General features: G+C 33.6%; 54 protein-coding genes and 1 riboswitch (2 of these 55 cut by a window edge). Of the genes, 35 read left to right on the top strand and 19 right to left on the bottom strand.

Annotated features, from left to right (window positions below):
- On the top strand, positions 1 to 514 hold the 3' portion of the coding sequence (locus NLM59_RS06970) for a hypothetical protein (RefSeq protein ID WP_304417041.1). The gene continues 113 nt to the left of window position 1, outside the view; only the last 514 of its 627 coding nucleotides appear in the window; its start codon lies beyond the left edge, outside the window; it ends in the stop codon at positions 512 to 514.
- Positions 515 to 720: 206 nt separating this feature from the next.
- Here the strand turns inward: NLM59_RS06970 and gcvT are convergent, their stop codons facing one another.
- The 4 genes from gcvT to NLM59_RS06950 are packed head-to-tail and all read right to left on the bottom strand — an operon-like array spanning position 721 to position 3,524.
- On the bottom strand, positions 721 to 1,797 hold the full coding sequence (gene gcvT, locus NLM59_RS06965) for a glycine cleavage system aminomethyltransferase GcvT (protein ID WP_304417040.1): 1,077 nt from the start codon (positions 1,795 to 1,797) through the stop codon (positions 721 to 723).
- Positions 1,798 to 1,813: 16 nt separating this feature from the next.
- Positions 1,814 to 2,221 (bottom strand): 6-pyruvoyl trahydropterin synthase family protein, encoded by a 408-nt coding sequence (locus NLM59_RS06960; RefSeq protein WP_304417039.1) that lies wholly within the window; start codon positions 2,219 to 2,221, stop codon positions 1,814 to 1,816.
- Positions 2,218 to 2,736, bottom strand: coding sequence for an isopentenyl-diphosphate Delta-isomerase (idi, locus tag NLM59_RS06955; protein WP_304417038.1), 519 nt, complete (start codon positions 2,734 to 2,736; stop codon positions 2,218 to 2,220). Before idi ends, NLM59_RS06960 begins: the two co-directional genes overlap by 4 nt.
- Before the next feature lie 50 nt (positions 2,737 to 2,786).
- Positions 2,787 to 3,524: a biotin--[acetyl-CoA-carboxylase] ligase gene (locus NLM59_RS06950; RefSeq protein ID WP_304417037.1), complete on the bottom strand. Its 738-nt coding sequence runs from the start codon at positions 3,522 to 3,524 to the stop codon at positions 2,787 to 2,789.
- Between the two features lie 83 nt (positions 3,525 to 3,607).
- Between NLM59_RS06950 and rsfS the strand changes: the two genes are divergently transcribed.
- The 6 genes from rsfS to NLM59_RS06920 all read left to right on the top strand — a co-directional run bounded on the left by rsfS (position 3,608) and on the right by NLM59_RS06920 (position 9,106).
- Positions 3,608 to 3,964: a ribosome silencing factor gene (rsfS, locus tag NLM59_RS06945; RefSeq protein ID WP_304417036.1), complete on the top strand. Its 357-nt coding sequence runs from the start codon at positions 3,608 to 3,610 to the stop codon at positions 3,962 to 3,964.
- Positions 3,965 to 3,982: 18 nt separating this feature from the next.
- Entirely contained in the window at positions 3,983 to 5,998 is a 2,016-nt protein-coding gene (ftsH, locus tag NLM59_RS06940) for an ATP-dependent zinc metalloprotease FtsH (protein WP_304417035.1), read from the top strand.
- 110 nt (positions 5,999 to 6,108) lie between these two features.
- Positions 6,109 to 6,690 (top strand): LUD domain-containing protein, encoded by a 582-nt coding sequence (locus tag NLM59_RS06935; RefSeq protein ID WP_304417034.1) that lies wholly within the window; start codon positions 6,109 to 6,111, stop codon positions 6,688 to 6,690.
- A gap of 4 nt (positions 6,691 to 6,694) precedes the next feature.
- The gene (locus NLM59_RS06930; RefSeq protein ID WP_304417033.1) at positions 6,695 to 7,510 is read left to right on the top strand and encodes a phosphatidate cytidylyltransferase; all 816 of its coding nucleotides are present in this window, start codon (positions 6,695 to 6,697) and stop codon (positions 7,508 to 7,510) included.
- A 6-nt stretch (positions 7,511 to 7,516) separates the two neighbouring features.
- On the top strand, positions 7,517 to 8,170 hold the full coding sequence (locus NLM59_RS06925; protein WP_304417169.1) for a phosphatidylserine decarboxylase family protein: 654 nt from the start codon (positions 7,517 to 7,519) through the stop codon (positions 8,168 to 8,170).
- Between the two features lie 12 nt (positions 8,171 to 8,182).
- On the top strand, positions 8,183 to 9,106 hold the full coding sequence (locus NLM59_RS06920; RefSeq protein WP_304417032.1) for a ribonuclease Z: 924 nt from the start codon (positions 8,183 to 8,185) through the stop codon (positions 9,104 to 9,106).
- On the opposite strand, the gene NLM59_RS06915 is transcribed toward NLM59_RS06920, so the two are convergent.
- Positions 9,103 to 9,612 (bottom strand): metallophosphoesterase family protein, encoded by a 510-nt coding sequence (locus NLM59_RS06915; protein ID WP_304417031.1) that lies wholly within the window; start codon positions 9,610 to 9,612, stop codon positions 9,103 to 9,105. The two genes, NLM59_RS06920 and NLM59_RS06915, sit on opposite strands and share 4 nt — an antisense overlap.
- A 31-nt stretch (positions 9,613 to 9,643) precedes the next feature.
- On the opposite strand from NLM59_RS06915, the gene truA reads away from it, so the two are divergent.
- The 3 genes from truA (at position 9,644) to NLM59_RS06900 (ending at position 12,719) form a co-directional block, all read left to right on the top strand.
- Positions 9,644 to 10,387, top strand: a complete 744-nt coding sequence (gene truA / locus NLM59_RS06910) for a tRNA pseudouridine(38-40) synthase TruA (protein ID WP_304417030.1) — start codon at positions 9,644 to 9,646, stop codon at positions 10,385 to 10,387.
- Entirely contained in the window at positions 10,384 to 12,135 is a 1,752-nt protein-coding gene (locus NLM59_RS06905; RefSeq protein ID WP_304417029.1) for an ABC transporter ATP-binding protein, read from the top strand. Before truA ends, NLM59_RS06905 begins: the two co-directional genes overlap by 4 nt.
- 158 nt (positions 12,136 to 12,293) lie before the next feature.
- The gene (locus NLM59_RS06900; RefSeq protein ID WP_304417028.1) at positions 12,294 to 12,719 is read left to right on the top strand and encodes a hypothetical protein; all 426 of its coding nucleotides are present in this window, start codon (positions 12,294 to 12,296) and stop codon (positions 12,717 to 12,719) included.
- 77 nt (positions 12,720 to 12,796) lie between these two features.
- Here NLM59_RS06900 and NLM59_RS06895 read toward each other — a convergent pair whose 3' ends face one another.
- The 3 genes from NLM59_RS06895 to pepT are packed head-to-tail and all read right to left on the bottom strand — an operon-like array spanning position 12,797 to position 16,068.
- Positions 12,797 to 13,552: a M15 family metallopeptidase gene (locus NLM59_RS06895; protein ID WP_304417027.1), complete on the bottom strand. Its 756-nt coding sequence runs from the start codon at positions 13,550 to 13,552 to the stop codon at positions 12,797 to 12,799.
- Entirely contained in the window at positions 13,545 to 14,819 is a 1,275-nt protein-coding gene (locus NLM59_RS06890; RefSeq protein WP_304417026.1) for a cation:proton antiporter domain-containing protein, read from the bottom strand. The genes NLM59_RS06895 and NLM59_RS06890 overlap by 8 nt, the downstream gene beginning before the upstream one ends.
- Before the next feature lie 4 nt (positions 14,820 to 14,823).
- Positions 14,824 to 16,068: a peptidase T gene (gene pepT / locus NLM59_RS06885; protein WP_304417025.1), complete on the bottom strand. Its 1,245-nt coding sequence runs from the start codon at positions 16,066 to 16,068 to the stop codon at positions 14,824 to 14,826.
- A gap of 68 nt (positions 16,069 to 16,136) precedes the next feature.
- Between pepT and NLM59_RS06880 the strand changes: the two genes are divergently transcribed.
- Genes NLM59_RS06880 through NLM59_RS06865 form a run of 4 tightly spaced genes read left to right on the top strand, consistent with a single transcriptional unit; the run spans position 16,137 to position 21,034 of the window.
- Complete coding sequence (locus NLM59_RS06880) at positions 16,137 to 16,991, top strand: beta/alpha barrel domain-containing protein (protein WP_304417024.1); 855 nt, start codon at positions 16,137 to 16,139, stop codon at positions 16,989 to 16,991.
- A gap of 54 nt (positions 16,992 to 17,045) precedes the next feature.
- A complete protein-coding gene (locus NLM59_RS06875; protein WP_304417023.1) occupies positions 17,046 to 18,887 on the top strand; it encodes a peptidylprolyl isomerase in 1,842 nt (613 codons plus the stop codon).
- 7 nt (positions 18,888 to 18,894) lie between these two features.
- Entirely contained in the window at positions 18,895 to 19,716 is an 822-nt protein-coding gene (locus NLM59_RS06870) for a peptidylprolyl isomerase (RefSeq protein WP_304417022.1), read from the top strand.
- Positions 19,697 to 21,034, top strand: a complete 1,338-nt coding sequence (locus NLM59_RS06865) for a peptidylprolyl isomerase (protein WP_304417021.1) — start codon at positions 19,697 to 19,699, stop codon at positions 21,032 to 21,034. Before NLM59_RS06870 ends, NLM59_RS06865 begins: the two co-directional genes overlap by 20 nt.
- 73 nt (positions 21,035 to 21,107) lie before the next feature.
- Here NLM59_RS06865 and NLM59_RS06860 read toward each other — a convergent pair whose 3' ends face one another.
- Positions 21,108 to 21,890, bottom strand: coding sequence for a UbiA prenyltransferase family protein (locus NLM59_RS06860; RefSeq protein ID WP_304417020.1), 783 nt, complete (start codon positions 21,888 to 21,890; stop codon positions 21,108 to 21,110).
- Positions 21,891 to 21,953: 63 nt separating this feature from the next.
- On the opposite strand from NLM59_RS06860, the gene gcvP reads away from it, so the two are divergent.
- Positions 21,954 to 24,821, top strand: a complete 2,868-nt coding sequence (gene gcvP / locus NLM59_RS06855) for an aminomethyl-transferring glycine dehydrogenase (protein WP_304417168.1) — start codon at positions 21,954 to 21,956, stop codon at positions 24,819 to 24,821.
- A 101-nt stretch (positions 24,822 to 24,922) separates the two neighbouring features.
- Here gcvP and trxA read toward each other — a convergent pair whose 3' ends face one another.
- The 4 genes from trxA to hpt all read right to left on the bottom strand — a co-directional run bounded on the left by trxA (position 24,923) and on the right by hpt (position 27,363).
- On the bottom strand, positions 24,923 to 25,288 hold the full coding sequence (gene trxA / locus NLM59_RS06850) for a thioredoxin (protein WP_304417019.1): 366 nt from the start codon (positions 25,286 to 25,288) through the stop codon (positions 24,923 to 24,925).
- A gap of 74 nt (positions 25,289 to 25,362) precedes the next feature.
- Positions 25,363 to 25,992, bottom strand: coding sequence for a 16S rRNA (guanine(527)-N(7))-methyltransferase RsmG (rsmG, locus tag NLM59_RS06845; protein ID WP_304417167.1), 630 nt, complete (start codon positions 25,990 to 25,992; stop codon positions 25,363 to 25,365).
- 181 nt (positions 25,993 to 26,173) lie between these two features.
- Positions 26,174 to 26,749, bottom strand: a complete 576-nt coding sequence (locus tag NLM59_RS06840; protein WP_304417018.1) for an adenylate kinase — start codon at positions 26,747 to 26,749, stop codon at positions 26,174 to 26,176.
- Between the two features lie 65 nt (positions 26,750 to 26,814).
- Positions 26,815 to 27,363, bottom strand: coding sequence for a hypoxanthine phosphoribosyltransferase (gene hpt, locus NLM59_RS06835; RefSeq protein ID WP_304417017.1), 549 nt, complete (start codon positions 27,361 to 27,363; stop codon positions 26,815 to 26,817).
- 387 nt (positions 27,364 to 27,750) lie between these two features.
- On the opposite strand from hpt, the gene NLM59_RS06830 reads away from it, so the two are divergent.
- Positions 27,751 to 29,031, top strand: a complete 1,281-nt coding sequence (locus tag NLM59_RS06830) for a DEAD/DEAH box helicase (protein ID WP_304417016.1) — start codon at positions 27,751 to 27,753, stop codon at positions 29,029 to 29,031.
- A 215-nt stretch (positions 29,032 to 29,246) separates the two neighbouring features.
- Here NLM59_RS06830 and ggt read toward each other — a convergent pair whose 3' ends face one another.
- On the bottom strand, positions 29,247 to 30,944 hold the full coding sequence (gene ggt, locus NLM59_RS06825) for a gamma-glutamyltransferase (RefSeq protein WP_304417015.1): 1,698 nt from the start codon (positions 30,942 to 30,944) through the stop codon (positions 29,247 to 29,249).
- A gap of 119 nt (positions 30,945 to 31,063) precedes the next feature.
- Between ggt and NLM59_RS06820 the strand changes: the two genes are divergently transcribed.
- A complete protein-coding gene (locus NLM59_RS06820; protein WP_304417014.1) occupies positions 31,064 to 32,164 on the top strand; it encodes an acyltransferase family protein in 1,101 nt (366 codons plus the stop codon).
- Between the two features lie 5 nt (positions 32,165 to 32,169).
- On the opposite strand, the gene NLM59_RS06815 is transcribed toward NLM59_RS06820, so the two are convergent.
- A complete protein-coding gene (locus NLM59_RS06815) occupies positions 32,170 to 34,383 on the bottom strand; it encodes a S9 family peptidase (protein ID WP_304417013.1) in 2,214 nt (737 codons plus the stop codon).
- 258 nt (positions 34,384 to 34,641) lie between these two features.
- Between NLM59_RS06815 and pta the strand changes: the two genes are divergently transcribed.
- From pta to NLM59_RS06770, 9 genes are all read left to right on the top strand, one after another.
- Positions 34,642 to 36,735: a phosphate acetyltransferase gene (gene pta, locus NLM59_RS06810; protein ID WP_304417012.1), complete on the top strand. Its 2,094-nt coding sequence runs from the start codon at positions 34,642 to 34,644 to the stop codon at positions 36,733 to 36,735.
- Between the two features lie 148 nt (positions 36,736 to 36,883).
- A complete protein-coding gene (locus NLM59_RS06805) occupies positions 36,884 to 37,513 on the top strand; it encodes a carbonic anhydrase (protein ID WP_304417011.1) in 630 nt (209 codons plus the stop codon).
- 75 nt (positions 37,514 to 37,588) lie between these two features.
- Positions 37,589 to 39,256 (top strand): M23 family metallopeptidase, encoded by a 1,668-nt coding sequence (locus NLM59_RS06800; RefSeq protein ID WP_304417010.1) that lies wholly within the window; start codon positions 37,589 to 37,591, stop codon positions 39,254 to 39,256.
- Entirely contained in the window at positions 39,216 to 41,441 is a 2,226-nt protein-coding gene (locus NLM59_RS06795; RefSeq protein ID WP_304417009.1) for a TonB-dependent receptor plug domain-containing protein, read from the top strand. Before NLM59_RS06800 ends, NLM59_RS06795 begins: the two co-directional genes overlap by 41 nt.
- Before the next feature lie 355 nt (positions 41,442 to 41,796).
- Positions 41,797 to 42,093: a cupin domain-containing protein gene (locus NLM59_RS06790; protein ID WP_304417008.1), complete on the top strand. Its 297-nt coding sequence runs from the start codon at positions 41,797 to 41,799 to the stop codon at positions 42,091 to 42,093.
- Between the two features lie 38 nt (positions 42,094 to 42,131).
- Entirely contained in the window at positions 42,132 to 42,470 is a 339-nt protein-coding gene (locus NLM59_RS06785; RefSeq protein WP_304417007.1) for a DUF6150 family protein, read from the top strand.
- An 86-nt stretch (positions 42,471 to 42,556) separates the two neighbouring features.
- Positions 42,557 to 43,354: an arylamine N-acetyltransferase family protein gene (locus NLM59_RS06780; RefSeq protein ID WP_304417006.1), complete on the top strand. Its 798-nt coding sequence runs from the start codon at positions 42,557 to 42,559 to the stop codon at positions 43,352 to 43,354.
- 137 nt (positions 43,355 to 43,491) lie between these two features.
- Positions 43,492 to 43,584: riboswitch (SAM-I-IV-variant riboswitch) on the top strand.
- 53 nt (positions 43,585 to 43,637) lie between these two features.
- On the top strand, positions 43,638 to 44,267 hold the full coding sequence (locus NLM59_RS06775; protein WP_304417005.1) for a hypothetical protein: 630 nt from the start codon (positions 43,638 to 43,640) through the stop codon (positions 44,265 to 44,267).
- A gap of 136 nt (positions 44,268 to 44,403) precedes the next feature.
- Positions 44,404 to 45,042, top strand: a complete 639-nt coding sequence (locus tag NLM59_RS06770) for a hypothetical protein (RefSeq protein WP_304417004.1) — start codon at positions 44,404 to 44,406, stop codon at positions 45,040 to 45,042.
- A gap of 71 nt (positions 45,043 to 45,113) precedes the next feature.
- Here NLM59_RS06770 and NLM59_RS06765 read toward each other — a convergent pair whose 3' ends face one another.
- A complete protein-coding gene (locus NLM59_RS06765) occupies positions 45,114 to 46,667 on the bottom strand; it encodes a serine hydrolase (protein ID WP_304417003.1) in 1,554 nt (517 codons plus the stop codon).
- A 422-nt stretch (positions 46,668 to 47,089) separates the two neighbouring features.
- On the opposite strand from NLM59_RS06765, the gene tyrS reads away from it, so the two are divergent.
- Positions 47,090 to 48,298 carry a tyrosine--tRNA ligase gene (tyrS, locus tag NLM59_RS06760; RefSeq protein ID WP_304417002.1) on the top strand — a complete coding sequence of 403 codons (1,209 nt, stop codon included), beginning with the start codon at positions 47,090 to 47,092 and terminating at the stop codon, positions 48,296 to 48,298.
- Between the two features lie 167 nt (positions 48,299 to 48,465).
- Positions 48,466 to 48,954, top strand: a complete 489-nt coding sequence (locus tag NLM59_RS06755) for a hypothetical protein (protein WP_304417001.1) — start codon at positions 48,466 to 48,468, stop codon at positions 48,952 to 48,954.
- A 94-nt stretch (positions 48,955 to 49,048) separates the two neighbouring features.
- On the opposite strand, the gene NLM59_RS06750 is transcribed toward NLM59_RS06755, so the two are convergent.
- Positions 49,049 to 49,894: a T9SS type A sorting domain-containing protein gene (locus NLM59_RS06750; RefSeq protein ID WP_304417000.1), complete on the bottom strand. Its 846-nt coding sequence runs from the start codon at positions 49,892 to 49,894 to the stop codon at positions 49,049 to 49,051.
- 375 nt (positions 49,895 to 50,269) lie between these two features.
- Between NLM59_RS06750 and NLM59_RS06745 the strand changes: the two genes are divergently transcribed.
- The 5 genes from NLM59_RS06745 (at position 50,270) to NLM59_RS06725 (ending at position 54,278) form a co-directional block, all read left to right on the top strand.
- On the top strand, positions 50,270 to 50,845 hold the full coding sequence (locus NLM59_RS06745; protein WP_304416999.1) for an MliC family protein: 576 nt from the start codon (positions 50,270 to 50,272) through the stop codon (positions 50,843 to 50,845).
- Between the two features lie 160 nt (positions 50,846 to 51,005).
- The gene (locus tag NLM59_RS06740) at positions 51,006 to 51,881 is read left to right on the top strand and encodes an AraC family transcriptional regulator (protein WP_304416998.1); all 876 of its coding nucleotides are present in this window, start codon (positions 51,006 to 51,008) and stop codon (positions 51,879 to 51,881) included.
- 251 nt (positions 51,882 to 52,132) lie between these two features.
- The gene (locus NLM59_RS06735) at positions 52,133 to 52,852 is read left to right on the top strand and encodes a pirin family protein (protein ID WP_304416997.1); all 720 of its coding nucleotides are present in this window, start codon (positions 52,133 to 52,135) and stop codon (positions 52,850 to 52,852) included.
- Positions 52,853 to 52,909: 57 nt separating this feature from the next.
- Complete coding sequence (locus tag NLM59_RS06730) at positions 52,910 to 53,428, top strand: YceI family protein (RefSeq protein ID WP_304416996.1); 519 nt, start codon at positions 52,910 to 52,912, stop codon at positions 53,426 to 53,428.
- A 292-nt stretch (positions 53,429 to 53,720) separates the two neighbouring features.
- Complete coding sequence (locus tag NLM59_RS06725; RefSeq protein ID WP_304416995.1) at positions 53,721 to 54,278, top strand: hypothetical protein; 558 nt, start codon at positions 53,721 to 53,723, stop codon at positions 54,276 to 54,278.
- A 71-nt stretch (positions 54,279 to 54,349) separates the two neighbouring features.
- Here the strand turns inward: NLM59_RS06725 and NLM59_RS06720 are convergent, their stop codons facing one another.
- On the bottom strand, positions 54,350 to 55,030 hold the full coding sequence (locus NLM59_RS06720) for a DUF4294 domain-containing protein (RefSeq protein WP_304416994.1): 681 nt from the start codon (positions 55,028 to 55,030) through the stop codon (positions 54,350 to 54,352).
- 60 nt (positions 55,031 to 55,090) lie between these two features.
- Here NLM59_RS06720 and NLM59_RS06715 point away from each other — a divergent pair, with 60 nt between their 5' ends.
- Positions 55,091 to 56,182, top strand: coding sequence for a M42 family metallopeptidase (locus tag NLM59_RS06715; RefSeq protein WP_456238418.1), 1,092 nt, complete (start codon positions 55,091 to 55,093; stop codon positions 56,180 to 56,182).
- A 73-nt stretch (positions 56,183 to 56,255) separates the two neighbouring features.
- Here NLM59_RS06715 and NLM59_RS06710 read toward each other — a convergent pair whose 3' ends face one another.
- Entirely contained in the window at positions 56,256 to 56,510 is a 255-nt protein-coding gene (locus tag NLM59_RS06710; RefSeq protein ID WP_304416992.1) for a GlsB/YeaQ/YmgE family stress response membrane protein, read from the bottom strand.
- A 139-nt stretch (positions 56,511 to 56,649) separates the two neighbouring features.
- Here NLM59_RS06710 and glmM point away from each other — a divergent pair, with 139 nt between their 5' ends.
- Positions 56,650 to 57,671, top strand: the 5' portion of a protein-coding gene (glmM, locus tag NLM59_RS06705) for a phosphoglucosamine mutase (RefSeq protein ID WP_304416991.1). Its footprint extends 361 nt past the window's final position; the window shows 1,022 of its 1,383 coding nt (coding positions 1–1,022); it begins with the start codon at positions 56,650 to 56,652; its stop codon lies beyond the right edge, outside the window.

Genomic DNA, 57,671 nt, shown 5'->3' with positions numbered 1-57,671 from the left:
AATTAAGAATCAAGAGGTGATCATCGCAACTGATGAAATCAAAGGAAAAGGAATTATTTCTATTCAAAATGATGATTCACAGAAAATCACTGTACTTAAGAATTTTAAATCTAATTCAGCATTAAAAATTGATTCTAAAGATTTAAAAGTTGAAGGTCGCTATGCAGAGCAATTTGCAGCGCATCATCTTCCTCCATTGAGTGAAGAAATTATAGCCTCTAAAAAAGAGAATAAAATTAAAAATGATTTACCCGTAAGACACATTAACACCGAAGGTTTAACCTTTGGAAATAAGGATAATGAGAAAAACAAAACAGTTGTCTCTACATTACCAAAAGATGTTTCTGGTGGAATCATGATCAGTGAGGTATTGCGTATGCAATTCACTGATTTTCAATCTGACTATATTATACCAATTTATAGTGTTTTACTTAACGTAGAGCGTTTTTCGGACAACGCTGAACTTTATGAGTTTGAATGTCTGACGGCAATCCTACGGCCACCCATCGCCTAGGACACTAAACTTTTTTATATTTATTTTATGCTATCCGGAGTTTTTACTCGGATTTTTTTTTTGCCTTAAAATTGAGATTTGTTACGATTTTAAGTAGACTTCTAAAGCAATTAAGTCTTTAATTATATTCTCCATTGATATTTAAAACAAAAAAAATCTACCTGAAATTAATCAAGTAGATTTTAAAATTTTAATTATCTATTTACTTATACAAAAGGCGTCTTAACTACTTCTGCCTTAACAGTTTTCTTTCTAATTTGAATAAATATCTCAGATCCAACTTTAGAGAAATCTGTAGCAACATAGCCCATTCCGATTCCCTCTTTTAATATAGGAGATTGCGTACCAGAGGTAACATTTCCGATTTCATTTCCATCAGCATCTACGATATCATAGCCTTGACGAGGAATTCCTTTGTCTACCATTTTAAAGGCTATTAACTTACGTTTTAAACCTTCTTCTTTTTGTTTTCTTAAAGCATCTGCTCCAATAAACTCAGTATCTAATTTAGTAACCCAACCTAGACCAGCTTCTAATGGAGTAGTTTCTTCATTGATGTCATTTCCGTATAGACAATAACCTTTTTCTAATCTCAACGTATCACGAGAAGCTAAACCACAAGGCTCGATTCCGTAATCCTTTCCTGCTTCGAAAACTGCATTCCAAATCTTTTCTGAATCTTTGGCATCGAAATAAAGCTCAAAACCACCTGAACCTGTATAACCCGTTGCAGAAATGATAACGTTTTGAACACCAGCAAATTCACCTACAACAATATTATAGAATTTAATGCTTGCTAAATCAACATCAGTTAAACTCTGCATTGACTCCAACGCTTTAGGACCTTGAATTGCCAATACCGAAGTCGCATCACTTTGATCTTCTATTTTAGCTCCAATTTTGTTTTGCTTATTTACCCACTCCCAGTCTTTATCCAAACATCCAGCATTCACTACCGCTAAATAGTCTTGATCCGCAATTTGGTAAAGAATAAGATCATCGATAATTCCTCCCTCTTCATTTAAAAAGCAAGTGTACTGAGCTTTGTTAGGTTGTAATTTAGTTACATCATTGGTGCAAAGCATTTGAAGTAATTCTTCGGCTTTTTCTCCTGTAAACCTAAATTGTCCCATGTGACTTACGTCAAATACACCAACACCTTCACGAACCGCCATGTGTTCATGATTCACACCTGCGTACTGAATTGGCATTTCAAAACCAGCGTAAGGAAGCATCTTAGCCCCTAAGTCTTTATGCGTTTGATTTAATGCAGTTAATTTCATTGTTTAATTGTTTAATTTATCCACGATATGTTACAAAGTTTCGTGGTGTTTCATATAAAGTTACTTCTAATTGTTTGTCGTCGCTTAAATGCTTTCGGATTCGATTCCAAATAAGCACAACGATATTCTCGGCCGTAGGGTTTAAGTCTTTAAACTCAGGAATATCTAAATTCAAATTTTTATGGTCTAAGTAATCCTCTACTTCATCTTTAATGATCTGTTTTAAATCATCTAGATTAATTACAAAACCTGTTGCTGGATCTATTTCCCCTGTTACACTTACAGTCAAATCATAATTGTGCCCATGAAAATTGGGCAGTGCACATTTACCAAAAACTTCTCTATTTTTTTCATCATCCCAATCTTTTCTATGCAATCGATGAGCTGCGTTGAAATGAGATTTTCTATGAACAGTTACTGTCATGATAGGTGGGCTAAATATTCTTTAAGTATAATTCTAAACCAAGGTGTGTATTCCTCTGGATTATTTTGAACATCTTGTTGTAATTCATCGAAGTCAATCCATTTATATGCAGCTACTTCTTCAGGATTAATAACAGGTTCTTCGTTATAAACACCCTTAAAGACATAGTCTAACTCATGCTCCGTAAGCCCCTGACCTACATCAGCTTTGTAAATAAAATTAAATTGATATTCTATAGGACAAGTGAACCCCATTTCTTCTTGCAATCTTCTAATCGCTCCCTCTTCATAAGTCTCTCCATCGCGTGGATGACTACAACATGTATTGGTCCATTTTCCAGGGGTATGATATTTTTCAAAAGCTCTCTGTTGGATTAACAATTCACCTTTATCATTAAAAATAAATACCGAAAAAGCTCGATGCAACACCCCTGCTACATGAGCTTCCTGTTTTTCCATAAGGCCAATTGGCTCATCTTGCTCTGTAATTAGAACAACATTTTCTTTCTCTACCATAGTGTTTCAAAATTACGATTATTATCCACAATTATGAAATCAAAAGTAATTTAGTAAAGAAGTTTTATCTCCTTATGTCTAAAAGTCTTTTCACCTCTATCTTCCAAATCTACCACTAGGTTTCCTTCTCTGTTTACATATTGAATAATTCCATTCATTTTTTGATTATTAATCTCAAATACAGAAACCTTTCCTTTTTTAAACAATTGATTATTATAGGTATCGTAAATTAAATCAAATTGCTTGGTCTCCATTTTATAGAAGTTATCATAAAAATGAAGCATTAAATCTTTAATAAACTCCTGAACATCAAAATCAAGTACCTTGTTCTCAAGCTCTAAAGAACTAACGTGCTCTAATTCCCCAAAGTCGACTTGATTGATATTTATCCCCAAGCCTATTACACAAAATTTGGTTTTATCACCGGTTAATTTTGTTTCAATTAAAATACCTGCAATTTTTTTATTATTTAAAATTATATCGTTAGGCCATTTTACTTGTGCCTCTATCTGCCAATTTGACAAAAAGCGGGTTATTTCAGTAGAAATCCACATGTTAAATATTGCTAATTCTTCTTGCACCTGAAATGGATATCTTAGAAGAAAACTAAAGGTTGCATTTTTATAATCTTCTGATAGCCAAACATTATTAGCATAACCCTTACCAGAAGATTGTTTATCAGCACTAACAACAGTCCAAGATGGCACATTATTTTCCGTCAGTTGGTATAGCTTTTGATTAGTTGAACCCAAGGATTCAAAATGCAAGAAATTGAGTTTTTTTAACATATTTAATATGATTGCAGCTAAATAGCAATTATGATTAAGCTTAAAATTACTATTTTTGTAAGTCCAAAATTAAATAATATTGAATGATTGAAAAATCCAACTCTAATAAATTAGTAGAAACTATTGTTAACAGTATCGATGATATGAAAGCTGAGAACATTACTATCCTCGATTTAAGGGAGATAGACAATGCTGTCAGCGAATTTTTTATTATCTGTAGTGGTAATTCGACGACACAAGTCTCGGCTATTGCTTCAAACGTAGAGAAGAAAGTTAGAAATGAAATAAAGGAAAGACCATTGCATACCGAAGGTAATCAAAATGCCCAATGGGTACTAATGGATTACGGTAATGTGGTAGTGCATGTCTTCTTGAAAGGTATCCGCGAATTCTATGATCTAGAAAGTATGTGGGGAGATGCCAAATTAATTTCTGCTTAACCTTATAAAAATCACAAATTGACACAAAAGAAAAAAAATAATAAACCGTCATTTAATCTAAATTGGCTTTATACGGCTATTGCCCTATTTTTAGCTGGTTGGTTCTTTATTATGAGTGGCGGTATGAACGGCTCAGGAAAAGAAATTCAAGAAAGAGATTTCTTTAAATATGTAGAAGAAGGTTATGTGCAGAACTTCGTGTTTGATAAGGATGCGGATAGAGTTTCTGTTTTCTTAACTGATGAAGCATTACAGAAAGATGAATTTAAAAACTTAAAGCAAAACCCTAACCTAACGGGAGCAACTCCCAACATGACCTTTAAGGTTGCTAATCAAACTGTATTTTTTGATAAATACGATAGATTACCAAAAGAAGCTACCTCTGAGGTTACAATGGAATTAACTGAAAACAATGTTTTCGTTGAGATTTTATTCCAAATTTTAATTTGGGTAGCCCTACTTGGTTTGCTTTGGTATTTTATTTTCAGAAGAATGTCTGGAGGTGGCGCCGGCGGTGGTGGACAAATTTTCAACATCGGAAAATCAAAAGCTAAATTATACGACGAGAATTCTCAGGTTAAAGTTTCATTTAAGGATGTTGCTGGACTAGAAGGAGCCAAAGAGGAAGTTGAAGAAATCGTTCAATTCCTTAAAAGCCCTGAAAAATATACACGTTTAGGTGGTAAGATTCCAAAGGGTGCTTTACTTATAGGACCTCCAGGTACAGGTAAAACTTTACTTGCTAAAGCTGTTGCTGGTGAGGCGCAAGTTCCTTTCTTCTCATTATCAGGATCTGATTTCGTAGAAATGTTTGTAGGTGTTGGAGCTTCTCGTGTTCGTGATTTATTTAAGAATGCAAAAGAAAAATCACCATCTATTATCTTTATCGATGAGATTGATGCGATTGGTAGAGCTAGAGGTAAAAACAACATGACAGGTGGTAATGACGAGCGTGAAAACACGTTGAACCAACTACTAACCGAAATGGACGGATTTGATACTGATACCAACGTAATTGTAATGGCGGCAACCAACCGTGCAGATATCTTAGACTCTGCCTTAATGCGTGCAGGACGTTTTGATCGTAGAATTTATGTTGATTTACCAGAAATTCACGAAAGAAAAGAGATTTTTAAAGTTCACACCAAGAATTTAAAAATAAAGGAAACATTAGACTTAGAATTCCTTGCAAGACAAACTCCTGGATTCAGTGGTGCTGATATTGCAAACATTTGTAATGAGGCTGCCCTAATCGCTGCTAGAAAAGGTAAAGACGCTATTGATAGACAAGATTTCTTAGATGCCGTTGATAGAATTATTGGTGGATTAGAGAAAAAAGGTAAATTAATCAAGCCAAAAGAGAAAAGAAGAATTGCTTTCCATGAGGCTGGACATGCTACTAGTAGCTGGTTGTTAGAACATGCTTCTCCTCTAGTTAAGGTAACTATTGTTCCACGAGGAAGATCTTTAGGTGCTGCATGGTATTTACCAGAAGAAAGACAGATTACCACAGAGAGTCAAATGTTAGACGAAATGTGTGCCTTATTAGGTGGTAGAGCTGCAGAGGAAGTTATGTTCGGTAAGGATTATTCAACCGGGGCACAAAACGACCTTGAAAGAGCCTTCAAACAATCGAGAGCGATGGTAACTATCTATGGTTTAAGCCCAAGAGTTGGACATATCTCTTATTATGACAGTTCAGGACAAAATGACTATGCGTTTTCTAAACCATATTCTGAGAAAACTGCAGAAAAGATTGACGAAGAGATTAGAAGAATCATCGACGAGCAATATACAAGAAGTGTTGAATTACTATCAGCCAATAAGGATAAGTTGACTTTACTAGCCGAGAAATTACTGGAAGAGGAAGTTATCTTTAGAGAAGATTTAGAAAAAATCTTTGGTAAGAGAGAGTTTGACGATGAAATGAACACCATAACAAAGCAAGCTGAGCTAGAAGATCAAAAGAAAGTTGACTCAGCTGCGGAAACTGAAGAAGAAAATATAGAGTCTATTCCTTCTAAAGAAGTATAAATTAAAGATAATTTGCGTTTAAATATTCTATATATTTGAACGCAAACTTCTTATGTTAAAATAGATTTGTATTTATAGCTTTTTTTAAGTTATTTTAGTAAATATTTTATATGACCAATTTGTGGAGTAAAATAAAGGAATTGTTTCAACCAGAACAAGAAGACGACGACGAGGATATCGACTTATCTTATCCTGTTGAGCTTCCCTTGGATGAAAAATTTGCTAAATTTTTTAGTGAAGCAGGTGGTCATTTTCTTTATTGTGAGAACAAACAAGAGGTTTTATATTATTTAAAACAAATTATTGAACAAGAACACATCAGTAGATTTATTTGCTTTGATGATTCTTTACAAAAAATGCTGACCATGGTTGGGGCAAATTATATCAATTACCCTTCGGCCACAGCTGACTTCAATTTTATTCATTGTGAAAGTTTAATTTCTTACAATGGTTCAATTATGCTATCATCTGATAAAACAGGTGGTAGAAAAATATCTGAATTACCAGATAATTTCATTGTATACGCCCATCACAGCCAGATTGTAGATAATCTAAGTGAGGCGATGCAAATACTTAATAGAACCAAAATGAATAACCTTCCGAGTGGAATTACTTCCATAGGTGGTGTAGATGCCAACCCAATGAATGGTAAAATATCTACAAAAAACATATATTTGTTGATTGTAGAATAAGACTATGCCCAACATTGTAACCCGTGCTATTTTTGGATTTGCCTATATCGCAGCGATCGTATTTGCATCTCTCTATTCTCCATTGAGTTTATTAATTCTCTTGGGGCTTTTTTTAGCACTTTGTTTATGGGAATTAATTCAATTGCTTCAATTTGACAATAAACTTTATATCCTAGGAACTGTACTAGTTTCAGGATATTTATTTTATAACTATGCCGAGAAGTTTTGGTACTCTACGGGTATGTTTGATGTAAGGTTTGTTAATTTTTTACCACCTTTATTATTTATTATTGCATTGGTTATAATTTTTAAAAGACCTGTTGAGTTAGCTTTTGATTCATCTAAACTAATTTTCAGTGTGGTCTATGTTGCACTACCCTTTTCTTTGGTTTTATCAACGGTTAAAAAATTCGAGGTAGGTAACTTTGAAATGTTAAATTCGCTCATTGGTGTTTTCATTTTATTATGGTGTAGTGATACTTTTGCCTATCTAACCGGTAAATACTTTGGTTCGAGAAAACTAAGTTCTATATCAGAAAACAAAACAGTAGAAGGCTTAATTGGTGGAATGTTCTTTACAATTGTTGCAGGTGCTATTATCAATTACAACTTTCCGAACCTAAGAGGAAATTGGATAATTATTGCCATTATTATTGCTATTGTTGCACCTTTAGGTGACTTAGCAGAATCAAAACTAAAACGCGTTTTTGGTGTTAAAGACAGTGGTAATTTATTGCCTGGTCATGGTGGATTTTTAGATAGATTAGATAGCTTTCTACCATCAGCTATTGCCCTATATATTTACTTTTTATTTATTTAAAATATGATAAAGTTACATAAAGAAGGAACTTGGATTTTAATTATTGGCTTTGTATTATTAGTCGCTGCTAGTATCCCATTATATTTAAATGGTTCTACCCTATCATATATAGCTATTGCTGCCTTGACAATCTTCTTTGGTTTTGTGGTTTGGTTTTTTAGAAACCCATTACGCGAAGCTAAGTCCGAAGCGCTAGAAATCGTAGCTCCCGTAGACGGAAAAGTAGTTGTGATTGAAAAAGTATTCGAGAAAGAATATTTAAAGAAAGAAGTGATGCAAGTTTCTATCTTCATGAGCCCATTAAATGTTCATGTGTGTAGATATCCAGTAGCCGGAGAAGTAACCTATACCAAATATCATCCAGGTAAATATTTAGTAGCTTTTCATCCAAAGTCTTCTGAATTAAATGAACGTACAACCACTGTGGTTAAAGCAGTGAATGGAACAGAGGTTTTATTCAGACAAATTGCTGGAGCTTTAGCTAGACGAATTGTTTTATATGCAAAACCAGGAGATAAGGCCGTAGCAGGAACTGAGTATGGATTTATTAAATTCGGATCTCGTTTAGATGTTTTCTTACCATTAGATGCAGAAATTTTATGTAAATTAGGTGACAAGACGAAAGGTGCAGTAGATATTATTGCAAAACTTAAGGAATAAACCCAAATACTCTTGAGTATACAGCTTACCATATTAGGCTATAATTCAGCAACCCCCAAGGTGGATTCTCATCCTACCGCGCAATTATTGAACGTAAACGAAAGATTTATTCTTATTGATTGTGGTGAAGGAACTCAAGTTCAATTAAGACGTGCTAGAGCCAAATTCTCTAAAATCAACCATATTTTTATTTCTCATTTACATGGAGATCATGTTTTTGGATTAATTGGTTTTATATCAACCATGCAATTGATGGGCAAAATTAAGCCACTTAATATTTTTGGCCCAGAAGGGATTAAGGACTTTATCTTAAATCAATTGAAACATACTCAATCTAAATGCAGTTATGAAATCATTTTCCACGAATTGAGTCATAAGGATTCTAGGTTGATATTTGAGGACAACAAATTAGAGGTTTATAACATTCCTTTGGACCATAGAATTTATTGTAATGGCTATTTGGTAAAGGAAAAACCACGTTTAAAAAATTTAAACATTGAGGCTATTCAAGCTTATCCTGAAATTGAAACTTGTGATTATTTTAATCTTAAAAAAGGAAAAGATTTTGTTTTAAGTTCGGGAGAAATAATTCCAAACGATGTGCTAACCTTTCCACAAGAAGAACCTCTTTCTTATGCATTTTGTTCAGACACAAGATATAAAGAAGATTTAATTGATATTATTAAAGGAGTAGATTTGCTCTATCACGAAACAACTTTCGACAAATCATTAGGCGATCTTGCCTATAAAACAGGTCATTCCACCGCCGAACAAGCGGCAACCATTGCCAAAAAAGCTAATGTGGGTAAATTAATTATGGGACATTTCTCTAATCGTTATACTGATTTAACTATTCTATTAGATGAAGCCAGAAAGGTTTTCCCAAAAACTTATCTGCCGAAGAATCTAGAAATCGTAGAAGTTAAAAGGAATTAATCAGTCCTCTGCCCTCTTTTTCCTAATTCAATAACTTCCAAATTATCAATTTTACCATTGTCTAGACTAAACCTAAGCATGGTTCGAATTTGATGAAATCCATGTATTCCAGCAGCTCCTGGATTCATATGTAGTAAATTTAACTTTTTATCATGCATTACTTTTAAAATATGTGAATGTCCACATATATATAATTTGGGTTTTTCAGTTAATAACAACTCTTTCACGCGAGCATTGTATTTCCCTGGATAACCACCAATGTGGGTAATCACAACTTTTACACCGTCCACAGTAAAAATATTATTTAATGGAAATTCACCTCTTACTTCGGCATCATCTATATTTCCATAGACCGCTCTTAGGGGTTTAATGGCTTGCAGCGCATCTGCTACCTTAATTTCTCCAATGTCACCTGCATGCCAAATCTCGTCAGCTTCGGATGCATATTTCAAGATTCTATCATCCATATAGCTATGTGTATCGGACAGAAGCAAAATTTTAGTCATAGGTTTCTTACTTTTGTATAAAATTAAGCAATTGAGATATTTTCTAGGCTTTTCTTATCAAGGAACTTCTTATCATGGTTGGCAAATTCAACCGAATGCCATCACGGTTCAAGAAGTTTTGGAAGACAGAATGAGTAAATTATTGGGCAACGAAACCAAGTTAGTGGGTGCTGGACGTACGGATGCGGGTGTTCATGCAAAATCTATGGTTGCTCATTTTGATTCAGAAATTGAAGATATCGATAAATTTATTTATCGATTAAATTCTTTTCTACCTCAAGATATCGCTGTGCATTCTCTTCAAAAGATGAAACCTGAGGCTCACGCAAGATTTGATGCAACCGAAAGAACCTATCATTATTATATTAATTATCAGAAAGATCCATTTAAAACAGATCTAAGTTGGCATTGGAATTATGAAGTCTTAGATATTAATAAAATGAATCAAGCAGCTGATTTGTTATTAAAATATGATGATTTCACAAGTTTTGCTCGTCTTCATACAGATAATAAGACTAATATTTGTGATGTACGGTATGCTGTTTGGTCAGAAGAAAGCGGAAATTTAAAATTTGAAATTACTGCAGATCGATTTCTACGAAATATGGTTCGTTCTGTAGTTGGAACTTTAGTCGAGGTAGGAAAAGGAAAAACAAGCTTAGAAGAGTTTATTGATATAATAGAGAAAAAAGACCGTAAATTTGCAGCTGCTTCGGCACCGGCACATGGTCTATTTTTAACACATGTGGCTTATCCGAAAGATTTATATTTATGAAGAAAGAGTCGAAATTTAATTTATCAGAGTTCAAGAGATTGATTAAAATAGGAATGGAAAACAAGAAATTGTTTTACATTGTTGTTGGTATTGGTCTTGCTTTAGCACTGCTTTCTTCTTTACGACCTATTCTTGTAGGTGATGCTGTAGATCAATATATTAAGCCTCAGAACTACGAACTTTTAGTAAGATTATCATTTATTTTAGTAGGATTACTCATCGCGGAAATTATCCTACAATATTACTTCATCCTTCTGTCCAATATTATTGCACAGACGGTAATTGAGAAAATTCGGGTGCAATTGTTCGATCAGATTGTACAGTTTAAGCTAAGTTTCTTTGATAGAACTCCTAATGGAACCCTAGTAACTCGCTCGGTTTCCGATATTGAAACGGTTTCTCAGGTTTTTACTGATGGAATTCTCGTCATCCTAGGTGATTTACTAAAGATTGTCTTCATTGTTGCGGCCATGTTCCTAACCAATTGGAAGTTAGCTTTGGTTGTAATTGTAATTTTGCCTTTGATGGTTATTATTACCAACATCTTTCAAAAATCTATTAAAAGAACCTTCTCTGAAGAGAGGACTCAAACGGCCATTTTCAATGGTTTTGTTCAAGAGCGATTAAGTGGAATGAAAATTATTCAACTCTTTAATCGTGAAGAAGCTGAATTTGAAAAGTTTGAAGGAATTAATAGAAGCTTAAGAAGAGCTTATTTAGCCACCGTTTTCTATTTCTCGTTACTTTTCCCTATAGTTGAAGTTGTTTCGGCCTTGGCTCTTGGATTAGTAATTATAATGGGTGGTTATAGTGCTATTCACTTCACGGATGTATCCGCAGGACAAGTGATTGCCTTCATTATGTTTATCCCAATGCTAGTGCGTCCAATTCGTCAAATTGCAGAACGCTATAACAACTTACAAAGAGGTTTGGTTAGTTCTGAGCGCGTCTTTAAGATGATGGATCAAGATGAAAAGCTACCAGATCATGGTAAACTTGCCTTTGATAATGTAAAAGGAGATATTGATTTTAAGAATGTATATTTCGAATATGTAGAAGGTGAAGAGGTTTTAAAAGATGTTTCATTCTCTGCTAAACAAGGTGAGACCATTGCAATCGTTGGCTCTACTGGTGCTGGTAAATCTACTATTATCAACCTTTTAAATCGTTTTTACGATATTAAAAGTGGTTCTATTTGTATTGATGGTACTGATATTACCGAATTTGAATTAGCTAATTTGAGACAACATATTGCGGTAGTTCTACAAGATGTATTCTTATTTAATGACTCTATTTTGAATAATATTACCTTAAATGATGAGTCAATTTCAAGAGAAGATGTTATAAATGCTGCAAAAGAAATAGAAATTTTACCTTTTATTGAAGCTTTACCAGGAGGCTTTGATTATATAGTTGCTGAGCGTGGATCGAGTTTATCTGTAGGACAAAGACAGTTGCTAGCCTTCTTAAGAGCTTATGTTTTCCAACCTCAAATCTTGGTATTAGATGAAGCTACTTCTTCAATTGATACAGTCTCTGAAGCTCTTATACAGAAAGCCACAGAGAAGATTACCCAAAATAGAACTTCTATAATTATTGCTCACAGATTAGCTACAATTCAAAATGCTGATAAAATTATTGTCATGGACAAAGGAAGAATTGTTGAGCAAGGCACACATGAAGAATTAATTGATAAAGAAGGTTATTATTTTAAGCTTCATCAGGCTCAATTTAAAATTACGGCATAATATATGCAGCAATACGTTTAACAAATTTTAAGAGCATTTAGTTCTCGAGAATTAAATCATCTTAATGAGTTCAAAAACGATGCTCATTAAATTTAATTTAGTATTTGACTAAAAATCTTATATTTGTAGTATAAATTTAAATTGAAAATTATTTAATTATGAAAAAAGTATTATTATTAGCAGTTGTAGGAGGAATGATTTCTTTTACATCTTGTAAGAAAGAAACGAACGAAAAAATGGCTAACGATGTTGAGCAAACAACAGAGAACGCTGGTGATGCAATTTCTGATGCAGCAAGTGATCTTGCAGAAGGTGCAGACGCAGTTTTCGAAGATACTAAGGCATTAGTTACAGACGCTCCTCAATTAGAGAACGCTGAATTACAAGAGTGGGCTAACAAGTTACATGACGAAGCTGTCAAAGCTAAAGCATCTGCTACTGCTGGAAATGCTGATGAAATGAACGAAGCTATAGCTAACATTACTTCATTAAGCGAGTCTTTAGTTAACTTTAAAGATAATGCAGAGTATGCTAAAGCTGAAGCGTATTACAATGAAATTAAAGCTGAATTAGAGCAATTATAATTCTAAGCAAATAGAATAAAAATTAAAGGCTTTCCAAATGGAAAGCCTTTTTTCATTTACAAATATTAACTACTTGTTTAAGGAATTAATTCTGTATTAATATCTAAAACATTTTCATTATAATATCTCTCTAAAAATTCAGCAGTGATATGTTTCGCCCCTTGAATATCTGAGGATTGAATATTTTGGATGACTCCTTGGTTAATATACTCTCTCAACATCTCACAAGAAGTAGGTAGATAACTAAAGTGCCAAGGCTCATATTTAAAGCCTTTTCTATCTTTAGCATTGGTATAAACTTCATAAAAGCCAAAATCCTCAGCATGTTTATTCATCCATAGTTTGAACTCATGATATACTCCACCTTTATTGAAATGCTTTTCATTTAAAGGATTATTAGCAACGCCTTTGGCGCCATCAATAATATCGAAGTCAGTACCCCAATGATGTCGAGATGTCCCGGGAATTGTACTATAAGCAATAATCTTTTCTATCGCTTTTTCTGGGCTCAGTTTTTGCTCCCTCGTATATTTAATATACTTATTATCCCAAATTCTCTTTTGGTGGTTATAATTTCTATAACTTGAAACTACATAAGGCGAAAAACCATCTTTTTTCGCTGCGGCAGTTAGTTTCACTAAACTTTCATGAACCTCCTTTCTTAGCTTATATCCATTTCCAAACATCTTAGGATTAGCTTTTCCCATTAGTTCGTCTACACTAAAAGTTAATTCTTCTTGATTAGTGAACATAGCCGATAAAGCCATAGGTGTGCTCAATGCTACACCAAGCAAAAAGCTTTTCTTAATAAAATCTCTTCTACTATTAGACATCTCCTACTGTATTAAAATCAACATTAACCTTTTCTCCTCCTTCTCCATCACTCTTTCCTTTCTTTTTACCGGTGATTAATAAACCTGTTAGCATTATAATCATACTTCCTAAAATTACAATTAATAAAACCTTTTCGTTGATGATTTTATTGCTAAATTCAATCGGAAGATCTAAAAATAATAAAATGGTAATCAATCCGCGCGGTGCGATGAAGCCAGTTGGTACCAACTTTTTAGGCTGTGTAACTCCTAAATACAAGAATCTTACTGCTAGGATTACACCTAAAATAGCCAGACCATAGATATAAGTTTCACCCGACAAGAACATGTCAACCGTGATATTAAACCCAAAGAATAAAAAGAATCCTGTTCTAATCAAGAAAGTAGACTCTGCTGTTAGAATATGGAATTCATGCAGCCCCTCCTCTGCTTTGGTTGTATTAATATATTTTCGCCAACGAATGGGAAGCAAGTTCCTAGAATTGGACATAAATAACCCAAAGAAGAAGACAATAATTAAAGCTGATAAATGAAATTTCTTAGCAATTACATAGGCTAAAATCAACAAGGATAGAATCAAGAAAAATTTAACCTTGTGGGAAATTTTAGCAATCAATTCAATTAAAATATAGGTTACTACCAGTGATATAATAACCACCAGAATGATCTCAAAAATCAGTGACATAAAAGATCCTGCAGTAACCAGTTTTGGTACTTCTAGAGCTAAACCAGTAGAATCATTGACTAAATGGCTTTTTAAGAAGTAAAACAAAACAATACCAAGAATATCTGAAAATGTGGATTCATAAACCACAAATTCTTTATCCTTGTTTAAAAGCCCAGCTGCACTCGGGATGGCCACAGCACTACTAATGATAGCTAGTGGTGTCGCATCTAATAAACTCTCTAAGAACGGAATTCCCATCCACTCATGGAACATAAATGCGAGGCCAAAGGCAGTGAGCAAGAGGGTAATTAAAGCGGAGAGAAACCCCTGAATAATGATTCCCCGCTTTTTCTTATTAATTTCTAATTCCAAAGCCCCTTCTAGAACAATAAGAATTAATCCTATTGTTCCAAAAGTGGGAATGATTCTATCTAAATATGGAATATGATAATTTGTAGCATCCGCCAGCCAGCGTAATCCAATACCTGTTGCTATTAGTAAGATGACCGACGGAAACTGTGTTCTACGCGCAAAAGCATCAAATAAATAGGAAAATATAATCAGGACGGATATCCCGGCCATGATATAGGCTACATCCATTTATTTACTTTTTGTTCGTCGCTAATTCAGCAATTTTAACAATCACTTGTGTTGCTTTGGCCATAGACTCAAGAGTCACATACTCATATCTACTGTGGAAGTTTTGTCCTCCAGCAAAAATATTTGGACATGGTAATCCTTTATAAGATAATTGCGCACCATCGGTTCCTCCTCTAATAGGTTTGATGTCTGGTTTAATGTCTAATGACTCCATAGCTTGCTTTGCAAGATCTACGATGTGCATTTTATCTTTAATTTGTTTATACATATTAAAGTACTGATCATTAATCTCAACAATCACTCTTTCTTCTCCGAAAGTTTTATTCATGCTTTGAGCAAGTTCTAATAAGAAATTCTTTCTCTTCTCAAACTTCTCATCATCGTGATCTCTAATAATCATTTGCATCACCACTTCATCCACTCCTCCAGAAATATCATGTTGGTGGAAGAATCCTTGTCTGCCGTCAGTTTTCTCTGGAACTTCATCTTTAGGTAAAGCTTCAGCAAACTCACGTGCTATATGCATAGCGTTTACCATTTTACCTTTAGCATAACCTGGGTGAACCATTTTACCTTTAAAAGTAATTTTAGCACCTGCTGCATTAAAGTTTTCATACTCTAACTCTCCTACTGAACTTCCGTCCATAGTATAGGCCCACTCAGCACCAAATTTCTCAACATCAAACAAATGAGCTCCTTTTCCAACCTCTTCATCTGGGGTAAATCCAACTGCAATTCTTGCTCTTGGAATTTCTGGGTGAGCTTTTAAATATTCAACAGCTGTAACGATTTCAGCAATTCCTGCTTTATCGTCTGCTCCTAATAAAGTAGTTCCGTCTGTAGTAATAACAGTCTCACCTTTAAAACTTGCTAATTCAGGAGAATCTTTAACCGAAAGAACAATATCTTTCTCGGCATTTAATACAATATCTCCACCGTCATAATTTTCATGAATTTGTGGTTTAACATCTTTACCCGTAAAATCTGGCGAAGTGTCAAAATGAGAAATAAACCCAATTGTAGGCAATGTTCCTTCTTGATTAGATGGCAAATAACCCATTACATAAGCATGATCATCGATAGAAACATCTTCTAATCCAATTTCTTCTAATTCTTTTTTCAGGTAATTCGCTAAATCCCACTGCTGTGGCGTGCTTGGGATTTCTTCCACATCTGGTTTACTCTCCGTATATGTCTTTGCATAGTGTAAAAAACGATTTAATAACTTATCTTTCCACTCCTTTTCCATGACGTTAATTTAATTTTTTTCAAAAGTAATAATATAAAAATTCTTTATCTTAGACAAGTTTAAATTTAATGATGATTTCTATAACCGAATGCCCAAGAGATGCCATGCAAGGTATCAAAACTTTTATTCCTACAGAGCGAAAAATCAAATATATTCAGTCTCTAGTAGATGTAAATTTTAACACATTAGACTGCGGTAGCTTTGTATCGCCAAAAGCCATTCCTCAAATGGCAGATACACAAGAAGTTATTTCTAGTCTTGATTTAAGCAAGAGTTCAACCAAACTTTCTGTTATTGTAGCCAACCGACGTGGTGCAGAATTAGCTTGCGATGTTGAAAACGTCCATTATTTAGGATTTCCTTTTTCAGTATCGGAAAAATTTCAACAATATAATACCAACGCTAGCAGAGAAGAAGGTATAGAGCGAGTTAAAAAGATTTTAAAAGTCGTAGACGGAACTGATAAAAAACCATTGATTTATATTTCTATGGGTTTTGGTAATCCATATGGCGAGGAATGGTCAACGGAAATGGTTGAGAATTATGTTCAACAGTTTATTGATATGGGCATAGAACACATCAAACTTTCTGATACCATTGGTGCTGCTAAAGAAGATGATATTGCAGCTCTATTTAGTCATTTAATTCCAAAATATCCTGGTATTGAAATAGGTGCTCATTTCCATACGGAATACAATTCTTGGTTTCCAAAAGTGAATACAGCTTACGAAAATGGTTGCAGACAATTTGATGGAGCAATTCAGGGATATGGAGGTTGCCCAATGTCTAAAAGTGACATGGTTGGAAATATGCCTACGGAGAAATTAATTTCTTTTATGAATCAAAAAAATCTTAAAACAGATATGGATTTATTGGCCTTCGAAAGTGCATTTAATAAAGCCTTAACACTGTTTAATATTTAAAGCATTGGTTTTCTCTTAGGCTCATTATACTTTTGCTAAACACACCCAAATTCTATGAAATCTTATCTCTTTAGCAGTCTGCTATTAACTTCTATATTTAGTTTAGGTCAAGATTCGTTTATTATTGTAAATGAAGACTCTATATCTACAAAAGAATTCAAAACTGCCTACCATAATAACATAGAAATGGAAGGTATTGATAAGGCTGTTGATACCTATATTAATTTTAAACTCCTTCAACAAGAAGCCGAAAAAACTAAAGTAGATACTACGGCAGCTTTTGCTAGAATTTATACTCAATCTATACAACCTGAGCGTGATAAGTATTTGTATAATGAGGAGGTTAAAAACAAGTTAGTAAATGAAATTTGGACCAATTTACAAACCGATCGTAAAGTAGAAATTTTCGCTTTAGGAGTTGCAAATCCTTTTGATCTTGAAGCTAAAAAAGAACGTTCTCTATTAGCTAAAGATTTGTTTCAACAAGTTTGTAAAAATCAACCCGCCACTCAACGTGTTATTGAATTTAGAAAAACTCTGCCTGAAAACAAGGTTTGGTTAAGACCTATGAAATCTTCAGCAGAGATTGAAAGAGTGGTTTACAAAACACCCGTTGGAGCTTGTTCTGATATACAAAATTCAGAAAATGGATTTTTCTTTGTTAAAGTTTTAGAAGAAAGGCCATCCACAGGAATTATTGGTTTGGATTTTATTTTTAACCCAGATAAAACTAAACTTCAACAAGCATCTGAAGAATTAAAAAATGATGCAAAATGGGAAGATGTTGTTAGTAAATACAATATCAGCAAGGCTAACACGGGTTATATCAACAAGCCTAGATGGGATGTAGATATTCCTACAGAATTTTTAAATGAAATTAAGAATTTAGAAGAAGGTGCGATCACAGAGCCATTCGAAGCCAAAGATGGTTACTACATTATTAAGTTTTATAAGCAAGAAAAATTTGATAATAAAGACAATTGGACAGACTGGATTGAGAATAACATTCCACAATCTAGCTACTCTATGGACTACGTTCAATATGTGGAAAATCATGCAAATAATGTTGTTGAAGTTATAGAAGACCCATCAGCGCAGAGTGAGGTAATCCAAGCTTTAGGTAAAGATTTTTTCTCTAAGGACAAAGAAATCGAGTTTAAAAATAATAAGAAGATTTGGTCAACTGATGAAATGAGTTTTAGCCAACAAGATTTATTAAGAGAAATCAAATTGTCTAAACAATTCTTAGGTAAGGACACCAACTTCGATGAATTTTTAGCTTATAGTTTACCTAAATATAAAACTCAGTTTAAGCTAAATAATTATATAACACATTTAGAAAAGTACGAATCTGATTTCGCGGAGGCTTCAGATTTATTAAAACAAGCTATCAAAGTAAATCATTTGATTGAGTACGAAATTTATGATAAAGCAGTACACGATAGTATCGGTCTTCAGAAGTATTTAAATGATCATATTGAAGATTATACTTGGCCTACACGATATGCATTAGAAATTTATAGATACAAAAACCCTGAGGACGCCAAGGTTTTAACTAAGATGCTGAAAAGGAAAAAATCTAGTGAAGAAATTTTAAAGTATTTCGAAGGCAAAAAGGATGACAAAGGCGCTTTAGCAGTAGTTTTAACACGTGGTAATTTTGCCATAGACGGTGCAGATACACCTAAAAACTTTAATCCAAAAAAGAAAATCCAATCCTTGACTTATAGAAACGGACCATCTATTGTAAGGTTAATATCTAAATTAGAAAGTCGTCCAAAAACCATTGAAGAAGCTTCTAGACAATTAAAAGAAGCTTATAAATCATATTATTACGAAGAAACCCTGAAAAACTTGAAGAAGAACGCAACTATCAGCCTACCTTCAACGTTATAGATTAAGCATGAGGAAATTCATTTTTATATTTACTTTATTATTCACTTTATCTTGTCAACAAGACAACCCCAAAAATTGGGTAGCCAAATACAAAGACAATATCCTAACTAGAAGCGATATTCAAGCTGTTATTCCCAAAGGCTTATCCGAAGATGATAGCCTTCAATTTGTCAATCAACATATTGAGAAATGGGTAAAAGACAAGATTTTAATGTCTGAGGTAGATGATATTTTAACTGAAGAAGAAATTAATCGTATCGAAGCCCAAGTAGCTTCTTATAGAGAGGATTTAACCGAGAGTATTATTGAAGATAAGTTTATGCTTGGTTTTTCCGACGAGGTTACTGAAAAAGAATTAATGGATTATTACGAACAGTTTCCTGATACTTTTGTTTTAAAGGAAAACATTATCTCCTATCGCCTTTTAGAGGTTCCACAGGATTCGGCTAACAAATTCAAAAGATTGCTTCGCAATGGAGATTTAGAGGATTTAGAACTAAGACTTAAGACCAATAACTATTATTATGACTTCACGGAAAATAATTGGGTTGAGCTAGACAAGTTATTAGCTACTGATATCTTACCAGAAAAGATCAGAAAACAGAACTTGATGGATGAAAATCAAATCTTTACATCCACGGATAATAATAAATCATTTATCATACAAATAGATGAAATCGGCAAAAAAGGCAATGCCGCACCCTATACCTTTATAAAACCCACCATCAAAAGTGTGGTACTTAACAAAAGAAAGTTAAATTTGCTGTCTGAAAAAAAGCACAAGTTGTACGAAAAAGCATTAGAAAATCATGAAATTAAGAAAAAATAATATTATATATAGTCTATTCATCCTATTACCTATACTAGGTTTTGCCCAAGATAAGAAGATCGATGGCGTAGCTGCAGTTATTGGAGATGAGGTTGTTTTGGAGTCTGATATTCAACGAGATTATATGTTGGCAAAACAACAAGGTGCAGAAGTACCAGATCAATGTTCCTTTGTGAGTAATATCTTGGTTCAAAAAATGGTTTTAACGCACGCAAAACAAGATACGTTGGTGTCTGTTTCGAGTGAAAGAACCAAAGCAAGAGCTCTTTCAATTTTAGAGGATTTCAAAAGCAGAGGTTCAGAAGAAGAAATTTTATCAGTATATGGTGTTAGAACCATGGCAGAACTTCAGAATGAGTTAGAAATTATCGTAAGAGAAAACCAACTTATTCAGTCTAAAAGAGAATTGATTGAAGATAATACAGATGCTTCACCAGAAGACGTTAAAAACTTCTTTAACCTATACAAAGACGAGTTACCAAAAATTAACGAGGAGGTAGAATTATCTCATATTGTAATGTATCCAGTGATTACACCGGAACACAAACAAGAAATCATTGACCAGTTAAATGGTATTAAAAAAGAAATTCAGGAAGGTGCAAGTTTTAGTACCAAAGCAATTTTATATTCAGAAGACCCAGGGTCTAGCAACAATGGTGGATTATACCAGAATATAAGACGTGGTACCTTTGTTCCAGAATTTGACGCCGTAGCATTTAACTTAGAAGAAGGTGAAATTTCAGAACCTGTTGAATCTAAATTTGGATTCCACTTAATTCAATTAGATAAAAGATTAGGACAAGCAATTGATGTTCGTCATATTTTAATTGTACCTAAACCAACCGACGAGGAAATGAGAGTTGCTCATAATTTGATGGATTCAATTAAAACTCAAATTATCGAAGGTAAAATGACCTTTAAAGAAGCTGCTTTAAAGTATTCTGAAGATAAGTACACAAGATACAACGGAGGTAAATTAACTAACCCACAATCAGGCGAAAATCGTTTTGAGCGTAGTAAACTACCTATGAAACAAGTTTATGCTATTGCTGGTTTAGAAAGCGGAAGTATTGCGAATCCTTTTGAAACAGAATTTGAAAACAGAAAAGCTTTAGAGTTATTAAAATTAGATTTAGTAGTTCCAGCTCACAAAATCTCTTTAGAAACTGATTATACGCGAGTTCAGAATATGGCGGTTCAACAAAAACAACAAGAGAAGTTATTTGATTGGATAGATAGTCAATTAGCCGATACTTTTATTAAGATTCACGACGATTATCAACATTGTGAATTTGAATTTAACTGGTTGAAAAAGTAATTTCAACACTTAGAAAACTTAAAATCCCAATATCCATCGATGTTGGGATTTTTTTTATGATTTAAATTTAACCTTAATTGAAAATCCAAAATAGAATAAAACTCAAAGCACTTAAGCCCTCTATCCAAAAAGTCGTGAACCATTTATTCTTGGTTTTAGAAGAATTTAGTAGAAAAATTAAGGCTATAAATAAAGTAACTAAAAATGGAATGTGAAACTGATTTATTTTAAAAGAGAAATAATTTAAGAATAAAATAAAGCTAAGTCCAATACACATCACTCCTATCTTAATACTTCCACTTACACCGAATTGTTGTGGCAGTGTTTTAATGCTTTCATCGTCCTCTTCTAAATCTCTAATATCAAACGGAATAGTAATGGCAACCACAAAGAAAAATAAGCTTAAAACCAAATTTAATAGATTAAAACCAACAATGCCCAAGTCATTAAAAGCCGGTAATATAGCCGTAATAGACCACACCAAGGCGATTGAAATCATCTTAATGTTGGGCAGATTACGAAGCCTTTTTTTGTTAAAAGCATAAGAATAATAAATGCTAATAAAAGCCAAAACTGATAAGATTAAAACAATTTGGATTTTAAGATAAATTAAGCCCAAGACCAAACTAAATAAACCAGAAAAAACCATAATCAGCATTCTCCAATTTTCCTTATCCGTTACCCAATGAGATAAATTATAAGCAAAGAGTGTCGCAAAAAAGGCAAGAAAGATTAACACATCACAATCCCAAGCGTTGATTAGCTGTATATACTTGCAAAGCAGCGCAAAACAAAAGGCTACCCATGCCTGAGAAGAGATAATTGCATGATAAATATTAGGTAGCAATTTTCGCAAAAGGTATTATTTGAGTGTAAAATTACGTAATTTTAGCTCTTCAACATTTAATAAATGCAATTAATGAATACCAACGATTTTTCACTTCGCCACATTGGAGTTCATGGGGACGACAAAAAACAGATGCTTAATGACTTAGGGGTTGAAAGCCTTGAGCAGTTAATGCAGGAAACTTTACCGGATTCTATTATCGTAGATAAAGATTTAAACCTACCAGAGCCCTTTAGCGAATTGGAGCTAGAAAGACATATGAAACGTCTTGGCCTTAAAAACAAAACGTTTAAGTCTTATATTGGTTTAGGATATTACAACACCATTCTACCACCAGTAATTCAAAGAAACATTTTAGAAAGTCCAGGTTGGTACACGGCTTATACTCCCTACCAAGCTGAGATTGCACAAGGTAGATTAGAAGCATTACTTAACTTCCAAACCATGGTTTCTGACCTAACTGCTTTGCCAATTGCTAACGCTTCTCTTTTAGACGAAGCTACAGCAGCTGCAGAAGCTATGCACATGTTCTTGGAGTCAAGATCACGTGACCAGAAAAAATCAGGTGCTAATCAGTTTTTTGTTTCAGAGGAAATTTTCCCACAAACTTTAGCAGTTTTAAAAACTAAAGCTGATGGTTTAGGCGTTGAATTAATTATAGGAGATCACAGAGAGTTTAGTTTTACAGACAAAACTTTTGGTGCGATTTTACAATACCCAGCTAAATACGGAGAAGTCTATGATTACTCAGACTTCTGTGAGGCTGCACACTATGCAGGTTCAAAAGTAGCTGTTGCTGCAGATATTTTAGCTTTAACCCTTCTTAAAGCTCCAGGAGAATTTGGTGCTGATGCTGCAATTGGTAGTACACAAAGATTCGGTATCCCAATGGGATTCGGTGGACCACATGCTGCTTATTTAGCTTGTACAGAGGATTTCAAGAGACAGATTCCAGGTAGAATTATTGGAGTTTCTCAAGATACACATGGTAACATGGCACTGAGAATGGCACTTCAAACTCGTGAGCAACATATTAAGAGAGAAAGAGCAACTTCTAATATTTGTACAGCTCAAGTTTTATTAGCTGTTATGGCTGGTATGTATGCTACTTACCATGGTCCAAAAGGATTGAAGTTTATTGCTGATTCTATTCACCTAAAAGCTTCTTTATTAGAAAAAACATTAAAAGATCTAGGATATACCTTAAACAACAAGCACTTCTTCGATACACTTAGTATTTCTACAGAAGGTCTTGAAGTTGAACGATTAAAAGAAATTGCAGAGCTTCACGAAATCAACTTGAACTTCCACGATCCTAAGCAAGTTAGCATTGCATTAGACGATTTAGATGCTGCTACCAACGAAGGATTTAATGATTTAATTCAAGTTTTCTCTAAGTATAAAGGGGTTGAAGCACAAACTGTAACTCACACTAATAGCGAAGTTAGAATTCCTAGCTCAGTACAGAGAACTTCTGATTACTTAACGCATGAAGTATTTAACTCATATCACACAGAGACTGAGTTAATGCGCTATATCAAGAAGTTAGAAAGAAAAGATTTAGCTTTAAATCACTCAATGATTCCTTTAGGAAGTTGTACCATGAAATTGAATGCTGCCGTTGAATTACTTCCATTGAGCTGGATTGAATTTGGTGGTGTGCATCCATTTGCACCACAAACGCAAACAAATGGTTACAGACAAATGATCAAGAATTTAGAAGATTATTTATCTGAAATCACAGGTTTTGCAGCTACATCATTACAACCGAACTCTGGAGCACAAGGTGAGTATGCTGGATTAATGACTATTCGTGGTTATTTAATCGATAAAGGCGAAACTCAAAGAAATGTTGTTGTGATTCCTGAGTCGGCACACGGAACCAACCCTGCATCTGCTGTATTAGCTGGAATGAAAGTGGTTGTTGTTAAAAACACCGAGAACGGTGAGTTTGACATGGATGACTTAAAAGCTAAAGTTGAAAAACACAGCAACGAGTTAGCTGCTTTAATGGTAACATATCCTTCTACTTACGGTATGTTCGATCAAAACATCAAAGAAGTTACAGCTTTAATTCACGAGCATGGCGGACAAGTTTATATGGATGGTGCAAACATGAATGCTCAAGTTGGATTAACCAATCCATTCTATATTGGAGCAGATGTTTGTCACTTAAACTTACATAAAACATTCGCGATTCCACACGGAGGTGGTGGCCCTGGTGTAGGTCCTATTTGTGTTGCTGAGCACTTAAAACCATTCTTACCAACTAATCCATTAGTAGAAACTGGTGGTGAAAAAGCTTTAGATGCGATTTCGGCAGCTCCATTTGGATCGGCTTTAATTCACTCAATTTCTTATGGTTACATCCGCTTATTAGGAAACAAAGGTTTAACTTTAAGTACACAATCAGCGATCTTAAACGCGAATTATCTTAAAACTAAATTACAAGAGCACTACCCTATTTTATTCCAAAATGATAAAGGAAGAGTAGCGCACGAAATGATTTTAGATTGTCGTCCATTTAAAAAGGCTGGAATCGAGGTTACTGATATCGCTAAACGTCTCATGGACTATGGTTTCCACGCTCCTACTGTATCTTTCCCTGTGGCTGGAACATTGATGGTAGAACCTACAGAAAGTGAGTCTAAAGGCGAATTAGATAGATTTATCGATGCGATGATTTCTATTAAGAAAGAAATCGACGAAGTAGCTAGTGGCGATTATCCAGTGGATAATAACGTATTGGTTAACTCACCACATACCCAAGAATTATTAACAGCTGATGAATGGGATAAACCATATTCTAGACAAAAAGCTGCTTTCCCTCTTGATTGGGTAAGATCTAATAAATTCTGGGCAAGCGTTGGACGTGTTGACGATGCTTATGGAGATAGAAACTTAATGTGTACTTGTCCTCCATTGGAAGAGTATGTATAATTAAGCATATTAGTTAAAAACAAAAGCGAGTATTTCATTTAGAAATACTCGCTTTTTTATTTCGATATCAAACATTAAAGCTTGATATATGATGAATTAATTTATTCTCCTTTAACTTCAAAAACTTGCTCGATTACCTCTTTTAATTGAGGTTTAGGTAAAGCACCTTGAACAACCTGCGGCTCTTTTCCGTCTGTATTCATAAACATAATGGTAGGAATACTTCTGATTCCGAACATAGCAGCTAATTCTTGTTCTTTTTCGGTGTCAACTTTATAAAAATCAATTTTACCTTCGTATTCTTTGCTCAACTCTTCAAAAATTGGAGCTAATGTTTTACATGGTCCACACCAATCTGCATAAAAATCTAAGATTGCTGGTCTATTACCTTCGAACTTCCATTCTTTATTCGTTTCAAAGTTGAAAACTTTCTCTTTGAAACTTTCTTTATTTAATAATTCTGCCATAATTTAATTTTGAAGCATTTAGGGCAATAGTCTTGCCAATATTCCAACAAGGAAACCTAGGTTACAAAGATGGCTTATAATGGCAAATAAATCACTTTTTTGGTCTCAAAGAAGTCCTCTTCAAAGAATTTCGAGATAGGATACTCAACATGCTGAGGAAAGTCTGCCAATTCTTCAGTCAGGTCACCACCCTTTAAATAAAGGATTCCATTGGGTAAAGTTTGATTTTTAAGCGGTTGTTTATGGACTTTTTGTCGCACCCAAGCAACAAATTGCGGCATTTGTGTCACAGCGCGGCTTACAATAAAATGATATTTTGATTTTAACTTCTCTGCTCGAACTTGTTCTGCAACTACATTTTCTAAATCCATTTCCATGGCAATATCTTGCACCACTCCAATTTTCTTTCCGATAGAATCTACCAAATGAAAATCTGTATCTGGGAACATAATAGCTAAAGGAATTCCTGGAAATCCTCCTCCGGTTCCAACGTCTAATACTTGTTGCCCAGGCAAAAACTTCTGAACCTTAGCAATCGCCAATGAATGAAGAACATGACGTAAATAAAGTTCATTAATATCTTTTCGCGAAATTACATTGATCTGTTCATTCCAGTCCATATATAATTCCTCTAACATCGCAAACTGCTTTTGCTGAATTGGTTCCAGATCTGGAAAATACTTTAAAATTAAATCAGTGTTCATCATTCGCATTAATTTGAAAACACAAAACTACTGCTTTCTTATGTTTTATTTAAATATAATTGACTGCAAGCTTTTAAATTGAAAATTCTAAGAAGTCTTAAATCCAATTGAGAATATTAAGTATAAAAAAAATGCACTATCAAAATTGATAATGCATTTATATTTTTAAGTATAAAAAGCCTTAAAGCTTTTCGATTTCTTCTACTAATCTATTTGTGATTTCTTCAATCTCACCAACACCATCTATTTCTATCCATTTTTCTTGTGAACGATAATGTTGAGAAACCTCGTCTGTTTTTTTATAATACTCTTTAATTCGGTTTCTAATGATCTCTTCGCTGGCATCATCTACTCTACCACTAGTTTTACCTCGTTCTAGAATACGCTCTACCAATAATTCATCTTCTACCATTAAAGACAAACAAATATCTACTTCTCTACCCAAAACCTCTTTTAATAAACCATCCAATGCTTCAGCTTGAGCAGTTGTTCGTGGGTAACCATCAAAAATAAGTCCTTTAGCATCTTTGTTTTTGATAACTTCTTCTTTCAACATTTGGGTTGTAACCTCGTCTGGCACCAAGTGTCCTTTGTCCATGTAGGTTTTTGCCAATTGACCTAATTCAGTTTCATTTTTGATGTTGAATCTGAACATATCGCCCGTAGACAATTGAACCCAATCATATTTATCAACTAAGTTTTGAGCCTGCGTACCTTTACCACTACCTGGAGGTCCGAATAGAACTATATTTTTCATGTAAAATTAATTGTGAGAAAATTTCAAGCGCTCAAAATACGCAGAAACTTTTATTTATGTATGATTTATAAGTCTGAATCTCCTTTAATCTGATAAATATCAGGCAAATTCCTTCCTAATCCATCATAATCTAAACCATAACCCACCACAAATTTATCTGGAATAGACATAGCAATATAATCTATGTTTAAATCTTTTTTGTAGGCATCGGGCTTATATAATAAGGTAGCAACTTTAAGACTCTTTACAGGTTTTTTGGAAATAGTATTGTATAAAGCTTCCAAGGTATTACCCGTATCTACTATATCCTCCATAATCACCACATGGCGATTTGTAATATCCATTGGGATCTCCATTAACTGACGAACTTTACCAGTAGATTCTTTGCCTTCGTAAGATTTCATTTGAAGAAATGAGATTTCGCAATCACCTTTATATTGTTTAAGGAAATCGCTCATAAACATCACGACGCCGTTCAAAACTCCGACAAAGATTGGGATTTCACCTTTGTATTCTTGGTGAATGGTGTTGGCCATCATTTTGATGCCATGCTCCAACTCTTCGAAAGTAATATAAGGTATAAAAGTATCCCCGTGGATTTTGATTTCGTCCATGTTTTTAAATTTAGGTGTGAAAAATACGGCTTTTTATTAAATATATTTTAATTCTCCAGCCTTAAGTATTCAAAAAATCTTTGCGACGCATTCGCATCAAAGAAAATTCTTGTATTAATTATTTTAATACAGGCACAAAAATAAGTTGAAAATTAATTTTTTAAAGCATGAATTAACAAAAAAATCATAAAGTTTAGCCAATTTAAAGATGTTTTATTCAATTATTTCTAATTATATGCTTGTTTCTATTTTCTTTGTCGTATGTTTGCACCCGTTTTACAGAAAGAAGCAGTTTGCAGTTTTTTTATCTCCATGATTTAAATTTTGTGATGAGAAGTTAGAAATGAACTTCGTGGCAACTTTCTGCCAATTACAAAAAAATAAATTATGAGTCAAAGAGACAACGGAAGAAGAGATTCTTCCACAAGAAGTGGGCGTCCAAGTTTTTCAAAAAATTTCGGAGCCAAAAATTCAAACAGATCAAGCGGAAGACCAAGCGGAGGTCGTCGTAGAGGACCAGGGGGCGGAGGCTCAAGAGGTCGCAAATTCAAAAGACTTAACTTACCACCAGAAAGCTTTATGCACACAGGAGTAGCTTTGAAAGAAGTGAAATATGATGCACCAAGAACTTATAGTGAGTTTCCTTTACACGAAGATTTAGCTAAGAACATCCAAAGATTAGGTTGGGAAAATCCAACTGAAATTCAAGATAAAACGTTTGAAGCTATTACAGAATTACGCGATGTATTAGGTATTGCTAATACAGGTACGGGTAAAACTGGAGCATTTTTAATTCCATTAGTGAACGCTATGCTACAATCAGAAGATGATTTTTCTGCATTAGTTATGGTTCCTACTAGAGAATTAGCAGAACAAGTTGAAAACGAGTTTAGATTATTAGCTAAAGGATTACAATTATATGCTGCTTGCTTTATTGGAGGTACAAGTGTTGATAGAGATGTAAGAAAATTACAGAAACCTTTCCACTTTGTGATCGGAACTCCAGGTAGATTAGTCGATCTTAATAAAAGAAAAGCATTAAACTTTGAGCATTTCTCAGTTTTAATCTTAGATGAGTTTGACCGTATGCTAGATATGGGATTCAGTCAAGATGTAAACTTTGTAACGAATCAAATGGAAGCTAGAGATCAAACTTTATTATTCTCTGCAACTTTAGACAAAAAACAACATGGCTTAATTGATGCTATCTTAACTGATCCAGTTAAAATTCAGATTACAGACGGAACCAAAACCGCTGAGCATATTGATCAAGATGTTGTATTTGCTAATCACAAAGACAAGTTTGATGTATTGTTGAAAATGTTACAAGAAGAGGATTTCGATAAAGTGTTAGTTTTTGCTGAGACCAAACGACGTGTGGCTGGATTAACAGAGCAATTGAAGAAATCTAGATTTAAAGTAGATGAAATTCACGGTGATAAATCACAGAATTACAGAAAACATGCTTTGAATGATTTCAAAAGAGGTAAAACTCAAATTCTAGTTGCGACAGACGTTGCAGCACGTGGATTAGATATTTCTGATGTTACGCACGTAATTAACTACGAAGTACCACAAGATTACGAAACTTATATCCACCGTATCGGTAGAACCGGTAGAGCTGGTAAAAAAGGTAAAGCATTTACCTTTATGGATAAACAATCATAAATTAATGACTCTCTTATAAAGAGAAATTAAAGATAATCTAAACGGTTTAGTTTGATGAGATTCGATAAGAATTGATTTAAATTAAACCGTTTTTTTGTGATTAAAACTGAAACTCCAAAATTCTAAATTCAAGACTGTAATTAGAATAGAATTAAAACAACAAAGCTGTGATACTAAATAAAGTATCACAGCTTTTAAATTATATTAAAGTCGGATTAATAACTCGAAACAGAGTCATCTCCTCTTGGATCGGCTCCACCTTCTAATCCACCATTGGCTTTTCTATAGATAGCGTCCATTTTACCTAAAATCACATTATTTCTTTCAGCGATAATGTAACCCATCTTTTTTAATTCTGTAATGGTCTCTTCTGAAAACCCATTTGGCTCCATCATGATCTCGTCTGGCAACCACTGATGATGGAATCTAGGAGCAGCAACCGCTTCCTCAATCGGCATATCAAAAATGGTTTTATTTAAAATGGTTTGTAACACAGTTGTAATAATCGTTGATCCTCCTGGCGTTCCTAAAACTAAATATAATTCATCACCTTTTGTTACGATGGTTGGCGTCATTGAACTTAGCATACGCTTCTCTGGTTCAATTTTATTTGCTTCACCTCCAACTAATCCAAACATATTCGGAAAGCCTGGTTTTGCACTAAAATCATCCATTTCATTATTAAAGAAAAACCCAAGATCGTTGCTATATAGTTTACTGCCATAGGCACCATTAATAGTAGTTGTAACCGCAATAGCATTTCCTTCGGCATCCACAATTGAGTAATGCGTCGTCTCATCACTTTCAGACCAAGTTATGTTTCCGTGGGTAATATCTGCAGAAGAAGTTGCTTTAGTTGGAAAATAAAGCTTCATTCTCTCCATCAAGTATTCCTTGTCCATCATTTGAGCAATTGGAACTTTTACATAATCTGGATCACCTAGATGATGCGCTCTATCTGCGTAAGCTCTACGTTCGATTTCTGTGATTAATTGAACATATTCCGTGCTGTTGTGCTCCATACTGTCGATGGGATAATGCTCTAAAGTTTTCAAAATTTGCCCTAAAACAATTCCACCACTACTTGGAGGTCCCATTGTATAAACTTTAAAATCTTTAAATGTGAAATCGATTGGCTTTCTCCACACCGGTTTATACGCCTTCATGTCCTCCATCGTAATGATTCCGCAATTATCTTGAATGAAATCCACCATTCTTTGAGCAATATCTCCTTCATAGAAATCTCTACCATTGGTCATTTGGATAGCTTTTAAGGTTTCTGCTAATTGTGGTTGCCTAATTGTATCTCCAGCTTTCCAAACTTTATCAAATAAGATTTTTTCTTTGTTAACTTGAGTAAATAAAGCCTGAGAAGCATTCAACATTCCGGCTTGTTTTTCTGTCACGACAAAACCATTCAAAGCTAAATCAATAGCAGGTTGCACTACATCACCCCAACGTAAATTTCCGAATTCTTTATGCGCTTCATACATTCCAGCTACAGTTCCTGGAATCCCGACAGCCAAAGCTCCCTCTGTACTTAAACCTGGAATCAGTTCACCATTCTCGTCTTGATACATTTTTTCAGTGGCCGCTTTAGGCGCTTTTTCACGATAATCTAAACTACCAACTTCACCGGTGTTTAATCTATACACCATAAATCCACCACCACCAACATTCCCTGCAAATGGAAAACACACGGCTAATGCCATATCGGTAGCCACCATAGCATCAAAGGCATTTCCACCTTTTTTCATGATTTCTATTCCAATATCAGATGCCTCTTTTCGCGCTGAAACTACCATCGCTTTTTTCTCGTCAACCGTAACCTCCGAAGAAGCATTCGTTGATTTAACTTCTTGTTTACAAGCCAAAAAGGAGAAAATGAATAAAATCAAAAATGAAATTCTCATAGATCAATGTTATTTAAGCCTTAAAAATACAAATTTCGGTTTAAGTTAAAGTAGCCCAGTGTGTTTTGTATTTCAGAAAGTTTTTAGTTTTCAGTAAGTTTGCAAATTATTCAAAAATCATGAGCAAGAACCAAACTTCAAAACGATCGAATGTTAGAAAGCACTTGAATGAAATTGTATTATTACGAAGCTTAGCTTGTATTAGCATTGTATTTTACCATTCCATACGTTCAGCTCAAAAAACAATTCCACAAATACCAGAGTTATATAATAAATTTATATCGGCTATAACTACACTTTTCACCTTTGGAACTCCAACTTTCATATTCATATCCATATTGTTGATTACCTACTCCTATCCAAACGGGTTACCTAAAGATTTTTTAAGTCGAAGGTTCAAGCTAATTTTCATTCCATACATATCGATGGCTATAATTTACCCTATTTTGATTGGGCTAAATGCAAAAACACCAGTTTATGAAATAATTAGTAACATATACTCATATCTTTTAGGTGGATATCATGGATACTTTATTTTAATAATTTTCCAATTTTATTTACTAATATTCTTTTTTAATAGATTCTTGAAAAACAGTAATCCTCTAAAAATTATTATTTTTTCTTTATTGATAAATGTCGCCTATTTAGCTATTTTTAATTTCACCAATAACCCTATTGATAACCAATGGTTTGATAATTTTTGGCAAAGAGAATTCATTATTCCTTTTGTAGGCTGGATTTCCTATTTTTCAATAGCGTACTATAGTGGTATGTATATGAATGAATTTTTAAATATTTTATCTAAATATAAATTTCTAATAATTTCTTCTACAATATTAATCGCTATTGTAACAACAATTCTAATTTACCTGAAATTAATGCCTGGAACCTCAAAAAGCGTAGGAATGTTGTTTTTTACAACAGGAATGATTGGTTGTTTATATTTACTTGCAATTCAAATTAAAAAACTTCCAAGAGCTCTAGTTCTAATTAATAATTATTCATTTCCTATTTATTTATTACACCTTTTATGTATTGCAATTTTTAGAGGCATTATGAGCTACTTAAATTTAGAGTTAGGAATAATTAGTGTAATCCCATACTTTATCATAAGCCTTATAGGCCCAATTTGCATTGCATATGTAGCTAATAAATTCGCATTTGGTAAGTATATTGTGGGCAAAGTGAATGTAATTAAAAACAAACAATTAGCTTCTTAATGCAATTATTTTAAATTCTCTGCAAAGAAGCCCATCATTGCTTTATATAAATCCATTCTGTTTTCTTCTTTTCCAAAACCATGTCCTTCATCATATTTCACCATATAAGGCACATCGATTCCGTTTTCTCTCAAACCTCTCACGATCTGATCACTTTCGTCTATATTCACTCGTGGATCATTTGCTCCCTGTACTACAAACAATGGCTTCTTGATTTTATCGATATGAAAAACTGGAGAAACTTCGTTCATGATTTCTTTCTCTTCTGGAATCGATTGATCATACCAAATCGCTTTTAAAATCGATAAATAAGGAGCCCAATAAGCTGGTATAGTTTGCATAAAGGTGAATAAATTAGAAACACCCACATAATCAACTCCACAAGCATATAAATCTGGGGTTTTGGTTAAACCTCTTAAGACTGCATAACCACCATGACTTCCACCATAAATCGCGACTTTTTTAGCGTCAACCCATCCTTGCTCAATTACATATTGTAAACCATCTTCTACATCATCCATCGCCTTTCGACCGATTTGCTTGAAACCACTTCTAAAGAATTCTTTTCCATATCCCCCACTAATTCTGAAGTTAACATGCAAAGTCGCATATCCTCTACTCGCAAACAATTGCGCTTCTGGATTGAATCCCCAAGAATCCCTTATCCCTTGTGGTCCACCATGTGGATTTACAATCACAGGAACTTTATTACCATCAATCGCCTCTTTAGGTAGCGTGATATAGCCATGAATTTTAATACCATCTCTACTCATAAATGAAATCGGACGCATTTCTGCCATATCGTCTTCATTTAACTGCGGCATTAAGTCAAATAACAGCTTGATCTCATCTTCTTGAACATCGTAGGAGTAATATTTACCATACAATTTATCGCTAGTGATATAAAGTAAATATTGACTTTCATCGTCTGTCTTTCCTGTGATATGATAGTCATAATCACCAAATTCAGAATTAATTCGGTCGTGTAATTTCTTGTAATAATCACTTACTGGGATAATGTTGTACTTCTCGCCTTCGTAAGAAAAGTAATCTAATTCCCAATTTCTATTTCTAGATAAACTCGCTCCAGCTACGTCGTATTCAGGATGAGAAAATAATTTTTCAAGGACTTTCCCTTGTTTTAAATCATATTTTAGAATCTCGGTTTTATCTGATTCTAAGTTGGAAATCACATAAGCTTCGTCTGGATTCTCTGAGGCATAATCGAAATTAATAATTCCGAAAGTATCGTCCCATTGGGTTGTTTTAATTAATTTAAACTCATTATCAATCTTATAAAATAACTCAGAATTAATTCCATCTTTTAATCTAGAGAATCCTCTTAAATTTCCGTCTTTATCGAATTCATAGCCCATAATGGGGTTTTCTAAATCCGTGTTTTCATACAGCTGATCGATTTCCCCTGAATTAATATTAATTTTATAGGGATCAAAAACTTGAGGATTATTTTTATTCATAGAAATAATCATATGGTCTTCATCTTCCTTTAAGAAAGCTAAAATCTCGACCTTAACGCCATCATAAGGAGTCAATTCCTTTTGATTTTCTCCAGAAACATCTACTGCAAACAAATGATAATCCTCGTTTCCGCCTTTGTCCATTACATAAATCAGACGATTATCATTGGCCCAACCATAACCTCTAATCAGCTCCTCTCCTTCTTCAATAATACGTTGCGTTTTACCTGATGCAATGTTTTTAACGAAGACATGATTTTTAAGTTTTTCATCTTTTTGACGATAACTCATATACGTTCCTTTCGGAGAAAGTTTGAACTGAGAAGAATTGGGTTTGGCAAAATAATCCTTAACTGAATATTTATAATCACCTTGTTCTTTCTCAGCTAAAGCTTTTAACTCAACATCAGAACTCGGAAGAGAAACATCACCAGGCTTTTCAGCTTCACCAAAAGTCAAAGTTAAAGGCAATTCCATGGGACCTTGTTTAAAAGTTCCTTCAATGGTATTTCCGTTGATTTTTCCAATATAATTTAAACCTGCTTGAGCTAAGGATAAACTAAGCTCATCCTCTTCTAGCACTATTTTATCTAAAGGAATTCCGACTACACCTTGCTCTGGACTGTCCATGGTGGCTGTTAATACGCCATTTTCTTCGGAAAAATGAAAAGTTAAAGCAAGCTTTTGTCCTTCTACTTCAAGCGTACCACTCCAATCGCCAATTATATTATGTTGTGTCATATGATTTGTTCTAAGTTATGTTAACAATACTATTAAATAAATTTTAGTTTATCATAAAGCATAATTTTAAAAATTAAAATTCACTCTAGGATTAATTAAATAAAATTCAGCATTAAACTTCTATAAATCAACATGATTTTAAATTCGAAAGTATCATTAAAAGGTAATATTATGTTTTATAAATGGATAACATAAATCATTCAATTTCTACTGAATCTAAGTTTTATAAGTTTTAACTTTACGTTTTAAATCAAAAAAATGAACAAAGGAATATATATCGCAACCCTAGAGTCGCATTCAGGAAAGTCTATGATTAGCTTAGGTTTAATGAACACTTTGGTGGGAAAAACTGCAAAAGTGGGATACTTCAGACCTGTAATTGACAGTGGTGATATTAACGACAAAGACAATCACATTGAAACTATATTAAAACATTTTCAGATTGATATTCCTTATGAAGAAACCTATGGACTCACCAGAGCCGAGATTATTCAAAATAGAAATCTTGGTCGAATTGGTGCGTCTCTAGAAATAATTATTGAAAAATATAAAAAGCTAGAACAAAAGTTTGATTTTGTTTTAGTTGAAGGAAGTGATTTCTCTGGTGAGGGAAGTGTTTTCGAATTCGACTGGAACGTAAATATCGCTAAAAACCTAGGAATTCCTGCGATTATTGTAAGTAGCGGAATGGGTAAAACTATGCAAGAATTCATCAGAAGTTTACAAATGGCCTATGAGACATTTAAGCGTGATGACGTAGATGTAATTGCTCTTGCTGCTAATAAGATTCAACCTAAAAACTTAAAGTCAGTTCAAAAGGAAATGAAAAAATTCTTACCTGAAAAGGTGGAAATTTTCACGATTCCCTTAATTGAAAATTTAAATAATCCGAGTTTAAAAGAAATTAAAGATCATTTAAAAGGTAGAGTTATAATTGGTAAAGAAAAACTAGGCAACCAATCTGGTAGTTTTGCTGTAGGCGCGATGCAACTGCGCAACTTTTTAGGTCACATCAAGGAAAACAGCTTGGTTATTACACCTGGAGATCGCGCAGACATCATAATGGGAACTCTACAAGCTCACATTTCTAAAAACTACCCTAACATCTCGGGGATGATTTTGACAGGAGGCTTACTTCCCGATCGTTCTATTGTTAAGCTTATCGATGGTTTGACAGATGTTGTACCAATCATCGCAGTTAAGGAAGGAACTTTTGAGGTAACCAACAAAATTGGTGATATTCAGTCTAATATTAACGCTGAAAACATTTCGAAAATTATTTCTTCAATTTCAACTTTTGACGAGTATGTTCCAGCTGAGAAATTCTTGAAAAACATTGCTGAATTCCAAAGCAATGTTATGACACCACACATGTTCCAGTATGATTTAATGCAACGTGCTAAAACTCAAAGAAAACGAATTGTTCTCCCTGAAAGTGAAGATGATAGAATCTTAACCGCAGCGGTTCGCTTGAGCAAAATGGACGTAGTAGATATAGTTTTATTAGGTGAAGAAAAGAAAATTAAAGAGCAAATATCTAGTTTAGGTTTAAACATTGATTATAGCAAGATTAGCATCATCAATCCACAAACATTTGATCGATTCAACGAGTATGTAGAAACGCTTTATGAGTTGAGAAAACATAAAAATGTAAACATGGATATGGCAAAAGATATGATGAATGACTCTGCCTATTTTGCGACCATGATGATTTACAAAGGAGATGCTGACGGTATGGTTTCGGGTGCTGCTCATACAACACAGCACACGATTAGACCGGCATTACAATTCATTAAAACCAAACCTGGAAGTTCTATAGTTTCTTCAGTTTTCTTTATGTGCTTAGACGATAGAGTTTCGGTATTTGGAGACTGTGCGATTAATCCAAATCCAAATGCTAAAGAATTGGCCGAAATTGCTATTTCAGCGGCAGACAGCAGTGCAGCCTTTGGCATTGAACCTCGTGTTGCTATGCTTTCTTACTCGTCTGGAAGTTCTGGAAAAGGTGCTGATGTAGATAAAGTTAGAGAAGCAACACAAATCGTTAAAGAGTTAAGACCTGATTTAAAAATTGAAGGACCGATTCAATATGATGCAGCCGTTGATGCAAGCGTAGGTAAAAGTAAAATGCCAAATTCAGAAGTTGCTGGACGTGCTTCGGTTTTAATTTTCCCAGATTTAAATACAGGAAATAATACCTATAAAGCAGTTCAGAGAGAAACAGGTGCGTTGGCCATTGGCCCAATGTTGTTAGGATTGAATAAACCTGTAAATGATTTGAGTCGTGGTTGTACTGTGGAAGATATTTTCAACACAGTGGTTTTAACGGCCATTCAAGCACAAGAAAAGTAAGGTTTAAGATGTGTTCTCAATTCTTAGTTCAGAGCTCTCGATTTTATGGGCACTTTGAATAATAGAAAATTGAAGTAAAATCAATTTTAGAATTAATTTTTGGTTAAAAATAAACTCAATGCAGTATATTTATCCGAAATGATAACGAATGGATTTTAAGAAGATATTCAATAACAATCAGGAATGGATAGATAGACAGCTTAGCGAGAATCCAAAATATTTTGAGGAACTTAACGCTGGACAAAAACCTGAAATTTTATATATAGGATGTTCTGATTCTAGAGTTCCTGCAGAGGATTTAATGGGCATGAAAGCAGGTGAACTCTTTGTTCATAGAAATGTTGCCAATGTGGTGAATGCCATAGATTTAAATGCGCAAAGTGTTATTAATTATGCTGTTACAAATTTAGAAGTAAAGCATATAGTAGTTTGTGGTCATTATAATTGTGGTGGTGTAAAAGCTGCCATGGAACCTAAAGATTTAGGTATTTTAAACCCTTGGCTTAGAAATATTAGAGATGTTTATCGCGAACATGCCAAAGAGCTGAACTCTATTGAGGATCAAGCCAAAAGATACGACAGACTTGTTGAATTAAATGTAAGAGAACAAGCCATTAATGTTGTAAAAATGGCAGCTGTTCAATGTGCAATGCGCAGTAGAGATATGAAAATTCATGGTTGGGTTTTCGATATGAGAACAGGAAGGTTGATTGATCTTAAAATTGATTTCGATGAAATCCTAGACGAAATCATGGAGATTTATCGTTTAGGAGAATAACATATAGATTTAGTCGAAAGGCAGTTATTATTGAATTGCTACAACTTCTCTACTCCTATTAATTATATTTGTAACATGAAGAAAATTTTGATGGCATTTTTGATATCTGGCACATTCATTAATGCACAAGAATATCCCAATAATTTTAGAAATCCTTTAGGAATTGATAATTATCTCTCCGGTAATTTTGGGGAACTAAGAGGCTTTCATTTTCACTCTGGTCTTGATATTAAAACCAATCAAAGAGAAGGTTATAATATCTATGCCATTGAAGATGGATATGTTTCTAGAATCAATATATCTCCGCGTGGTTACGGGAATGCAATTTATATCACACATCCGAATGGTTACACCTCTGTATATGCACATATGCAACAGTTCAAGGGAGCCATCGAAACCTACGCTAGAGATGAACAATATCAACAACAGAAATTCTCAATTGATATTTCTGTTCCAAAAGATGCACTTCCAGTTAAGAAAGGTGATATAATTGGTTTATCTGGAAACTCTGGTAGTTCTGGAGGACCGCATTTGCATTTTGAAATTAGAGATACGAAAACACAAGAAGTTTACAATCCATTCCTTTTTGGTTATGATATTGCCGACACCAAAGCTCCTCTTTTAAACGGAATGTATATCTACGCCTTAAATGGAGATGCTGCTGGTAGAAAAAGATATGATCTAGAAGGCGCTCATAAATTTAACTCTCCTGTTTATGCTTCTGGTAAAGTGGGAATCGGTGTTAAAGCTTATGATAAGCACAACGGAGCAAATAACATGAATGGCGTTTATAATATTAAAATTTACGCTAACGATGAGATTATTTGGGAGTTTACCGCCAATCAATTCGCATTCGACCAAACTCGATATATTAATTGTCAGACAGATTACGCCCAATATATGACCAATAAATCTTGGATTTATCAAGGTTTTCAAGTTCCTGGAAATAAGTTGAGAATGGTTTCTAATCTTAAGAATGATGGAATTATCGACTTAAAAGAAGGTGAAACTTATAACATAAAAGTAGTTCTGACGGATTATGCTAAAAACACAACAGAAGGATCTTTTAAAATCGTAGGAAAGACTCCTCCAGCATCTAAGGAGATTGTGAAAGGCGATAATTACTTGTACTGGGATCGTGAGAATTATTTCAAAAATGATGACATTGAATTATCATTTCCCAAGGAATCTTTCTACGAGGATATTCAGTTAGATTATCAATATAAAAACGGCGAGTATCATATTCAAAACGATAAAGTGCCTTTGCATAAGTTTTATACGTTGGCAATTTATCCTAAAAACATACCCGTTCATCAGTTGAACAAAGCTGTGATTGCAGTTAAGTATAATTATGGTGGACGAATGACTACAGATTATTTTCCGACCAAATACAAGGACGGAAAATTGATTGCAGATGTTAGAGATTTTGGTGTTTTTAAAGTTGAAGTTGACGATAAAGCACCGACAATTACGCCATTAAATGTAAAAGAAAATGCCACTTTCAGTGCAAGTTCTTCTACGATGAATTTTAGAGTAAAAGACGATCAATCGGGTGTTGATCGACATGATGCTTACATCAATGGAAAATGGATTTTAAGTTCTTATGATAAGAAAAATAATCTCATCAGCATTGATTTAGAAAAAGAAGGAATACAACAAGGTAACCACAAGTTGGAATTAAAAATAACAGATGGAAAAAACAATGTCGCAACTTATACAGCGAATTTCAAAAAATCGAGTTAAGCCTTTTTTCATAACAGGTCTGCTCCTATTCGTTTTATCTCAACAAGCTCAAGCACAAAGTGACAGCATTGTTTTGGATGAAGTTGTCTTCCAAGGAACTAAAAGTCAACCGATTGGAAACATAGAAATTCAAGCATCTGATGCTCAGTTTACACCGAGTTTAACAGGGAGTTTTACCGATATACTTAAAACTTTGCCTTATGTAAGTGTGAATACAGAGCTAAGTTCTCAGTATATGGTTCGTGGTGGAAATTATGACGAAAACTTGGTTTATGTTAATGGAATCGAAGTTTATCGACCACAATTAATTCGCAGTGGACAACAAGAAGGTTTAAGTTTTTTGAACCCAGATATGGCAGCTGCAGTTTCATTCTCAGCTGGTGGATGGGAAGCTAAATACGGTGACAAAATGAGTAGTGTTCTTGATGTAATTTATAGAACTCCCAAGAAATTTGAATTAGGTGCTGAGTTAAGCTTAATGGGCGGAAATATAACCGCAGGACACGCAACTAAAGATGGTAAGTTATCTGCTTTGGTGGGCGCGCGTTATCTTAATAGAAATTTAATTTTAAACACCTTAGACAACGACACCGAATTCAATCCACAATCCTATGATATTCAAGCCAATATTGAATATCAACTAAATCCGAAATGGAAATTAAACTTTATTGGAAATTTCTCAAATGTGTTGTTTGAGCAAGTTCCTAATACCAGATCTACCAACTTCGGTACTTCTGAAAACCCGATTAATCTGACCGTTTTTTATGATGGAAAAGAAGAAGACAGATTTCAGACTAAATTTGGAGCAGTTTCTCTACATCATAAAGCCAGTTCTAAGCTGAATTTAAGTTTAGATGTGTTCTCGTATCACTCGGTTGAAGAAGAATATTTTGATATTTCTGGAGCTTATTTAATTAAGAAAATTAATCCTGAATCAGGTGGAGCAACAGAAACTTTAGATATTGGTGGACAGATAGATCATGCAAGAAATGATTTAGATATGTTAGTCGCTGGAATTCAACACCGTGGAAAATATAGATTTAATGCTAACAATAATTTAGAATGGGGATTCTCGGGTCAAAAAGAAGACATTAGAGACATGCTAAATGAATGGCAATTAATTGATTCTGCAGGCTATAACAACACCCCTTACTACCCAACTCCCTATTATGGACCGGGACAAGTGAATCCAGATGATTTAGAATTAAACTATCATTTTTCAGCTAAAAATAAGTTAGAGAGTAATCGTTTTAATGTATATGCCCAGTATAATAAAAAATGGGAAACCAATGGAAATCGCTTTTTATTAAACTTTGGTGTTAGAGGAACCTATTGGGATTACAACGAAGAGTTTAACATCAGTCCAAGAGCGCAATTTGCTATCAAACCAGATTGGACTACCGATCAATTGTTTAGGCTTTCGGCAGGAATGTACGTTCAATCGCCTTTTTATAAAGAATTAAGAACACCAGATGGAGAGTTAAATAAAGAAATTAATGCGCAAAAGTCAATTCATATCATTGCCGGTCACGATTATGAGTTTGAAATGTTAAACGCTCCTTTTAAACTTTCTACGGAAGTTTATTACAAAAAAATGGACGATTTAATTCCTTATTACTTAGACAATGTTAGGATTAAATATTACGGAGAAAACATTTCAGAAGGTCGCGCGTATGGTATCGATGCTAAAATACATGGAGAGTTTGTGAAAAATGCTGATTCTTGGTTGAGTTTATCTTATGCTCGTGTAGAGGAAAACATCAACGATAGAGGCTATTTACCAAGACCTACAGACCCTCGATTTAAGGCATCATTGTTCTTCCAAGATTATATGCCGTCGTTTCCAACGTTTAAAGTTAATACAACCTTGGTTTACGCATCAGGATTACCAAACGGAGCTCCGGTACTTACCGATCCTTACGCTTTCCAAACAACATTACCAGACTACAAACGTGTAGATATTGGTTTGGTTAAAGTTATTAAAGACCGAGAAAACGCTAGCAATATTGCTATGTTTGATAGCTTCAAGGAATTTTCAATTGGCTTAGACATTTTCAATGTATTCAACATTAAAAACACTGTTTCTAATCAATGGATTCGCGATGTAAACTCCAATATTATTTATGGCGTTCCGAATCGATTAACTGGAAGATTCTTCAATGCTAAATTGATGATGAAGTTTTAAAAGATTTAAAAATTAAACCTTAATAAAGCCCTGTAAATTACATTTTACGGGGCTTTTTATTTATCTTCAATCTTATAATTTAATCTTTGTAATTAATATATATTGAGTTTCTGATAAACTTATATAAATTTTAAAATCCTAGACAAAGTCGTCTGATATCAGGCTAAAAGTGTTTTAGACTAGTCTATGTCTTCTCCTTTACTTAAAAGGCATTCATATTTAAAAACCTTATAATTTTATATCTCTAAAATACCCCCTAACTTACTAACTATCTAATATTTATAAAAGAAATTTCGTATCTTCATTTTTGTCTTATGAGATTAACACCACACTTCAATTTTTAAAATATTTTATTATGAACAATGTTACGAACCCTAAAGTAAAACTACTAGCTTCTGGATCTAAGTTGGTAGCCAAACAAATGCAAGCCAACGCAGGAGATTTATTACCAATGCATGAAGCTAATTTGGAGTCTATTTTATTCATTCACGAAGGAGAATGTATCTTGCATATTAATAATGAAGAAAAGCAATTAAAACCTGGTGATGCCATTATAATTCCTCAAGATGTCAAACATCAAATCATGGTAAAATCTGACTTAAAAGGAATCCATTTCATGCCAAAAGAAATTGAATTTCAATTTTTTAAGTAATTATTTTAAATTAATGCCCATCCTTTAAATCCAATTTCATGTTTCAAAAGCTCCTACTCTTCTTTAGCCTACTATTGATTTCAAATTACATAAACGCCCAAAAAGTATTTACTGTAGATTATGAAAGTCAAGCTGACGTAAAAGTTTATGTGGTGAATTATGAAAGTCAAGCCGATTTAAAAGTCTACCGAGTTCAATATGAAAGCAGAGCGACCGACAACGAAGGAAAATGGTTTTTCACAGATTATTCCTCTCAAGCACAGAAAAAAATATATTTTGTGGATTACGAAAGCCAAGCGGATTTAAAAATTTACTTTGTGGATTATGAATCCCAAGCAGGCTGGTTAAAACAGTCTAAAAAACATTTGATGTATTAAATATTTAATTCTGTTAGATTACTAATTCAATACCCAGAATTGAAGAACTTTATTTAGGTTTGTACATCGATAAGGGTTTATAAATAATGAGCGATTTCAATTTTAATCAAGAGAAATATTTAAAGAGAATCAACTTGAATTCAGATATTTCGGTTGACTTCGAAAGTTTGAAAAGAATTCATCGAGCACAACATTTAAGCATTCCTTTTGAAAACTTCGATATTTGTCTAAATAGAAAAATTGCGAACGACCCATCTTCTATTTTCAATAAATTAGTTCTACACAAACGCGGAGGCTACTGTTTTGAAAACAACGCACTTCTTTTGATAGCGCTGAAAAGTTTTGGCTTTGAAGCTCGACCTGTTCTGGGAAGAGTACATTTATCCGGTGAGCCAGGTGGAAGAACTCATCAATCCACTTTAGTGAACTTAGGTGATGATACATGGTTAGTAGACGCAGGTTTCGGATCTGAATCTCCTAGAACTCCAATTCCGTTAATCCCTAACGAAATTGTAAGTTTTGAGGGAATTAATTATCGAATCATCCAAAGTGAAATGTTTGGCTACATGCTTCAAAACAAAACCACCGATGACTGGAAAAACTTATATAGTTTTGATTTAAGCCCGGTATTGGACATTGACTTAAAATTGGGAAATCACTTCACTTCTACCAGTCCTGATTCGTTTTTCATGACGGCACGCATTGCTGCACTTCCCGTAGAAAATGGAATTAAAACTTTATATAATGACCGATTGAAAAAAACTATAAATGGCAAAGAAGAAAACATTTTATTAGAAGATAATGCAACTTATTTAGAAGTTTTAGAAAGGGAATTCGGCATTCAATTAGACGCAGATTACTCGGAATTAAAACCTTTGAATTAATTTTTCTAAATAAATTTAATAGGCTAATTATCAACCCATTAACTTTTGGAATTCAAATTATTTTAACAATATCCTATAGCTAATTTCAAACGTTTGAAAACTTAAACTTTAAAAGTTTCCAAAAACTTCTTATATTTGCAAAGTATTTCGAACCTCAAAAGAGGTACCAACCGAGTGTAGTCACCACGGTGGTAAAATAATACGGACAGTCGTCAAAATAAACGCAAACTTCCATTTTTTTCGAAATACAAATAAATCATTATTAACTATTTAATTTATTTGTATGAAATTTCTTATTCAACTTTCGTTTACCGATTTAGATGCTAAATCACTAGAAACAGATGTCTTAATCAAAAATTATGCTGATAAAGAAAAGCATGATTTGGCTTACGACACACAAGCATGTTTACTAGACATTGAACACCCTCGCACAAATTTTATTTTAGAGAAATTAGAGTCAACTCAACAACAAATCTTGGTTTTCAGTAAAAACAAGCAATTTATTGAAGTGTTCAATAATTCTACTGAAGACCGTAATTTTAGTAAAGATTCTGAAATTCAATGGCTTTTAGTCCTGCCTCACCAACATTCAATTAATCAAGAAGAATTGAATACTTTATCATCATTTCAGTTCTTCTATTCCTTGGATATAAAAACAAGACACGATTTGGTTAGGTATATGAACAAAAATTGGGGTATCAGTCCTTTTACGCGAACTGGTGGTATGGTAACAACTATCAGGAGAATGGATGCCGAAAAGAAATTAGATATTCCTAGTGAATGTAGATCAGGAGTTACTATTTCGGTAAGAAATGGTAAAAGAACCAGTGAAATGACGGATCAAGAAAGGGAAATATTTCGTCAACAGCTGATAGATGCCGTTAGAAAAAGTAGTCCTTCTACGAAGATTTAATTTTAAAACTTGGAATGAACGGAACCATAAAACCTATGGTTTCGTTCAATTTTTATAAATTAAAAATTGATTTTAATGCATTTTTCAATAATTACTGTATTTTAGTTTTCACTTTAAATAAATTCACCTTCCGCTTATGAACATGGATTTGGTTGACTTCTTCCTCGAATCAAAAACGGTGCATCTTTCTATGAAAGAAGTAAAAACTTGGTTAGATCAATATTGGGAAAGATATAAATTCTATAGAGATCATTGGTCTTGTAGATTTTGCCCGACTGACCTGACTTTACCCTGCCTTTGTGATAAACCCGACCCCGAATATCTTTTTATTTGGATTTATGAACTTCTATACGACATTCAAAGGTTTCATAAACATGAAAGATATTTCGAAAAAGAAATGCTGGAATATGATCAAATTATGTATTCCGAAGTAGATCTTAAAATCTGGACTTACAGGAATGAAAACCTAGGTTTAAATACATTTGATTCATTCAATCACGACTATTTAGATTATGATTTTCATGACGCAGAAAAAGCTAATCTACGAGTTTTTGGTCCCAACAAGTTGATGCTAGATACAATCGTTAATATCATGAGAGAACAGCTAGGGAGAACTGGAGATAGAGTCGTCGAACATGAGATTTATATAAAGAGAGAGGATTTTAGAAACACCGTAAGATTTGTTCAAGTTTTTAATGAACTGTTTTTCAGAAGAAAAATCCTACCAGAACGATTAGAGGAATATTATAATATATTAATGTCTGACGAAGAGTAAGATAATCCACTCTTGGTCAGACATTATTTTAATTTAAACTTTGCGTACTTTAATAAATAATATGCAAAGATTTATTGTTTGATAAATTTCTCTGTATGAGTATAATTAGAAGGATAAGCTCCTACTTGCAACAACATCGGTCTTAAATTAAACTCAAAATCTAAAGCCTCAACTTTAGCATCTTTATTTAAGTGAAATTGCATAAACTCTTCACGCTGAGCTGGATTTTTCCAAACTGCTCTAAAAGTATCATAATGCCAATGTTCAAGTTTTGCTTCTAAGCCTTCTGTATCCCAAAAATGAAGTACTAAATCTTTTCCAACTTGCTTCACTTCTACTTTACCATAAGCCTGGGATCGATAAACACCAACATAATCTTCTAATTTCAAACTTGGTTTAGTTTTCTTAACTCTTGCTTGATGAATCTTATTTCTCTCTGCCATAGCATCATCATAACGTTTTTGATAAGATGCTAAATAACGCTGATTCCAATCTACTTCATTTCCTCCTAAATAAGCATCCATCACTTGATAAGCCACGGCATTTCCTAAGGAGTTAAATGTATTTCCAACGACTACAATTCCCAAATTAAGCTCTGGCATTAAATACATAGCTGTGTTAAATCCATCGGTAGCACCTCCATGTGTTAAAACTCTCTTTCCTTTATAGTCTAAAATATTCCAACCAAAACCATAAGAACTTTGTGGACTCATCGCATTATTGGGTCTATTTACCATTTGCGGTTTATGAATTTCATTCATCTGCTTACTCGAAACAATAGTTTTTCCCTTATAGTCTCCTGAAGTTCCTAACTGCATCATCATCCACTTATTCAAATCATTCACACTCGAGTTCACTCCACCTGCAGGTCCAGCATTGTCCCAGTTTCTTCTTTGAATTCGCACAACTTTGCCTTCAATTTCTTGGTGAGGATAAGCTTGATTATCATTCAGTTTTATTTGAGAAATACTCGTAGTGGTTGAATTCATTTCTAAAGGAGCGAAAAGTTTTTCTGTCAAAAACTCATCCCAAGTTCTGCCGTCTGTATGCTCAATGATTTGTCCTGCAAGAGAATACATCACATTATTATAAACAAATTCAGATCTAAATGGTTTTTCTAGATCCATAAATCTCATTTGATAAAGCACACTATCTCTAGGGCTAGCCGTCATAAATTGCAATCTATTCCCTAATTTTCTTCCTAAACCAACTTGGTGTGTCAAAGCATCTCTAATTGTCATTTCTCGCGTCACCCAAGGATCTTGCATTTGAAACCAAGGAATATGCTGCGTAATTTTATCATCCCAATCAATAACTCCTTCATCCACTAAAATACCCAATGCAGCGGCCGTCATATTCTTGCTGACCGAGGCAATACTAAAAATCGTGTTGGCATCTACAGCTTCTCCACTCCCCAATTCTTTTTCACCAAATCCATTGGCATAAATTACTTCGCCATCTTTTACGACTCCAATGGCCATTCCAGGGATTTTCCAATCCTTTTGTGCAGATTTAACCCAATTATCGAAGTTTTCGGGCAGCGATTGAGCAAATGCTGGTGAAAATAAGCTTCCAACAAATACAATCAACAAAGCAGTTATTAACTCTGAATGTTTTCTCATCATGTTTTAATTTATTTAGCTCAAATATAATGAGAAGTTTAGACTATGGATTTTAAGTGTATTTCTGCATGACCTTAAAAGCCTAAAGTGATTCAATTTGAGGAGCTTTGGTTTATTTAAAGTTTAAAATAGACGAAAATTCAAAACATGTTTTCAATTTTTCAATTGTAAGATTAGAGTCAATGAAAAAATTAAGTTCTTAAGTTCAAATTGCAAATCAAAAATATAAGATTTAACTTTGCAGCTGTAAATGAAACATTTAAACAACATATTACGTCTTCCTTATTTCAGCACTTATTATGCTATCATAATCCCTGCTCGGAAGGCGCATGTGTATACTTTAAATTTAATTTAAGATATCAAAAACACATTATAACCTAAAGCCCGAGCAATTGCTCGGGCTTTTTTATTTCAACAAAATCAAAATGGAAACATTACAAATCTTAAAAGAAAATGTAGAAATTATTCTTCCTGAAAATGGACTAGAAGAAAAATTGGCTTTGGCCCAAAAAGAGAATCGTAAGCTTAATATTAAACTCGGTTTTGACCCAACTGCGCCGGATTTACATTTGGGTCATGCTGTTGTACTTAAAAAGTTAAAGCAATTTCAAGATTTAGGACATCAAATTGTGATTTTAGTAGGGAATTTCACTGCTAGAATTGGTGATCCAACTGGTAAAAATAAAAGTAGAAAACCACTTTCTGCCGAAGAAGTTCAACACAATGCGCAAACTTATTTAAACCAACTTTCAAAGATTTTGGATATTAAAAAAGTAAAGATTGTGTTTAACTCTGATTGGTTAGATCAACTTTCTTTTACGGATATTATTCAAATTTTATCTAAAGTGACGGTAGCGCAACTAATGCACCGAAACGACTTTAATAAGCGATTTACAGAAAATACGCCTATTGCCATGCATGAACTGGTTTACCCTATTCTTCAAGCTTATGATTCGGTAGAAATAAAAGCTGATATTGAAATGGGCGGAACCGATCAATTGTTTAATAGCACCATGGGAAGACAACTCCAAGAAACATTTGAAATGAATCCACAAACGGTGATGTGTATGCCTTTGTTAAAGGGATTGGATGGAAAAGAAAAAATGAGTAAATCATTGAATAACATCATCGGCTTAACAGATGAGCCGAATGATATGTTCGGGAAAACCATGTCGATTCCAGATAGTTTGATCGAGGAATTTCTTGATTTAGCCACTGATTTTTCTATTGATATTAAAAATGAAATAAAGACACGTTTAAACTCAAGTGAAAACCCTATGAATATTAAAAAAGTGATTGCTAAAAATATTATTTCGCAATATCATAATGAAGATGAAGCAAACAAAGCAGAAGAATTCTTTGAAAATCAATTTCAAAATAAAAAGTTTGATGAAAAGAGCTTTGATCCTATTTCTATAAAAACTTTAAACGCTCAGAATTCAAGTTTAACTTTAGTTGACTTAAGTTTTCAATTAAAAGAAGGACAAACCAAATCTGCCATCCGAAGATTGATAGAAGGCGGCGGCGTTCGTATTAATGATGAAAAAATTCAAGATCCTTACACCAATATTAACTTGGAGGAAGGATTAAAAATCAAAATCGGGAAAAGAGACTTTTATGAATTGGTGAAATAACTCTGAAAACCGTTTACTTGAAACATTAATTTAAGTCAAAACAAGTATCAGGAATAATCCTAATCCAGACGTAAATTCCTCATTAATAAAATATTTCTTATATTAGGACTTATAAATTCAACTGCATCCTCTAACAAGAAAGGTGCAGTTTTTAATACATATTAATAATGAGAAAAATACTTTTGGGCATTTTTAGCATGGGTTTATTGGCATGTAACCAACCACAAGAACCAGTTGCAGTTCTAGAAAAGCGGATAGATAGCTTAGAAAATCAGTTGGAGAATTCCTATAAGCCTGGGTTTGGTGACTTTATGGGGTTCATTCAAACGCATCATGCTAAATTATGGTTCGCTGGTCAAAATGAAAATTGGGAACTTGCAGACTTCGAGCTTCATGAATTAGAAGAGGCAATTGATGACATTCAAGAGATTCATGCGACAAGAGAAGAAACTCAATACATTGATATGATTATCGAACCACTTGAAAAAGTAGAAGAGGCAGTTGAAAATAAAGATAAGGCAGCCTTTACACAAAGTTATCAGACTTTGACAAATACATGTAATCAATGTCATATTGCGGTAGATATGGAGTTTATTGAAATTAAGATTCCAGATTCACCACCTTTCACAAATCAAATCTTTACACCTAAAGAATAATTTAAAAAATTTAATTCCGACATTATATAAAAAAACGAAAACCGTCCCATAATGAGACGGTTTTCGTTTTTTATTTCCTAAAAGTAAATTGGGATTATTTAATTACAAATTTAAAAGACTTGATTTCTCCTTCAACTTTGATGTTCCCAATATAAACACCTGGTTTTAAACTATGTAAATTAACTCTAGCCTTATCTGATTTTACTTTCTTTTCAATTAACTGCTGACCTAGACTATTATAAATTATAAGTTCATCAATCGATCTAGAATGCTCAACAAATAGTTGATTGTCATGAACTACATGATTAAACTTAGTTCCCGTAAGATCTTGTACAACTAATGTTTCACAATCTCCATATAAAGAAACCATTGCATGCTCAAATCCTCCGATAGGCCAAGCAGGATTGTCTCCATTAATCCAAGATTCCGATTGGAAATCATAAAAATAGGTTGCATTTGCAGTATCAAATTCCGAAGTTACTTCTATATATGACATAGATTCTTGCTCGAAATCTATCATGATTCCAACCCAATAAGTAGTTTCTGTATCAGCATTTCCTACAAATTGAAAAGGAGTATTTAAGTCTAATGAAATAGTAGCATGATCTAAATTCGCATAATCCCCAAAAACATCAACTTCCACTTCGGAAATTTCTTGAGAACCTAACTCAGTTCCTGGCCCCATACCTGTATCTTCGTAAAAATAGATAGTCGCGCCTTCTACGGGCTTTCCAGGAGTAAGAATAGCATTAAAATTAAGTGAAGTTAAATTAAAAACCTGATTAGGTTGAAGAACAAAATCGCTAGCAAAGATATATTTATGCAATTCTCCCCAAGCATTTCCACCACCCTCTTGGACCTCAATGGCACATTCGTTTTCTTGCGCATTAAGTCCTAAGGACATAAAAATGGCAAAAATTAATAAAGTAAAGTTTCTCATCTATAATTTATTTTTTTTGATAAGACACGAATATATTTCTTTAAACTAAGAACGGCTAAAGATTTTGAATTATTTATTAAGGATAATATAGTATTTAGACTAGCTTTCAATTTATAAATTAATGTTTTAAAGTAAGTTTTTATATTCAAAAAAACCTCTTAAAACAAGCACTCAAACTACTAATTATCAAAATAATACAATTTAATCTGAACAAAATTTAGTTCTGATAAATCATTAAAGATTGAAATGTTAAATTATGTTGTTTTAACTTAATGACTTTTGTCTGTGGCACGGTCATTGAATTAACTACTGCGACGAATTAAATTGAGCTATAAATTCAATTTTAAGTCAAATTAAAATTAACCAAACAAAAAAATGAAAAAAACAATTTTATCATTCGCAGTGCTTTCAGCAATATTTTTAAGCTCTTGTAAAGAAGAAACTAAACAAGACGACATTATAGTTGAAACAGAAACTGTAGAAACAACAGACGAGGATATCGTTACAACTACTACTAAAAACAAAGACGGTAAGGAGATTGAAATCACTTTTAACAACACTGCAGGAACTGCTACAGTGAACTATGAAGGTGAGACAGTTGAATTACAACAAGAAAAATCTGCTTCTGGATTCTGGTATAAAAATGATACTTATGAATTAATAGGTAAAGGAAATAATGTTGATTTCTCTAAAGACGGTGAAGTTATCTTCAGTCATGCAGACGAGATTATCACAACTGAATACGCTAACGATGCTGGTGATACACTACATTTAGAAGTAAATAGTGCAGACAATTCAGCTAAAGCATATTTGAATGGTGGTGATCAAATCGATTTAGAAGGTCAAAAAGCTGCCTCTGGTACTTGGTATAAAAACGACCAATATGAGTTAAGAGGGAAAGGTGAAAAACTTGAATTGAAAAAAGACGGAGAAGTAATTTTCAAAAACTAATATTTAGCAACTAACTAACTAGCTAACTTAAATCCTCAGAATTATTTCTGAGGATTTTTTTTTAATATAAAATTAATATAGCTTATTAGGCAAGTAAATTCATTTTCATTATATTAGTAAATAGTTTTTTATATATAATTTATAGTACAACGTGTAATAAATGGAAAACCTTAAGATTTATCAGAAAGTAAATCAACATGAGAGCAGTTTGAGTTTTGGAATCTCTAAGATGGAGGATATCTACGAAAAACGTAATGGTAAAGTAGATGAACCACATCGTCATGATTATTATACGGTACTTATTATTATTAAGGCTAAGGGAAAACATAAAATTGACTTTAATACCTACGATTTAGCAGCCTCTCAAATATATTTTGTAGCGCCCGGCCAGGTGCATCAGGTAATTGAATCAGAAAAGTCATTTGGATATTCAATGGTTTTTTCAAACCAGTTTTTAATCGAAAGTTCCATTTCTCTCAGCTTTATAGAAAGATTGAAACTATTCGATAACTATGGTCAGAGTCCACCTTTAGAACCAAATCCATCACAATTTGAAAACATTCTTGGTTTTGCTGAGGAAATTCACAAACTATATCACAGCGATGCCCATATGCGATACTTATCTATTGGAGCTTATTTAAAACTTCTATTGATTGAGTGCAATAATATCTGTTCTATCAATCCAGAAGATAGCGAACTTGATAGTCCAGCGAATAAAATTATTAGAGATTTTAAAACTACGGTGGATTTAAATTACAAAAAGGAACACTCTACGTCCTTTTATGCGCAAGAGTTATTTATTACTCCAGATCATTTAAATAGAACCATCAAAGAGAAGATGGGGAAAACGGCTAAGGAGTATATTATGGCAAGAATTACAACCGAAGCCAAAAGACTATTATATTTTACTGATTTAACCAATAAAGAAATTGCTTATGAATTAGGTTTTAATGACCCTGGAAATTTTAGTGCTTTTTTCAAGAAAAACACCCAAATATCGCCCTCTAGCTTCAAATCTAAAGAAAAAATAAAATAATGTCGGAAATTTACAAGACTATCTCATTTTTTCATATTCCACAGAACTTAGAATAGTTAGACCTTTGTAGTATACAAAAAGCAAGAGATGTGAATCGTAAAAAATTTATCAAAAACCTTGTTTTAACAAGTAAATGGGATAACATATTCCAAGCTTATTAAAACAAATTGAGATTAAATTTAAAATCTACTTTCGGTTCATTAAGAGAAAAAAAGTAGTGATAAAGTTAGAGAAAAATAAAATATACAACTATGAAAACAATAATTCACAAAGCAGACTCAAGAGGTAAAGCAGATCACGGATGGTTACATTCACACCACACATTTAGTTTTGCTAATTACTACAATCCAGAAAGAATGAACTTCGGTGTTCTTCGTGTATTAAACGATGACCGAGTAGCTCCAGGAATGGGCTTTGGAACGCACCCACATGCTAATATGGAGATTGTTTCTATTCCTTTAGAAGGTGACTTAGAGCACAAAGATAGTATGGGGAACACTACTGTTATTAGAGAAGGTGATGTTCAAGTAATGAGCGCTGGTACAGGAGTTCAACACTCAGAATACAACCATAGCAAAAAAGAAGAAGTTAAGTTCTTACAAATTTGGGTAATCCCTAATAAACAAGATGTTGAGCCAAGATATGATCAAGTATCTATCAGAGATATCCAAAAAGATAATGAATTTTATCAAATTCTATCTCCTAACCAAGGTGAATCAGGAGTTTGGGTACATCAAGATGCATGGTTCCACTTAGGAAAATTCACCAAAGGAAATTCAGACACCTATAATATCAAAAAAGAAGGAAATGGCGTTTATGCATTTATCTTAGAAGGTGAAGTAGAAATCAACGGAGAGAAACTATCTAGACGTGATGGAATGGGAATTTGGGATACAGATAGCTTTGAAGTAAAAGCTTCAGACGATGCTAGAGTTCTTTTAATGGAAGTTCCAATGAGTTTAGAAGCATAAAATTAGAAATACATAAAACAACAAAAAATAATTATTAATTTATAAAAATTTACAAAAATGAAAAATACAAACTGGACATTAGACACCGTACACTCAGAAATCTCTTTCAAAGTTAAACACATGATGATTTCAACTGTAACTGGACATTTCGAAGATTTCCAAGCTACTGCTAAAACAGAAGGTGACGATTTCAAAAATGCAGATTTTAACTTCTCTGCTAAAACTGAATCTATCAACACTAAAAACAAAGATAGAGACGCTCACTTGAGATCAGATGATTTCTTTAACACAGAGCAATTCCCAGAAATGACATTCGTTTCTAAATCATTCGACGGTGATAAATTAGTTGGTGATTTAACCATCAGAGACGTAACTAAAGAAATTACTTTAGACGCAGATTTCAACGGTGTTGCAGTAGATCCTTACGGACAAACTAAAGCAGGTATCGAAGCTAAAGGAGAAATCAACAGAAAAGATTTCAACTTAACTTGGGGAGCTGTAACTGAAGCTGGTAGTGTAGTAGTTTCTGATAAAGTTAGATTAGTAATCGACTTACAGTTTACTAAAGAGGCTTAATTAAAACTAAGTTCATAACATAAATATTCTAAAGGGGTGAATTTGATTCATCCCTTTTTTATGGATTATATTTTAGGATTGAGTTTCGCACTAAAATCAATTTTCAATCCATCTGCCAACTATGTTTGATTTCAATAAAAGGTCAATTTTCAACATAAAACTTAATAATTTAAGCTTAAGAGAAGCTTTAAAATTATTCTAAACAAACATTATTTTTTATAAAACGATTGATTTTAGCTAGTATTTTATTTAAGTTTATAGCTTCAAATCAAATCATTATAAACTTATATTTATGAGAAAACCTTTCCTGTATTTGGCTTTGGCGCTTTCGTCATGCGCATTAATAAATGCACAATCGGTAGAAGAATTAAGAAGCGAAATCGAAGCTTTGAAGCAAGAAAATCAAATCCTACAAAACAAAGCCGATTTTTGTGACTTATATTCTAAATCAGATGAAATAACGGTAAAAAGCTTTCACAAGGATTATGAAATGAAAGTTATCGAGGTTAAAGGGAATAAGAACGATCAAACGGTTGAAGTCATTTTTACTATGAAACACCAGTTGCCCAATCAAAAAGTTGATTCAGGCACACCTTTAATTCAAGCATATGATGAAATGGGTAAATCTTATCCTGTTAAATCCTTATTTAATTCTCGATTTAAATACGTAAATCTGGATGTTCCTTATAATCAATTACTACAAAACAGTATTGTTTTTAGAAATGTTTTACCCAACATCGATCGCTTAAGTAAAATAGTTGGGACAATCACAACTTCCAATCTAGATGGAGGAGATAATAAACATAAGGCCAATTTTGAGTTCTTAAATCTAGTAATCGATTGGGAATAATTAAATTAAGACAAAATAAAAGGACAGTTTAAAATTTAAACTGTCCTTTATAATTTTATATAAATCCTATCCTATTCCCTACCAAAAGCTTGTAAAATAGGATTAATTCTATCTTTTCTAATTTCTCTATCCAAAATTTCAGGGTATTTGCCACTTGCTATTCCACGCTGTAAAATAACTTGAATAAATCTATCTTCTCGTGTCTTTTGTGGATCGAATCTATCTTTTAAATTTATACTGAAAGCACCACCTGCTGCATTCCAAAGAAAAGCATTCATTCCACCACGTAGCTCTTTAATCATATCATATGTGGTAATCTTAGTTTCTTTTTCAATCAATCGTGTCATAATCTGGCCTCTAGAGGTCGTCATATTCTTCAATTTACTTTCATACTCATCTGCTAGGGCTTGATAGTGCTCATTAATGTATTTCTTTCTATCGCGTTTATTTTCAATTTTACGCGCAGAATCTTTTACAAAATAATATTCATAAACTGCCTTTTGCACAAATGGATATACATCATCTACCCTCTTCTCTAGCCATAGATAATATTTCTTTTCGTCATCAGTTTTTAAATTCAAAGCATAAGCCTTCGTATCATCTAACTGAATCCTTTCGTGATAATTCCAATCCACCGAATCAATCTGATGATCAGAGATCTCTGACTGAAAATTCATATCATTTTTATCCTCAATCTGCCCAAATACCAGCTGGGCTAATAAAGACAGCCCAATAAAACCAATATATTTCATACTTCATCAAAGACAAATATTGTACCCAATTTCTTAATTTTACATCTTATGGATATTAAAATGAAAGATAAGTTTTATAAAAAGAAATCATTGAAATTTCTTGAGGATTATTTAAATGTAGCTTCCCCCACAGGATATGAGTCTTCGGGCCAAAAACTTTGGATGGATTATATTCAACCTTATGTAGACGAAGTTCGTACGGATAACTACGGAACTGCTTATGGTATCATCAATCCAGAGGCAGAATACAAGGTAGTGATTGAGGCACATGCAGACGAAATTTCTTGGTATGTGAACTACATTACCGATAATGGGTTAATTTACGTCATTAGAAATGGTGGTTCTGACCATATGATTGCTCCCTCTAAACGTGTCAATATTCATACTAAGAAAGGCATTATAGAAGGTGTATTTGGTTGGCCAGCTATTCATACAAGAATTGGTCAAGAAAAAGAGGAAACCCCAAAAGTTGAATCCATTTGGATTGATGTAGGAGCCAAAGACAAAGAAGAAGTAGAAAAATTAGGTATTCACGTAGGTTGTGTAATTACCTATCCAGACGAGTTCCATGTATTAAATGATAACTATTTTGTTTGTCGTGCTTTAGACAATAGAATCGGTGGGTTTATGATTGCAGAAGTTGCTCGTTTAATTTCGGAAAATAAAGACAAAATTGACTTTGGCGTTTACTTCACGAATTCTGTTCAGGAAGAAGTTGGTTTAAATGGGGCAAGAATGATTACAGAAACCATTAAACCTAATGTTGCTATCGTTACAGATGTTACGCACGATACAACAACACCTATGATGGATAAGAAGAAAGAAGGTGAATTAGCATGTTCAAAAGGACCTGTAATCGCTTATGCTCCTGCAGTTCATAATTTATTACGCGAATTAATCATTGAAACTGCGGAAAATGATAATATTCCATTCCAAAGATCTGCTATTTCACGCGCGACAGGTACAGATACTGATGCTTTTGCTTATAGTAATGGCGGTGTTCCATCTGCATTGATTAGTTTACCTTTAAGATATATGCACACTACTGTTGAAATGGTACATAAAGATGATGTTAAAAATTTAATTAACTTAATTTATAAGTCAGTTTTAAAATTAAAAAACAACCAAAGTTTTAATTATTTCGATAAATAATTAAAGTTAAAAATGTTTAAATAGAAAAAGCTCGGGATATCCCGAGCTTTTGTTTTTTTATGTAATTAAAAGATTATCTTCTTCCCATTACTGCTCTATAAATAAGCAATAACACAAGAGCTCCACCGATTGCAATCAGAAGACTAGAAATGTTAAATCCATCAACATCTACACCTAATAGCATAGACCCTAGCCATCCTCCTAGCATTGCTCCTAAGATACCAACTACGATTGAACCAATCCATCCTCCTGGATCTGGACCAGGTGAAATCATTTTAGCAACTGCTCCCGCAATTAAACCGAATAATAGCCATAATAAAATTCCCATAATAAATAAATTTTAATGATTTATGTCATATAAACTTACAAATAGGATTCCAAACTATCACAATTTCAAAAAAACTTTAACATTTGCCTAAATTAATTTCTTAACATTCTTCTATCTTTGCATAAATCAATAGAAAATTATGACACTAATTAAATCAATATCAGGTATTCGAGGAACTATTGGAGGTGCGGTTGGAGACAATCTTACACCAGTGGATACAGTTAAATTTGCAGCCGCTTATGGTACGTGGCTAAAAAATAACTCTGGAAAAGACAAAACCTTAGTCGTTATCGGTAGAGATGCAAGGATTTCTGGTGAAATGGTTAATAAATTAGTGACTTCAACCCTAACTGCATTAGGAATTGACGTAATTGATTTTGGTCTTTCTACTACGCCAACCATTGAAATGATGGTAACAGAATATCAAGCAGATGGTGGTATTATACTTACAGCTAGTCACAATCCAAAACAATGGAACGCGCTGAAATTATTAAATAATAAAGGTGAGTTTGTTTCTGGAAAAGATGGTGAAGAGATTTTAGACATTGCCGAGAACGAAGCTTTTGACTTTGTTGAAGTTGATGACTTAGGTGAATACACTGAAGATTCAACTGGAATTGAAAAACACATTGCTAAAATATTAGAGCATCCTTTAGTTGATATTGATAAAATTAAAGCAGCCGGCTTTAAAGTAGCCATAGATGCTGTGAACTCGACGGGAGGAATCTCTATTCCACCTTTATTAGACGAATTAGGTGTTTCTTACACTAAATTGTATTGTGAACCAACGGGACATTTTCCGCACAATCCAGAGCCTTTAAAGGAGCATTTAACAGAGATTTCTGCTAAAGTAGTAGAAGACAAAGCCGATTTTGGAATTGTAGTAGACCCAGACGTAGATCGTTTAGCCTTAATTTCTGAAGACGGTGAAATGTTTGGCGAAGAATATACTTTGGTTGCTGTTGCTGATTATGTTTTAGGTAAAGTTAAAAGTCCTACGGTTTCTAACCTTTCTTCATCTCGCGCACTTAGAGATATTGCACAAAAGCACGGACAAGAATATTTCCCATCGGCAGTTGGTGAAGTAAATGTAGTTGAGAAAATGAAAGAAGTTGGAGCTAGAATCGGTGGCGAAGGAAATGGAGGTATTATCTTCGGTGA

This window comes from Profundicola chukchiensis, assembly GCF_029664245.1.
Lineage (GTDB): Bacteria > Bacteroidota > Bacteroidia > Flavobacteriales > Weeksellaceae > Profundicola > Profundicola chukchiensis.
The sequence above is the reverse complement of the archived record's forward strand: the minus strand, read 5'-3'. Positions and strand labels throughout refer to the sequence as shown.

Bases quoted from the DNA above. Each gene is read 5' to 3' on its own strand.
- idi (WP_304417038.1), bottom strand. From the start codon at position 2,736: ATGGTAGAGAAAGAAAATGTTGTTCTAATTACAGAGCAAGATGAGCCA.
- NLM59_RS06820 (WP_304417014.1), top strand. From the start codon at position 31,064: ATGAGCAAGAACCAAACTTCAAAACGATCGAATGTTAGAAAGCACTTG.
- trxA (WP_304417019.1), bottom strand. From the start codon at position 25,288: ATGGCAGAATTATTAAATAAAGAAAGTTTCAAAGAGAAAGTTTTCAAC.
- NLM59_RS06725 (WP_304416995.1), top strand. From the start codon at position 53,721: ATGAGAAAACCTTTCCTGTATTTGGCTTTGGCGCTTTCGTCATGCGCA.
- NLM59_RS06790 (WP_304417008.1), top strand. From the start codon at position 41,797: ATGAACAATGTTACGAACCCTAAAGTAAAACTACTAGCTTCTGGATCT.
- rsfS (WP_304417036.1), top strand. From the start codon at position 3,608: ATGATTGAAAAATCCAACTCTAATAAATTAGTAGAAACTATTGTTAAC.
- hpt (WP_304417017.1), bottom strand. From the start codon at position 27,363: ATGGACGAAATCAAAATCCACGGGGATACTTTTATACCTTATATTACT.
- NLM59_RS06785 (WP_304417007.1), top strand. From the start codon at position 42,132: ATGTTTCAAAAGCTCCTACTCTTCTTTAGCCTACTATTGATTTCAAAT.
- NLM59_RS06800 (WP_304417010.1), top strand. From the start codon at position 37,589: ATGAAGAAAATTTTGATGGCATTTTTGATATCTGGCACATTCATTAAT.
- NLM59_RS06865 (WP_304417021.1), top strand. From the start codon at position 19,697: ATGAAATTAAGAAAAAATAATATTATATATAGTCTATTCATCCTATTA.
- NLM59_RS06805 (WP_304417011.1), top strand. From the start codon at position 36,884: ATGGATTTTAAGAAGATATTCAATAACAATCAGGAATGGATAGATAGA.
- NLM59_RS06755 (WP_304417001.1), top strand. From the start codon at position 48,466: ATGAGAAAAATACTTTTGGGCATTTTTAGCATGGGTTTATTGGCATGT.
- NLM59_RS06815 (WP_304417013.1), bottom strand. From the start codon at position 34,383: ATGACACAACATAATATAATTGGCGATTGGAGTGGTACGCTTGAAGTA.
- NLM59_RS06745 (WP_304416999.1), top strand. From the start codon at position 50,270: ATGAAAAAAACAATTTTATCATTCGCAGTGCTTTCAGCAATATTTTTA.
- NLM59_RS06730 (WP_304416996.1), top strand. From the start codon at position 52,910: ATGAAAAATACAAACTGGACATTAGACACCGTACACTCAGAAATCTCT.
- NLM59_RS06750 (WP_304417000.1), bottom strand. From the start codon at position 49,894: ATGAGAAACTTTACTTTATTAATTTTTGCCATTTTTATGTCCTTAGGA.
- gcvT (WP_304417040.1), bottom strand. From the start codon at position 1,797: ATGAAATTAACTGCATTAAATCAAACGCATAAAGACTTAGGGGCTAAG.
- NLM59_RS06770 (WP_304417004.1), top strand. From the start codon at position 44,404: ATGAACATGGATTTGGTTGACTTCTTCCTCGAATCAAAAACGGTGCAT.
- gcvP (WP_304417168.1), top strand. From the start codon at position 21,954: ATGAATACCAACGATTTTTCACTTCGCCACATTGGAGTTCATGGGGAC.
- NLM59_RS06830 (WP_304417016.1), top strand. From the start codon at position 27,751: ATGAGTCAAAGAGACAACGGAAGAAGAGATTCTTCCACAAGAAGTGGG.
- NLM59_RS06950 (WP_304417037.1), bottom strand. From the start codon at position 3,524: ATGTTAAAAAAACTCAATTTCTTGCATTTTGAATCCTTGGGTTCAACT.
- NLM59_RS06735 (WP_304416997.1), top strand. From the start codon at position 52,133: ATGAAAACAATAATTCACAAAGCAGACTCAAGAGGTAAAGCAGATCAC.
- pta (WP_304417012.1), top strand. From the start codon at position 34,642: ATGAACAAAGGAATATATATCGCAACCCTAGAGTCGCATTCAGGAAAG.
- NLM59_RS06720 (WP_304416994.1), bottom strand. From the start codon at position 55,030: ATGAAATATATTGGTTTTATTGGGCTGTCTTTATTAGCCCAGCTGGTA.
- NLM59_RS06740 (WP_304416998.1), top strand. From the start codon at position 51,006: ATGGAAAACCTTAAGATTTATCAGAAAGTAAATCAACATGAGAGCAGT.
- NLM59_RS06840 (WP_304417018.1), bottom strand. From the start codon at position 26,749: ATGAAAAATATAGTTCTATTCGGACCTCCAGGTAGTGGTAAAGGTACG.
- tyrS (WP_304417002.1), top strand. From the start codon at position 47,090: ATGGAAACATTACAAATCTTAAAAGAAAATGTAGAAATTATTCTTCCT.
- NLM59_RS06715 (WP_456238418.1), top strand. From the start codon at position 55,091: ATGAAAGATAAGTTTTATAAAAAGAAATCATTGAAATTTCTTGAGGAT.
- rsmG (WP_304417167.1), bottom strand. From the start codon at position 25,992: ATGAACACTGATTTAATTTTAAAGTATTTTCCAGATCTGGAACCAATT.
- NLM59_RS06905 (WP_304417029.1), top strand. From the start codon at position 10,384: ATGAAGAAAGAGTCGAAATTTAATTTATCAGAGTTCAAGAGATTGATT.
- NLM59_RS06895 (WP_304417027.1), bottom strand. From the start codon at position 13,552: ATGTCTAATAGTAGAAGAGATTTTATTAAGAAAAGCTTTTTGCTTGGT.
- NLM59_RS06900 (WP_304417028.1), top strand. From the start codon at position 12,294: ATGAAAAAAGTATTATTATTAGCAGTTGTAGGAGGAATGATTTCTTTT.
- NLM59_RS06960 (WP_304417039.1), bottom strand. From the start codon at position 2,221: ATGACAGTAACTGTTCATAGAAAATCTCATTTCAACGCAGCTCATCGA.
- NLM59_RS06890 (WP_304417026.1), bottom strand. From the start codon at position 14,819: ATGGATGTAGCCTATATCATGGCCGGGATATCCGTCCTGATTATATTT.
- NLM59_RS06795 (WP_304417009.1), top strand. From the start codon at position 39,216: ATGTCGCAACTTATACAGCGAATTTCAAAAAATCGAGTTAAGCCTTTT.
- NLM59_RS06765 (WP_304417003.1), bottom strand. From the start codon at position 46,667: ATGATGAGAAAACATTCAGAGTTAATAACTGCTTTGTTGATTGTATTT.
- NLM59_RS06775 (WP_304417005.1), top strand. From the start codon at position 43,638: ATGAAATTTCTTATTCAACTTTCGTTTACCGATTTAGATGCTAAATCA.
- NLM59_RS06710 (WP_304416992.1), bottom strand. From the start codon at position 56,510: ATGGGAATTTTATTATGGCTATTATTCGGTTTAATTGCGGGAGCAGTT.
- NLM59_RS06780 (WP_304417006.1), top strand. From the start codon at position 42,557: ATGAGCGATTTCAATTTTAATCAAGAGAAATATTTAAAGAGAATCAAC.
- NLM59_RS06880 (WP_304417024.1), top strand. From the start codon at position 16,137: ATGATGATTTCTATAACCGAATGCCCAAGAGATGCCATGCAAGGTATC.
- NLM59_RS06875 (WP_304417023.1), top strand. From the start codon at position 17,046: ATGAAATCTTATCTCTTTAGCAGTCTGCTATTAACTTCTATATTTAGT.
- NLM59_RS06930 (WP_304417033.1), top strand. From the start codon at position 6,695: ATGCCCAACATTGTAACCCGTGCTATTTTTGGATTTGCCTATATCGCA.
- pepT (WP_304417025.1), bottom strand. From the start codon at position 16,068: ATGGAAAAGGAGTGGAAAGATAAGTTATTAAATCGTTTTTTACACTAT.
- NLM59_RS06870 (WP_304417022.1), top strand. From the start codon at position 18,895: ATGAGGAAATTCATTTTTATATTTACTTTATTATTCACTTTATCTTGT.
- ggt (WP_304417015.1), bottom strand. From the start codon at position 30,944: ATGAGAATTTCATTTTTGATTTTATTCATTTTCTCCTTTTTGGCTTGT.
- NLM59_RS06935 (WP_304417034.1), top strand. From the start codon at position 6,109: ATGACCAATTTGTGGAGTAAAATAAAGGAATTGTTTCAACCAGAACAA.
- NLM59_RS06915 (WP_304417031.1), bottom strand. From the start codon at position 9,612: ATGACTAAAATTTTGCTTCTGTCCGATACACATAGCTATATGGATGAT.